Source organism: Nostoc sp., from assembly GCF_036917515.1.
Taxonomy (GTDB): domain Bacteria; phylum Cyanobacteriota; class Cyanobacteriia; order Cyanobacteriales; family Nostocaceae; genus Nostoc.
This window is the reverse complement of sequence record NZ_JBALDE010000079.1, coordinates 1-57,671: the sequence shown is the minus strand read 5'-3', so window position 1 is coordinate 57,671 and position 57,671 is coordinate 1. Positions and strand designations below refer to the sequence as shown.

Sequence of the window (57,671 nt, the reverse complement as noted above, 5' to 3'; positions counted from 1 at the left end):
TTCCGAAACGTTGGTTAAAAGTGCAGGTTGTCAACGAGCAAGGGAAGCCACCGGGATTGGGGGCAGTTGTGATCAGAGAAGGCGTTGGGCGTTGGATTGTACCTATTTCCATCGCCTATCTGCTGTGGCGCTACAGCTTTGCTTTTCCGAATTTAGGATTATTCACATTTTTGTCATTATTAATGATTGTGGGTGAAGGAATAGGCTTACCGTCGCGTCGGGGGCGTCGCGCACTCCACGATCAACTTGCAGGTACTTATACAATCGATGCAGTTTTAGCTAGCAACAGACAAACTCAGTCTGCTGGCGATCGCGATCAAGCAGAAGAATGGCAACAGGGTGAAGAATTAGCGGCAGATAAAACCAGCCAGTCGCCTAATTTGTGGCGGCGGATACAGCAAAATCCCAATCTGACTTTGTTTGGGGTAGGGCTGACGAGTATGACTGCTGTGTTGGCAACTTTAATTGGCACTCAAGTTTATATCCAAATTCAACAATCCCAGCGAGCAACCAAGCAAATCAACAGCCAACAATTCCTCGAACTCGTCAAACAATTGACTCCCAATTCTGGGGCGACTAATGAGCAACGTCAAAGTGCAATTCTGGCTATGGGTGGTCTTAACGACCCACAATCCATTAAATTTCTTGCGGATTTATTAGTTAGCGAAACGAACCCCAGCCTCTTGGATACAATTCAACAAGCTTTGACAACTGTCGGGCCCCAAGCCATCCCGGAACTCAAAAATAAAAATCAGTTTTTGGTCAGCGAACTGGAATCTGTGGGTAGCACTGCAACCAAAGAGCGCGAATTACGGCAAGGGCGGCTACAAAGAAACCAGCGGACAATCAACAAGATTCTCTCTGTTTACAGCGGCAAAAAAATCGAGGGTGTTGACCTTAGTAGTAGCCAATTAGGTCAAAGCGGTACTTCAGGAAGTTCCTACTTCAACTTGGTACTGGACAATCTTGATTTATCAGGAGTTAAGTTTAAATCTGCAAATCTTAACCAAGCCAGCTTTAAGGGTACCCGCTTCCGAAGTGTAGGTGAAGATGGACGCTGGGATACTTACGACGATGTAATGGCTGATTTAAGCCAAGCTCAGTTGCAGCAAGCCAATCTTACTGATGCTAACCTCAGTCGCGTCTTGATGAACCGGATCGATTTGAGTCGCGCCACTCTTAACAGAGCCAACTTATCCAACGCGCGTCTATATGATGCTAAACTCAACAGCACCCAATTAGTAGGAGCCGATCTGCGAAACGCAGTTTTGGAAAAAGCCAGCTTGACTGGGGCAGATTTAGGCGATGCCAAATTGAACGAAGCCAATCTATATGCAGCGCGTTTAGGTCGCACCACTGCGATCGGAACGCAATTATCTTTTGCCAACTTAACTAACACTGATTGGCAAGGGGCAGATTTATCAGGAGCTTATTTGGATCGTGCTAATCTCAGCAATGCTAACCTGAGTGCTACTCGTTTAACTGGTGCTGTTTTACGTTCTGCCCAAATGGAAAACGTTAACTTGCAAAATGCCGACCTAAGCCTTGCAGATTTACGAGGGGCAAATGTCGCTGGAGCAGATTTTAAAGGAGCAATTCTCGCTCCTAGTAAACAAGATCCAGCAGATCAATTTGTCCAAACCCCAGATTTAGGTTCAGTATCTGCCGTAGTCCAAGGCGTTGATTTTTCTCAAGCCAAAAATTTAGATGCCAAGCAATTAGCGTACATTTGTACTCAAGGAGGTATTCATCCCCGTTGCCCGTAGAATAGAGTGAGCAAGAGAGCAGAGGGCTAAAGGGGCGAGAATAGACAAGGCAAATAACCAATGCCCCATGCCCAATGCCCAATGTCCAAGGACAAAATTCAAAATGGTGTGAGAAGTTAGTTATGAAATATATTCCATCTTTGGTTTCAGTTTTGGGGGCTGGTTTGATCTTGAGTCTGGCGAGTACGAAACCAGCACAAGCTCAAGTAGCTTATGGTAGTTATGTTGGTATCGGCCCCACTGTTGGTTTTACCGATGGTATCCAATTTGGAGGAGTCATAGCAGGGCGCTACAAGCTTTTGGAAGCACCAATTTCACTGCGTGCCCAAGTGTTAATTGGTAGTAATACAGCTGTTGTACCAACGGTTTCTTACGATTTACCCCTCAACTGGCAAGCTGATGCCTACCTGGGCGCGGGATTAGTTTTGGCTGGTGGTGGTGATTCTTCTCCTGTGGGCGACAAAATTAGTTTTGCCTTACAACCGGGTATTGATTATATGATCCCAAATAGCAATACTGTTCTTTTTGGCAATGCCATTATTGCTTTTGATGCCTACCGAGATAGTAGTGGTACAGCTATCTCAGTACAAGGTGGTGTTGGTTTGAGATTTTAAGGGGCACGCTATCCCTAAGAAGCGTTAAACTTCATTGCAAATAAAGAAGTTAGTCCAAACAATGTGATAATTTTTGGTCATGAAGAGAGACAGCACAGGATTAACACAGGAGAACACAGTGGCAATGAAATCAAATTTATTAACGGATGCCGGCGCAGATGAAATGAATCAAGATTTCAGTGAATATGTCGCCAACCTGCAACTTCACATGACTCTACAAGCTCGCAATCTTGTTCCAACACTGAAGCAAACACTGGTAGATAGTCGCCACCAATTACTCCATCAAACCCAAGCTCACTTTGAAAAGCTTGTTTCTCGGCAAGGGTTATAAAATATATACAAATTTTAATCAAAATTCAAATAAAATAAGGGCAGATGTTGTTGGGTCAATGCCAATGGTGTTATCACAAGGTCTGCTTTTTCTGCTTTTTAAGTATTAAGTTACTAAAATCACCCTTTTGGCACAATAGTAGAGAGCAGAAACTAGTTAAGATTATTGCAGCAGTTCCTTCCTTTGAAGAGCAGTTAGTTAAGGCTAAATGGCGGCTCGAATAAAAATGACTTCATTACTTCCCAGAAACCTCAGCGTTGTTATCCGACCAGTCCAATACCGGGATCTGGATGGAATTGAGCGCATAACTCAAGAGTCATTCGCAGCCCTCACTCCTAAGGGAGCAGGTTTTGCCATCAGCCAGATGCAAAGGCTGCGTCGTTGGTATGGATTACTCAAATTTTTAAGTTGGTTTCCTAACCCGCTACAGTATCGCCTCTGTGCTTATGTCGCGGAGCAAGGGCGGATACTTTTGGGGATGGTTCAAGTGTCGCCTTTTAACCGCACACGCAGTACTTGGCGGATCGATCAAGTGCTACTAGAACGTGGTGTCGATAAACAAGGAATTGGTTCGCAACTTTTGCGTCATTGTTTTGAGTCGATTTTGGAAGCTCGCACTTGGCTACTGGAAGTTAATATCAATGACATAGAGGCGCTGGCACTATATCGGCAAAATGGATTCCAGCGTCTAGCAGAAATGACATACTGGGAAATTGGGCCAGAATTACTGGCTGAATTGGCGCAAGCAGAGCCAGACTTGCCCAACCTCTTGCCTGTGAGTAATGCTGATGCCCAGTTGCTATATCAATTAGATACGGCATCGATGCCACCTCTAGTACGTCAGGTTTTTGACCGCAATACCCGCGACTTTAAAACCAGCTTATTCGGCGCTTTAACTGATGCAGTAAAGCAATGGCTAACCAAAACAGAAGTAGTTAGTGGTTACGTATTTGAACCGCAACGCAAAGCTGCGATCGGCTATTTTCAGGTGCAACTTGATCGCAAAGGTGAAGTTCCCCATGCTGCAACGCTGACAGTTCATCCTGCTTACACCTGGCTTTATCCAGAATTACTATCTCAACTAGCTCGCATTGCCCAAGATTTTCCCCAGCAAGGGTTACAACTAGCATCCTCAGACTATCAGGCAGAGCGAGAAGAATATTTAGAGCGAATTGGGGCAAAACGCATAGAACATACATTAGTGATGTCTCGCTCTGTGTGGCACAAGCTACGAGAGTCAAAATTCGTCTCCTTAGAAGGAATGCAGTGGACTGATATGCTGCAAGGTTTACAACCTACTCGTAAACCTATACCAGGTGGGATGTCATGGATACAACCAGGAAAGTTACCATCCTCAGACAAACCTCTGCCAAGCAAGCCAGAACCGATTAACTTTTCGGTAAAAAATCCTAGCATAGAAACATCGCCGATTGCTGAATCAGCAGATGGACAGCAGGAGAAGTAATGTGATATCCCAAGAGCAACCAAAACCATTTATTTCCGCGTTGGGACTAGATTTTGGCCGCAAGCGGATTGGTGTGGCTGGGTGCGATCGCACGGGTTTAATTGCCACGGGAATCACCACAATTGAGCGCACATCTTTTGAGCACGATGTTGAGCAAATCCGACAAATCGTTAATGAACGTGAGGTGCAAGTTTTAGTTATGGGCTTACCTTATTCAATGGATGGCTCACTAGGATTTCAGGCTCGTCAAGTTCAGAAATTTACTACAAGACTTGCTAAAGCACTAAACTTGCCTGTGGAATATATGGATGAGCGATTAACTTCATTTCAAGCAGAGCAACTGCTGATAGCTGAAAACCGCTCCCCATCACGTAATAAAGGTTTAATTGACCGCAAGGCAGCGGCTTTGATTTTGCAACAATGGCTGGATGTTAAACGTGCCAACTCCCGCAGCTCAATCGCGGCTATTGAATATTGATACCTTTTAACATGATATTCTGAAAACGATTAGCCAGCAGTTGTATCTACGTATAAAGCTATTTGTTTGACATGATATGTCATTAAATAGTTAAGCGATTGACAAACTTGCTGGTATTTATTAAATTTCTACATTTCGGCTATGTTTTCCTCTCCATTTCCTGAAGAAAATGATAACGCTCATGCGGGTTCCATCACTTTAACCGATGACAAAGGGCGATCGCTCGACTGTTATGTAGAGCATTCCCTAGAGGTAGATGGACAAGAATACGTTTTGCTTCTTCCTGTAGACTCACCTGTAGAAATTTTTTCTTGGGAAGGTGACGGTGAGGAAGAAGAAGCAGTTTTGGTAGAAGATGACACCATCATTGAGCAAATTTTTGCTAATGCCCAAGCTGTACTATCTGAGCAAAACTTGATACTCAAGAACACAGCCTATGCTCTGACAGTCGCAGGTGATTTACCGCCAGTAGAAGAATCAGAACTTTTCACCTTAGAAATTGAAGATGAAGAGGCAGATTTAGAGCCTGAGCAATTACAGCTACTCGCTAGCTTCTATGATGAAGATCAGGAGTATGCAATTTATACACCCCTAGATCCCCTGTTATTTTTTGCACGGATAACAAAAACAGGTGAACCTGAATTGCTTTCTCCAGAAGAGTTCCGCAAAGTGCAGCCTCTGTTAGAAGAACATCTTTTTAATGAAGTTGAATAAGATTAAAAATTCAAAATGTAATATTTCCATTTTGAATTTTTTAATTGGTAGTTTTTCATTGAAATCACAATTTACTTAAATCTTTTACTATATCCCATTAAATGTTGGAAGCAATGAAACATTAACATTATATTGGGGCAACTAGTATTGTTTAAAATCCTGGAAAAAACATTTTGGTAGGAATTTTTAATTCCACGAGCTAAAATACCAAATTAGTATAAGGTGCTGAAAATGGCTTATAGCAATTTTACATTAAGTAAATTTAAAAAGTCATTCAGCATCCGCATTGATGAAGAAACTGATTTATGTGCTGACATAGAACCTTTACAGGCAAGTGAGAAACTCAAAAATTCTTTAGAAGAAACTACAGAACTGGCTTTAGCGATTAATACTGAAAAAGCTCGTTCAGAAATGATTATCACTCCGACATTGTTGGAGGTAAGACGCAGGGCTAATTATCTAATTAGCTTATTTTCGGGAACAGATTTTAATGTAGATGCAGAAAAAGGTCTGAATGGATACTGTGACTTTATTATTAGTCGTTCTAAAGAACAGCTAACGATTAATGTACCAGTGGTAGTTATTATTGAAGCCAAAAATGAAAATATTAAAGGTGAATTAGGTCAATGTGCAGCCGCAATATTGGCAGCACATCTGTTTAATCAACAAGAAGGAAATGAAATTAGAAAAATTTACGGTGCGGTAACAACAAGGGAAATTTGGAAGTTTTTGAAGTTAGAGGAAAACGATATATTTATTGATTTGAATAATTATTACATTAAAGAGATAGATAAGATTTTAGGGATTTTATCTCAAAATGTTCAGGGAGACATTCTAGGATGGAGTTCGACTAACTAAACTATATTGGGTTATGCTCATTTTTCTTAGCTATCTACTGACTGTTGATTATGGTCTGGAACAATCTTTTACAGCCTGATTTGATTTTAGAGGGTTCAGTGTTGAACCTAACACCAGATATTATCCAAAAATACGGGCTTAAAGGGCTGGTATTGGATGTAGATGAAACTTTAGTACCCTTTACAGTGGGGATAGCTTCCCCAGAACTACGAGAGTGGGTAGAGCAAATCCGCACCTGTACTGCACTGTGCTTGGTGAGTAACAATCTCAGTGAAGCGCGAATTGGTGGAATTGCGCGATCGCTCAACTTACCTTACTACTTAGGTGCAGCCAAGCCTTCCCGACGCAAAATTAGAGCAGCACTTAGGGGAATGGATCTACCAGTGCATCAAGTAGGAATGGTAGGCGATCGCTTGTTCACCGATGTTTTAGCAGGTAATCGCCTGGGAATGTTTACCATTTTAGTCGAACCGATTGTTCATGCCGACGCAGCTCTCCGCTCTCATCCCGTCCGCAACTTTGAAGTTTGGATATCTGAAATTTTGGGAGCCTCTATTACTCCCAAGAAAAAGAAGATTCACAAAAGTTGAGAAATCGTCAGGAAAGTAAATCTAAAGAAATAATTAAGGAATCTTACTGGAACCAAAAAATCGGGGATCATAAGTATTAATAACATGGGGTCAGCCAAAAAAGACCCTAACTCATAATAAGTAAATATACTTACGTAAAGCGTCAACCTTCACTATAGATGGATTGGCGCTTTACAAATTGAGTTAGGAGTTAGAAGTTATGAGTTATGAATTTAATTCAACTCCTAACTCCTCACTCCTAACTCCTCACTTTTTAGATGCCACTAACTATTGTTGTCAAAATCGGCACTTCTAGCCTAACTCAACCAGAAACGGGACAATTAGCACTTTCTACCATCGCTACTTTGGCGGAAACACTCTGCCATTTAAGACGCCAAGGACATCGAGTGATTTTGGTGTCTTCTGGCGCTGTAGGCGTTGGTTGTGCGCGGTTGGGTTTAACTGAACGTCCCAAAGCGATCGCACTCAAACAGGCTGTAGCAGCAGTTGGACAAGGTAGGTTAATTCGGATATACGATGATTTATTTACTACTTTGCAACAGGTGATCGCCCAAGTATTACTGACTCGCAGTGACTTGGTACAGCGCAGCCGCTATCTCAATGCCTACAACACTTTTCAGGAATTATTGGGGCTGGGAGTGATCCCCATAGTAAATGAAAATGATACCGTAGTGATAGACGAACTAAAATTTGGTGATAATGACACTCTTTCAGCATTGGTTGCCAGCCTAGTAGAAGCAGATTGGCTATTTTTGCTCACCGATGTCGATAGGCTATACTCAGCCGATCCGCGTTCCGTGCCAGATGCACGGCCGATCGCTTTAGTGAGTAGCATTAAAGAATTAACTCAATTACAAATACAAACAGGTTCTCAAGGTTCTCGATGGGGTACTGGTGGGATGGTGACAAAAATTTCGGCTGCGAGGATTGCGATCGCAGCTGGAGTGCGTACCGTAATTACCCAAGGGCGATTTCCCCGGAATATTGAAAAAATTATTCAAGGCGAACTGATTGGTACACATTTTGAACCGCAACCGGAACCAACTTCGGCGCGTAAACGTTGGATAGCTTACGGACTTGTACCTGCGGGGAAATTATATTTAGATGAAGGCGCGATCGCAGCAATTTCTCTAGCAGGAAGATCCTTATTAGCGGCTGGAATTAAGGCGGTAGAAGGAGAGTTTAACACACAAAATGCAGTGCAATTATGTGACACTAACGGTAATGAAATTGCCAGAGGACTTGTAAATTACAACAGCAATGAACTGCAAAAGATTTCTGGGCGTCATTCACGAGAAATTTCCACAATTTTAGGTTATGCCGGTGCAGAAACCGTGATTCATCGAGATAATTTGGTTTTGACTTAAAATGGAAATAAGAAAATATTATTTTTACCATAAAACTCATAATTCAAGAAAACAACAATCAAATCTCCCCAAAGATGACTAATCAAAAACTGACCTTAGAAATTCCAGAAGCTCTGTTTGAGCAATTGGATCATCTTGCTGAATTAACTGGTCAATCTATAGAATCGTTAGCATTGCAAAGCATTACGAGCAGCATACCTTACTTAACTGAAAAAGTACATGACCTCGATGAACTACTGTCACGAGTAACACCTGATAATTTACATGGCGAAATTGACAGTGGAAAGCCTGTAGGTCATGAAATATTCTGATTCTGAATTATACATACCGAAGTAGGGTGATATTATTTGGATAAACTTCACACCTCAAATTGGACGTGAGCAAGCAGGTAGACGTCCTGCTCTTGTCATCTCACCATTTCAATATAATCGTCGAGTCCGACTAGCCTTAGTATGTCCAATTACTACGAAAGTCAAGGGATATCCATTTGAAGTAACTGTTTCAGAAGGTTTAGCAGTATCAGGAGTAGTGCTGGCAGACCAGGTGAAGTCTTTCGACTGGCAAGAAAGAAAAGTCGAGTTTGCTTGCAAAGCACCAGATGAAATCACTGTCGAGGTAATTACTCTACTGAGAACTTTAATGCCTCTACCATAATAGAAGCGATCGCCACACCGCCCCATAAAGGCGCATCATCCCCTAGAACCGCCGACACAATTTCAAAATCAACTTCCGGTAAAGCCGTCTCCCGCGCCACTTGACGCACCACCTGCCAAAAATCCTCCCCCGCTTTTGTCACCCCGCCTCCCAACACAAAGCGCTGCGGATTCATCAAATTCGCCACATTGCCAATACCCACACCCAGCGCCCAAGCAGCCTTGTGCAAAACTTGCTTTGCCAAATCATCCCCAGCAGCAGCCGCCTCACTTACCAACTGTCCCGTCAGCAACGTTAAATTATCCCCTACCAAACCCCTCAAAATCTCTTTATCTTTAAGTCCTTTGCGCCTCTGCGGTTCCTTTTCCAAAATTTCCCTAACATTTTGCGCCATATAAGGTCCCGAAGCCAAACGTTCCACACATCCTCGCTTCCCACACAAACAAACTGGCCCAGCAGGATCGACAACGATATGTCCAATTTCACCAGCCATCCCACCAGCACCCCGCCAAGGCTGACCGTTGAGTATCCAACCACCACCCACGCCAGTGCTGACAGTTATATAAAACAGGCTATCGTATCCTTGTCCCGCACCAAAACGCTGTTCACCCAAAGCCGCAACATTGGCATCATTATCTACACCAACAGAAACGCCAAACTCATCCTCCAACAAGGCTTTGAGCGGAATATTTTCCCATCCAGGTACATGATGAGAAAGTCGCACCGTCCCTGTGGAAGCATCTACAGGACCGCCAAAGCTGACACCGATCGCAGCAGGTTTTGTGCCTTGCAACAGAGAGTAAATTAGCGATCGCATAATTTCCAAGTCAGTTTTAGCATCTGCATCTACTGGCGAGAGACGACGTTCATAATGCAACCACTTTCTGGAACCGATATTTACTGTTGCTGCTGCCAGCTTAGTTCCGCCAAAATCGAGAGCTAAAATTAATGTCATAGTTTTTTATACCTATAAGTGGTTTCTTTCTCAAGAAAAGATGTTTGCAAGCAAAATAAATTCAACACTAAAGAAAATGCCATACTAATTTAGTAAATTATGACTCCCAATCAACCCAAGCCACTCATTGATTTCTCTCATGCCAAAGAACCTCCTATTTCCCTTGATGTTGATAAAGCTCAAGAGGCAGATACCATTGAACCAGAAGAAGTTAGTGGACAAAGTAAGCAAAATCCCACTCCTGATGATTTTAATCGCCAAGATGAAGATCCAAGAATCGGTGGTAGTCAAATAATTAGTGGCAATATTTCAGCTGGTTAAATAATTGGCATGACTCAGCTACTCATCTTTTTGTGAGTTAAGTACTCCATCAATAAACTGTTGTAATCGTTCATAATGTGATCCTTTCCAATAAATGCGATCACAATTTTGGCAACGCTGGAATTCATCAATCTGCGATCGCACATTTTCTGGTAGTTGTTCAATAATAGATTGTTTATCTATAGGTTCTAATAATCCATTGCAGCGCAAACACCTTTGAAACGGCGAGACTAATTTAAATAAGTCGAAACGTTGCAGTACTTCTACAATTTGTTGTTCAGGGTTAGTGTTTCTAACATAATACCCATACGTTACCAAACTACGCATCAATAGACCTTTATCACGAGTCAAGAGAATCCGCCCTTGAGTATAGGATATTTGGGCTAATTCTTCATCTTCGTAGTCATTGCGGTATAAAGTATCAAAACCTAAAAGTCGTAAAGATGTCATCAGCTTCCCCAAATGAATATCTAAAACAAAACGGATAATACTGAGCGGTTTTGACAGAACAGAAACGCTTGGTATAATGACCTTCCTAGCTGAAATTGGATAAACATTGATAGTGTCTCCATCGGAAACTATGTAAGAAAAATTTACATATTCACCATTAACATTTATAAAATCCACCTCTGGATGAGGGACACCCAACGACTCAATCATGTCCTTAATTGAGGCTTTTTCCTCAAAAAAATGAGAGATTCTCACCTGTTTGTGATGCCGTGGTAAAAAATGATTCAATTCTGCATGAAAGTAAAAATATGCGATCGCCATAGCTACAGATATTTAGATTAGTAAGTGTGCCTTTACTAGTAAGAATTCATCACAATTGCAAAACTTTCTCTATTAAATCGAAGCTATCAATGCTTGTTATAGTAAGATATCTCTACAATTAAATGCCTTTTTACCTTGATTTAAGCAATGTCCTAAAGGCAACAAACTGTAAAGAATTCATAAAGATTCTTAAATACTTGCATTTCTTATTGACTTCAGTTACAGTCAAAGCAGATGCTTATCATCGAACCCTAACACTATCTTTGAGAAGTTAAATTAGGTAAAACGCTAAATACCAAATTTGTTAATGTTAATGTCAATGACACTGCTAATAATTAGTCACTACTTTTAATTATTAACTTATCGCAGATGAAGAGTACAGGGAAGTAAAGCATTTACCCCTAATTTGACTTTTTTATTTTTCTCAAGCTATTGATAAAAATTTGCAATATGGATAGATTGATAGATATATTGAAAGCAGAGAGCGTGGAAGAAGTCTTAAAACAGTATCGGCTTACTAAAGTGCTCACTGCTTATTAAATACTTCCGCATCTACCTTTAGGAATATATTTATCACAAGAACAGCACAGAATTGTATCTTTATGTGTAAAAACAGGATATGTAACTAGCTATGTAGATAATTTGAGCAAAACTTTAAACAACTAGGTTGCTGCGAGGAATATTTTTGATTGTAGTATCAGCTACATCGATATTGTAAGCAAGTTAATCGTCGGTAACTCTCCAAGTCCCTTTGCGTCTATGTACCGGGTTTAATATATTTGATTTTGCCAAAGAAACCAAGTTTACAAAAACTGAGTTTCTGCAAATTAAAATTTATTAAATACCAAATAACAATAACAATAAAACTAAATACAAAATTAACACCATTCATAGGGAAAAATATCTCTTGACATTATTTATCTTTATTGTGGAGAATTTATTAAACGGAAAGACCTCAATCAATAATGATGTTATAAAGTGGCTACTTAGTTTGAACTGAAGAATGAATATTGTTCTTTTTTATCTTCTTTAGTCAAGAATATTGTAGCTAAGAACACAACTGTATTTGAGAATACCTTTTGTCCATAAAATATGCTAATGAGTACAGCGAGATGAATACTTTTTTTTGTTCTGACGATTCACTGCAAATAGGAGAAGATATTATTGGTAGTGCTACTAATTATCAAACTTATATTTTAGTTGAGTGTCCTTTACCTTGGACATCAGAAGCTTTTAACTCCAAATGGGTGCCTCAGAATTTGAGGATTTTGATAGAAGAAGTGAAGCGTGCTAAACTACCGATTAGATTCCTCTTAATTGCTAATGATGTATCACACAAGGTAAATCACACTACGCTTTTGATTTATCAAAAACAAGAGGGGCTAAGTAATGGATACCAGAAACAAGAGTTTAAGCTAGCAAATATTGAGCAAGTAGCAGGAGTTGTCCAAAAATGGATATGGGGCATCAATTCTAATTTTGAGGTAGAAACTAATGCAACTAGAGATATTTTAGTTTGTACCCACGGTAGCCATGACAAGTGTTGTGCAAGATATGGCACTCCTTTTTACTTCCATATTACAGCAAGTAATGTTGATTTGTGCTTAGATAATGTGAGAATTTGGAAATCATCACATTTTGGTGGACATCGGTTTGCACCAACAGTCATAGACTTGCCAGAAGGAAGATATTACGGTCGTCTCGATCGAGATTCATTTAGATCGATTTTGACTCGTACTGGCGATATTCAATGCTTACATAAAGTCTATCGAGGCTGGGGAATTCTGCCTGCTGCACTTCAGGTTTTGGAAAGAGAGTTAATCCTCGATAAAGGATGGGATTGGTTCAACTACAAAGTTGCAGGCAAAATATTAGAGCAAAGTTTAGACAATAATACTATCTTAGCTGAACTAAGTTTTGAACAACCTTCTGGTTCTCTCTACACTTACCAGGCTAAACTTGTGAAAGATGAAACCAAGACTCAACAACTGAAGAGTTCATGCAATGCTACAAGAGAGTTGGTAGTTACTAAATATGCTGTCGGTAGTCTCTGGATTACCTCTGATAAAGTAATAAGTTATAGTACATAGAAGTAAGCAGATAATTGTTAAATTACAAATTAAGATGAAGCCATATTTAAGACTTTTCGTAATAGTACTTGGTCTTCTAATTTGGCTTTTAAACGACCATTTTCGATATCGCGAATCCAGCTTTGGCTTTTACCTGTGAGTTTTGCTAATTCTCTTTGGGAAAGATTCAAATTTTTTCGCGCTTGCAAAATCTGTTCGCCTAGTAAATCGTTTGTCGCTTTGGGCTTTCTTTTGGCTTTGGCAGTTCTTGTTTTCTTTTTTTCCGATTCTGAGATTTGCTGTTCCCATTCTGGCGGCAGTTCAAAAGCCAAAATCCGCGCATTCATTAGCAAATTCCATTTACCACGGGGGCCTGTGTCTGTGAGGCGGGTTTCAGCACCACCGTCATTAGTCCAAAATTCTAATGCTTCATCTGGATCTTCGGGAAGATCAATTAATTTCGCCCACAAAGGTTGAATTTCTGGTGGGTAAGTAACTGGATCGAAAAGCGGTTTCATTCCATAGTGATTGAGAATTTCTAAATCGCTTTCAAAGGTTCGTAACAGACGTTTGCGTTCTTCCCGTTGTCTGGATGCAAGGGCGACTTTTTCCTCACCGTAAGCAATACGCAGCAAGGTAGGAATGGTAATGCGTTGTTCTTTGCCCATTTTGGTTTTAAACAGCAACCACAGCATTAATCGAACTGCACCTTCATGTTGCTGCCAAATGCTCATAACTGTGGTTAGCAGTGTTTTGGGAAGACTGCCGTATTGATAGAATGCGGTTCGTTCTTTACATGCTTGTTTGTTTAAGAAATATTGTGCCCAGATACCTGCTTTTACTTTAAAAGTTAGCCCAATTAGATATTTGCATCCGAGATTGTCTTCTTGAAAGTGGTGTTGAATATCTACCAAGTGCCATAAGCGGCTGCCGACAACAGAAAATCCGTTAATTCGACCTTGTTGGGGCCAGTCAATGGAGATAATCAGAGAGCAAGCTTGCTGAACGATATTTTTCATTAAAGCTAGCTTGGCAGCTTTGCTCAAATCTTTACGTTTCTCCATCCCCAAATATTTCTCAATTTGTCGCTCATCGATCGCAAATTCTTGCTCCCAAGGTTGCTCTAAAGCTGTAGCATAAGCTGCAAAAATTAGATGTATGCAAGCGGCTCTGATGTCAAGTCCCTCAATTGCTGCTATATCTATGGCCTTGTCGTTCACTTTCAAGGGATCTTGGATATGAAAAGCGATCGCACCTCGCCCTTGATTGACTTGTCGGCTATAACTGATGTAGCCTTCTTCATCAGTTTCCCAATGTAGGGATGTGCGCTGCGCTAGTACATTACAAGCTTCCCAAATTGCGATCGCTGAGGCAAATGGATTATTCTTGCCATTAGAAAACAAGTCTAAGCTGGTAGCATCTCTTGGTTCAACTTTGCATCTTCCCTTTTTCGCCTGCCAAGGAATGGGAGAATTAGTTGGACAAGCTATTACACATTGCGGTTCTGAATAATAGCCCTCACAATTATTACAAAGACCAGGATCAACCCAGTATTCATTGTCCTCTATTCTGATTGCACCCGTAGGACATTGGGGGCGGCAGTTGTCACATCCAACGCAACTGTTGTTAGGAATTGTATAAGGCATTTGGCTCTTTTCCCACTCTAATCGTTGAGATGTCTGGCTCAGGTCTCCCCTGGATGAGTCCTGTTTATTCATGACTCGCTACCACATTATTTTTCTAGTGAGAATAGTCTTTTCTCACCACATTCAATCACCACATCTACTTGTTAACTTTGCATCCACTTAGAAGCTATTTAAAGCTTTCAAATTGAGCTTAAGAAAACTTCTTATTAACTATACATTTCATGAATAAAATGATTAATTTGTTCGGACTGAGCTTGAAAAAACTTTTAACATTTATTTAATTAAGTAATTAATGAACATTTTAGCTTTCACTATAAAACCTTATACAAAGCATTTAGAGAAAATTTATCAGTCTCTTCTAGTTAGACCTCATTTGATTTGTTAGTAATTTTAATATTTAAGACCTAATAATATTCTGCCATAAAGTTTACAGTTCCTTCATAAATTAATTCTGTTTCTTCATAGAAAACAATAATATTCATTTTGTCACCATTTATCTAAATATTTAAATCAAACTAAATTTAAAGTTGTTGCTTTTTAAAATACATATTGCATATATCAAAATGTAACTGGCGAACCTTTACTTTGGTATATATGTATACTGTTTATATAGATTTGTTTGCCTAAGTCGAAAAATATTTGAAAAAGAATGTCATTACTCTTATAGATATAATTGTATTTGCTGGAAATAATAGTTAAATCGGCAGTTATAAATCACATATACATCAGGTTTTACTCATCTGTATAGGTTTTAAATCTTCAACTTTTTATTTATACTCTGTATGGATAGCCGATTATGGGCTGCTGTTTCCAGTCAGATATTGAGTCAGAAACTCGGTAAATGCATTTACATGTAGAACAGGGAACGAAGAATACTAAATATTCATAAGAATTATTTGCAATAATTTTTATCTATAAGTTTAAATAAAAAATAATTCTCTATTGTGTTCAAAGTCATCGAAAGCTGATGTGATAAAAGTAATTTTTGAGTATAAAACAATAAAAGATTAGGATAAGATCATGGTTAATGCACAAACAGATTGACAGGCAAAATTGCTGAGGATTTATTCATGGCACAACTAACAGGTTTGACATTTGGCGGTAAAGCTTGGACACCAAAATTCGCTCAAGAAATCGACAAAGAAAAATGTATCGGTTGTGGCAGATGTATTAAAGTCTGCGGGTACAATGTGCTTGGTTTGAAAGCACTGAATGAAGAAGGTGAATTTGTAGAAGATGAAGATGATGAAGAAATTGAACGGAAAGTAATGGCAGTTACTTCTCCAGAAAACTGTATTGGTTGTGAAGCTTGTTCGCGGATTTGTCCGAAGAACTGCTACACCCACGTTGAATTAAATAATTAAGGTTTTTGGAGTTAGTTAAAATAGTTGTTCGTTGTAGTAGGCACTGTTTGAATCAAGCGCAAATGCGCTAGGCAGGGTAACTAGAGGGGAATCTTAAATATTTACTGGAACCAATAAAAAGTTCACAGAAAACAAAACCGTGAATCGCAAAATGTTAGCTATTAACAAATTTAAACTTGCTGCTAATATAGCCTAATCAATATTAGGTCTAACAGTGCCCTTTTGAAACAACTAGCTTTGATTGAAGCAGGGGGCTAACTTTGTGGTATGAGTTGAAATATAATTTGTCATTTTTTGGGGGAAAGATATGGAAAAAATCTGGAAGTTTCCCCCATTTTTAATGGCTGCACGTTAGAAAGTTAATAAGTGAAAAGGAAATGGGAAATAGGGAATGGGGAAAGAACAAGGGAATAGGGTATAGGTTACAGGGAATAGATGAATTCCTATTACCTGTAATCTGTAACCTTTCCCCCTAAAACCTAAAACCAGAAAATCACACCTTTAAATACTGTTTACACAGGTAGCATGTATGCAACAAGTTCCTGTTTCACTATGGACTCTGGTTGCTGGGATAGTAGTTACAGCAATCAGCATTTGGATTGGTCAAAACCACACTCTCATGCCCGTACAGGCATCGTTACAAGCGCCTTTGGTAGACAGTTTTTTCAACGTCATGTTTACCATTGCGATCGCACTCTTCTTGGTGGTAGAAGGAACAATTGTAATGTTTTTGATTCAGTTTCGTCGCCGTCGGGGTGACGATAGCGATGGCGTGTGGGTGGAAGGCAACGTTCCTTTAGAAATCTTTTGGACAGCAATTCCCACAGTGATCGTCCTCGGTTTGGGCATCTACAGTGTAGATGTTTTTAATCGAATGGGCGGCTTTGAGCCTGCGGGTCATCCTCATTCAGCAGCTCATGTTGCTCAGATGCCGGGAAGTGCTATTGCAGCTACATTAAGCGATACTTCCCAAGCAACAACTGCCCCAGCAATAGCCCCAACTATTGGTATCGGCGCGTCTCCTCAAACGCTAAACAAACCAGCCGATTTAGTTGTTGATGTCAAAGGGATGCAGTACGCTTGGTTATTTAACTACCCTGATAGTGGCATTAGCTCTGGGGAATTGCACATACCCGTTGGTGCTGATGTGCAACTTAACCTTTCAGCACAAGATGTAATTCACTCATTCTGGGTACCAAACTTCCGCTTGAAACAAGATGCACTTCCTGGTCTCCCTACTGAACTACGATTTGTCGCCACCAAACCAGGTACATATCCTGTAGTTTGTGCTGAGTTGTGCGGTGGTTATCACGGTTCAATGCGGACACAAGTAGTTGTCCACACACCAGAAGAATATGATAGCTGGCGCAAAGAAAACCAAATTGCTCAACAGCAAAACTTAAATCAAGTTGTTGCAATTAATCCAGCCGACTTATCAACATCAGAGTTTCTCGCGCCCCACACCCATGATATGGGAATTAGTGCAGCAACTTTAGAGTCAGTAGTCAAAAGTCATTAGTCATTGGTCATTGGTCATTAGTCATTGGTCATTAGTTATTAGTAACTGACAAATGACAACGGACAAAAGACAACGGACAAACAACAAATGACAAAGGACAAATGACAAAGGATAAAAATATGACGCAGGTAGAATTTCCCCGGAATACCCCACCAGAAGAAAATAAACCGAAAATGGTGGCTGGCCATACCTCCCATCCGAAGGCGTGGAAATGGCAAGATTATTTTACATTTAATGTTGACCACAAGGTTATTGGTATCCAATACCTCGTGACAGCGTTTGTGTTCTATCTCATCGGCGGACTGATGGCTGTTGCTCTGCGTGTCGAATTAGCAACACCAGATGCAGACGTACTCGACCCCAATCTGTATAACGCTTTCATGACCAATCACGGGACGATCATGATCTTCCTGTGGATTGTCCCTAGCGCCATTGGGGGATTTGGTAACTATTTGGTGCCGTTGATGGTCGGTGCTAGGGATATGGCTTTCCCGAAGCTGAACGCGATCGCCTTTTGGTTAAATCCCCCAGCAGGTGCGCTGATATTAGGTAGTTTCATTTTTGGCGGTTCGCAATCTGGTTGGACAGCTTACCCACCTTTGAGCTTGGTGACAGCACCAATTGCTCAAAGTATGTGGATACTTGCGATCGTCTTAGTAGGAACTTCTTCAATTTTGGGTTCGTTGAACTTTGTGATCACCATTTTGATGATGAAGGTTCCTAGCATGAAATGGGTGCAAGTGCCTTTATTTTGTTGGGCAATCTTGGCTACTTCCCTGCTAGCGCTTCTCTCCACACCTGTATTAGCAGCCGGTTTAGTTCTGCTGTTGTTTGACCTCAACTTTGGCACTTCCTTCTTTAAACCAGATGCAGGCGGTAACGTTGTAATTTATCAACACTTGTTCTGGTTTTATTCTCACCCGGCAGTATATTTAATGATTCTGCCCATCTTCGGCATCATGTCGGAGGTAATTCCAGTTCACTCCCGCAAGCCAATCTTTGGTTATAAAGCGATCGCTTATTCTAGTGTAGCCATCTGCGTCGTCGGTTTGTTCGTCTGGGTACACCACATGTTCACCAGTGGCACACCCGGTTGGATGCGGATGTTCTTTACTATCTCCACTCTTATAGTTGCAGTTCCCACTGGCGTAAAGATTTTTGCCTGGGTTGCTACCCTTTGGGGTGGTAAAATCCGCTTCACAGGTGCAATGCTTTTCGCCATTGGCTTGTTGTCCATGTTTGTCATGGGCGGCTTAAGCGGTGTGACGATGGGAACAGCTCCCTTTGATGTTCACGTCCACGACACATATTATGTTGTAGGACATTTCCATTACGTTCTGTTTGGCGGTTCCGTGTTTGGCATCTACGCCGGCATTTATCACTGGTTCCCCAAAATGACCGGACGAATGCTGAATGAAAGCTTGGCACGTATTCACTTTGCCTTGACTTTCATCGGTACTAATCTCACCTTTTTACCGATGCACGAGTTGGGTTTGCAAGGAATGCCGCGACGAGTGGCAATGTATGACCCCCAATTTATCGACCTCAATCAAATTTGTACCTTTGGTTCATTTGTTTTGGCGATATCGGTAATTCCTTTCACCATCAACATGATCTACAGTTGGCTAAAAGGGCCTTTGGCTGGTGATAATCCTTGGCAAGCTTTGACTTTAGAATGGACAACTAGCTCGCCACCTGCAATTGAAAACTGGGAAGTATTGCCGGTTGTGACTCATGGGCCTTATGACTATGGTCATGAGAACAAACTTGAAATAGAGCCATCTGCAACACCGGAAGCTAGTGCTTAGGTAGTAGAGTGAGTAATGCGATCGCTCTTAAGTTGACTGCAATTTCTAGTAATTTGATTTGAGAATTTGAAACTTCAGCTTCAGAACTCGAAAGGCCGAGTTCGGAACTTGGAACTTCAGCCTCTGAACTCGAAAGGCCAAGTTCGGAACTCGGAACTTCAGCCTCTGAACTCGAAAGACCGAGTTCGGAACTCAGAACTTCAGCCTCTGAACTCGAAAGACCGAGTTCGGAACTCGGAACTTCAGCCTCTGAACTCGAAAGACCGAGTTCAGAACTCGGAACTTCAGCCTCTGAACTCGAAAGACCGAGTTCAGAACTCGGAACTTCAGCCTTAAAACTCGAAAAGCCGAGTTTAGAACTTGGAACTTGGAATTTTGAGAATTCTTGAACAAGTGAAGAGTTGAATTAAACAAGGATTTTGGATGAAGAATGAAAATTTTGCCGCTTCAGACTTCATTCTTCATTCAAGCTTCCACAACAGACGCAGCAGATAATATTGTCAAAAAATCTATGACTATAGCTACAAACACAAGCGAAGATCACAGTGCAGGACACGAAGAACATCCAGATTTAAGAGTTTGGGGACTGTTGACGTTCCTCGCTTCTGAATCCCTAATGTTTGGGGGATTTTTTGCCACCTTTTTGTTTTTTCGGAGCAGTACAGCCGTTTGGCCTCCAGAAGGAAGTGAAGTAGAATTACTCGTGCCGACAATTAACACGATTATTCTAGTGTCTAGTAGTTTCGTGATTCACTTCGGTGATACAGCGATTAAAAAGAATAATGTCAAGGGAATGCAACTGTGGTACGCAATTACCGCAATCATGGGGGCAATTTTCTTAGGTGGTCAAGTTTATGAGTACTCGACTTTAGGATACGGTCTGACTACCAACGTCTTCGCTAACTGCTTTTATATCATGACAGGGTTCCACGGTTTGCACGTTTTTGTGGGACTGTTATTGATATTACGTGTAGTGTGGCGATCGCGTCTTTCCGGTGAATATTCTGCAACCAATCATACTTTCATCGAAATGACAGAAATTTACTGGCACTTCGTAGACATTATTTGGATTGTTTTATTCACCTTAGTGTACATTCTTACTTTGTTTTAAATTGGGCATGGGGGAGGCAGTGCGGTCTTCGGGTTTCCCCAATTGGAGCAACTGCCGTCATGGGACATGGGGGAGGCAGTGCGGTCTTCTCCCAAAGAGAGAGGCTAGCGCCAAGGGGTTTCCCCAAGTGGAGCAACTGCCGTCATTGGGCATTAATTATTCTGCCTCACTCCCTCATCTTCCCCAGTCCCTAGTCCCCAATCCCTAGTTACCAATATGCAAGCTGATACAAATAAATTCTCATGGTTCCAGGTTCCAGAAGACATCAAAAATTTATTAATTTTAGCTGCACAAACCTGGGAGAATACATCAGAATCAGAAAAATATATTCAACAGGCTTTAGCTAAAACTGGTGAAAATACAGATGTATTAGTAGCAGCATATAGATACTTCTATTACAAAAATAATTATTCTCTTGCACTACAAACAACTATCAAATTATTAGATAAAATTAAAGAACGAGAGAAATTTCCTGATGACTGGGAGCAACTTAAGCCTATATTAGTCAATCGCAAAGAAGACCCACAAATTCGATTGTACTTAAATGCTTATGCTGCTTCTGGATTAGTACTAGCAAATTTAGGAGAAATTGAGCAAGCAAAAGAAATCAGTACCAAAGTCAAAGAAATAGACGAAAAAAATGATTTCGGAGCCGGAATTCTTCTAGATATTTTGACACGTCCAGCAGAAGAAGATGATTAATTAGTCAAGAATCAAGGTGAACAATCATGAACAATTGGTTATCTACTACATCGTATTCCTCTTACTCCCTTTTGGGAGCAGGTACTAATAGCAACTCTATCCTTCCTCCTATTAATGTACCTACTAGACTTGACGTAGGCAGTCTTCCTAATGTCTCTCCAATCGTTGTCCTCCAATCTTATCGGCTATCAATTTAAAAGTTATGAAAGGTAAGGATTGGCTGCTAACGGGGGACGGTCAGCATCAAGCCTGTAAATCTGTAAGAGCATGGGATTTATTGAGAGAAAATTACCGCCTTTATCGGTTTTTAACTGAGGTGGAAGATGTTCTCAATAGCGTTGACGACCAAGCCAGTCGTCTACCAGAACTTCAGATGCTCGTAAGGCGCTTGATAGTAAATTCTTACTGGGTACAAAGTCAGTATTTAGAGCCTTCGCCTAAAACGGGAACCTCTGTTTCACTCCTATACGATGAATTGGGTTTTCCGTTGACAGTGCAAACAGTAACATTTGCGCCGGGAACCCGATCGAACATTCATAATCATGGGACATGGGGAATAGTGGCGGTGTTAAAAGGTCAAGAAAAAAATACTTTTTGGCAACGCACTAATAGCCCAGAATTTCAGGACAAAATTGAATCAACGGGAGAGCTAACTCTATTACCAGGAGATATTATTAGCTTTACTCCCGATGCAATTCACTGTGTAGAAGCAGTGGGTGATGAACCAACTGTGACTTTTAATGTCTACGGCGAAACTGATCCGAAAGAGAGATTTGAGTTTGACTTAGTTACCGATAAGGCTAGGAATTTTTAATTAGGAATCGTCAGCATTAATTTCATCGGTTCGTAATTGGGGCTTTAATGCTAAAGCCCCAACTACAAACAATTGAGTAATTAGGAGGTAGTTAAATGGCAAGAGTGATTTTCTATAGCAAACCAGGCTGTAAAGGTGGTACTAAGCAAAAAGTTTTGCTAACAGCTGCTGGTCATGAGGTGATACCATACAACCTGCTAACAGAACCTTGGACAGTTGAGCGGTTGCTTTCATTTTTTGGCGATCGCCCCGTAGCCGAATGGTTTAATCCTTCTTCGCCAAAGATAAAATCTGGTGAGGTGGTTCCTGAAAAAGTAGATGAACAAACAGCTTTGTTGTTAATGCTCAAAGAGCCGTTGTTAATTCGCCGTCCTTTGTTAGAAGTAGGCGATCGCCGCGAGGTAGGATTCGATGTACAAAAAATTGATGCTTGGATTGGCTTACAGCCTGTGGATGAGTCTTTGCAGCAAATCAGCGAAAGCCTGATGAAGGAAGATTTGCAAGGCTGCTCCCACGGTAAAGATCATGGTCATCATCACCATAGTCAGCAGGGTGGCTGTAACCATCATAGCGACCAACATCAAAAGCAAGGCAGCTGTAGTCATTAGATTTCTTGCATGAATCAATGAGCTTTCATCCTAAATCCCTCTCCCAAAATTGGGAGAAGGGGTTGGAAGATGTAGCTCGCTTCCCGCAGGGTGAGCAAATTTTGCATTTTTGCAAGAGGTCTATTAGATTTCTTGCAAAAGTCCATAACATCCTAGCCCTGTCAAAGTTACTTTTATTACCTTAACAGGGCTAGTACAGCACGGCGTAAATAAGCCACCTATTTAAAATGTCTAAAACTCTCACACAATCGTAATTACTAATTACGCAAAGTGTTAGTAGTCTGAGCCTTTAGCTAACTTATTGTTGGATGTGTAGTAAACCTTACTACCAGTATCAGGTACAAAATGGCAGTTGACACATGAATGCCACAATGACTTCCAAATAGGTTCTTCTGATTTGTGAAAATACTCACCCATGACTGGTTTTATTGCCTCAGTTGCTTTCAGCAAATTGTAGTGAGGGATATTAAGGAATATATGGTGAGCAACATGAGTACCGATATCGTGATGGATATGATTAACCAAACCATAATCACGGTCAATACTAGAAATTGCGCCTTTGAGGAAAGTCCAATCTTCTCCCCGATACCAGGGAAGCTCTGGCTCAGTGTGGTGCAAAAATGTCACCAAATCTAGCCAAATTACGAACACAAGGTAGGGCACAGCGTAATATTTTAGCAACCATATCCAACCCCATTGATAGGTGAGGAAACCCAGCAAACCTACCATACCAATCAAAAGTACAGTACTAGTGATAACATCCCATTTTTCCGATGGTTTAAAAAGCGAACTGCTGGGCAAAAAGTGGGAGCCTTCCTTATTAGGAGAACGCTTAAACAGATACACAGGATAAGCCAAGAGAAAAATATAATATCGGACTATCTTTTGGGCTAAAGGCATCTCCTTGTATTCTGATTCCGTCACAGGATACCAGCTTTCATCGTTATCGAGATTACCAGTATTTTTATGATGAGTTCTGTGGCTGATGCGCCAACCATGATAAGGAACAAGTATTGGTGTGTGAGAAAGATGTCCAATCAAATCATTGAGCCATTTCTGTTTAGAAAAAGATTGGTGTCCGCAGTCATGTCCTATTACAAACAAAGCCCAAAACATCGTTCCTTGCATTAGCCAGAAAATCGGAAAGAAAAGCCAAGAATCCAGGTAATAAGCAACTGCATAAAGCAGACTGATAATCAGGATGTCACGAAAAAAGTAAAAAAGTGATTTTGTCACATTGGGCTGAAAGCATTCAGCAGGGATTGCAGCTTTTAAATCTTGAAGAGTGAAAGGTAATTTAGTCGTATCCTCAGATGTTTTGCAGCTAGTAGGATTATTGAACGTGACGATATTTGATTGCACTGGATTCTTTTGTTGGATATAAATCGGAACTTGATTTGAGACAAAATTATCTCACCTCTAGAATGCCCACGAAACTAGCGATCGCTAACATAACAGAGGATAATTTCTGGTAATTTACTTAACAATTTTAGTCATTAAAAAATTGCCAAATTCTATTTAAACACAGCATAATAAACGCTCTTGTTGGTTCAAGAGCGTGAGTCTGGTCACAACGCTATTTATCGCTCTGTATAATATTCGTTGAAAGTCTTATAGCCAACATCAGTTGTATACAGATGACATTGGTCTGTAATCTGCTTCATTAAAGGCCAAGAAAACTGACACTCATCATGAAGATAAGGCTGCCAATTTTCTTTGATGCTGCTGTAAGCTAGCCGCAAATTATAAGAAGGAATCGCAGTGGAAATATGATGAGGGACATGAACATTGATATCGTGGCACAAGATTTCTACCCAACGCGGATAATCGCAATGAATAGTTCCAGATAGCTGTGCTAGAGCTTCGTTCCACTTATTTGCTGTCGCAAAAGGAACATCTGCGGCAGTATGGTGAACAATAGTAAAAGTACTCATCCAAAAATGGTAAATCATCCAGGGCACTAGCCAAAACTTGACAAATCCCCAGATACCAGTTGTGGCAATCAGAATCGGGAAAGCGATCGCTGCAAACACAACTACTACAGCCACAGACAGCTTGATACTGGATTGGTCTTTCGTTTTAAAGTTCCGCCAATCAAAATGCACTACAGCCCAATGTCCAATGGAACCTACCCACCAGAAGCGTTTACGCATGAACAGCTCAAAAGCAGACTGTCGGGTTTTATCCCAATTTTCAAACACTTCTGGTCTAATTGGATGCCAAGCGTTGTCCTCATCCAACTTGTTGGTATGAGTATGGTGATAATTATGCTTAATGCGCCAACTATGAAAAGGGTAAATTAACGGCATCATGAAAAAGTGCCCCACTAAATCATTTACCCAACGACGTTTGGCAAAAGACCTGTGACCACAATCATGGCCGATTACAAAAAAACCTGTTAAAGCAGTGCCCGTAAAAATCCAAGCTAGGGGCAAAAGAAACCAAGGAGTGATAATCAGGCTGTAATAGCCCAAGGCGACTGCCAAGACACTCAGCAGAACTTGCGTCCAAGCTTTGCGAGGGTTCTGCTGAAAACATTCCCGTGGCAGGGTTTTGACAATATCTTTGAGCCGGAAGTCGGAATTACCAGGCTCGTCACTTAGTTTCTGGCTGTCAATTATTAATGTAGTCATGGACACCTGAAAAACAACAAAACTCCTCAACCAAGTCACCAAAAAGCAACTTGCCGTAAAAACTCTTCATATTAGCGCTTCGGATTATAGCAACCTAACCGACACAAGCGCACCCGTAAATAGCTTTTTGAAAAGTAGAAGTTAGAAGTGTTCAATTAAAAACGTTACACATCCTAACTCTTAACTAACTTTTGTTGGGCTAACTTCACATTAGTTGCCAGACCAACTGCTTGCAGCAATTGAACTGTCATCCAGGTTAAATCGATTTCCCACCATTCCAGCCCATGACGAGCTGAGTATTGAAAAGCATGATGGTTATTGTGCCAGCCTTCACCAAAAACTAGTACGGCTACCCACCAGCAATTAGTCGATTGATCGCCAGAATCATAACTGCGATAGCCAAATTTGTGAGTAGCACTGTTCACCAACCAAGTGCAGTGGTAAACCCAGACAATGCGAACAAAAATTCCCCAAATAACAAATGGCCAGCCACCTAGAAGCAAAAGCAATACACCTAGAGCAACCTGAATCAAAATGAAATATTTTTCTAAAAACTGATAAACTGGGTCTTCGGCAATATCTTTGGTGAAACGAGGAACATCAGCGTGAGCGGGACAGTGGTGAATTAGCCAATCCATGTGGCTCCACCAAAAGCCTTTATTAGAATCATGGGGATCGGCATCAGTATCAGAGTTTAAATGATGAATGCGATGTGTCCCGACCCACTCAATTGGACCTCCTTGACACGAGAGTGTCCCAAAGAAAACCAGGAGATACTCTAGCCACTTAGGAGTTTGAAAACTGCGGTGGGTGACAAGGCGATGAAATCCTAGAGTCACGCCTAAACCACCTGTTACCCAGTACAGCAAGAAACCCACACCAACTGCCGTCCAGCTAAAATTACCAGGAAGTAAGGCAAATAAAGCGCCGATGTGCAGTCCAATGAAAAACAGGGTATTAACCCAGTTGATTTGAGGTTTTGTTGAGGTAGCAATTGTCATGCAGTAACCTGTATTTGATTTTTCCAGCCTAGTCTGCGCGATCTTAAAATCCGCATATCTATAATTTTTTTTGAACGAGGAACTGATGAACAGCTTAGAACAGCTGCGGCAAGCAGAACAGGCACTATTAGAAATTTTTTCTGGAATTGACGCTCAGGTCAAGCATAATTTAAAACGAGTGCTGGATGCCTTTCGTAATCACCGTGTAGGCGCACACCACTTCGCTGGTGTAAGTGGTTATGGTCACGATGATTTAGGACGAGAAACTTTAGATAAAGTTTTTGCCGAAGTTATGGGTGCCGAGGCAGCAGCAGTGCGAGTGCAGTTCGTTTCGGGAACTCATGCGATCGCCTGTGCTTTGTTTGGTGTTCTCCGTCCGGGCGATGAAATGTTAGCAGTGGTCGGTTCTCCCTACGATACGCTTGAAGAAGTCATTGGTTTACGGGGTCAAGGTCAAGGTTCCCTTATTGAGTTTGGCATACATTACCGCCAATTAGAGCTAACCAGCGAAGGAACTATAGATTGGCAAGCTTTAAGTACTAGTGTGGCCAAAAACACTCGTTTAGTGTTAATTCAGCGTTCTTGTGGTTATTCTTGGCGTCCTAGTTTATCAATTGCCGATATTGAAAAAATCGTCCATTTAGTCAAACAGCAAAACCCGAACACCGTTTGCTTTGTAGATAACTGCTACGGCGAATTTATTGAGACTAGGGAACCTACAGCTGTAGGTGCTGATTTAATCGCTGGGTCATTAATTAAAAATCCTGGTGGCACTATTGTTAGCACTGGCGGTTATGTCGCCGGTCACGCCGACTTGGTGGAAGCAGCCGCCTGTCGCCTCACTGCTCCTGGTATCGGTAGTTATGGCGGTGCTACTTTTGACCAAAATCGCCTACTGTTCCAAGGTTTATTTCTAGCGCCGCAGATGGTAGGAGAGGCGATGAAAGGGACTTATCTTACTGGTTATGTATTTGATAAACTCGGTTATCCAGTAAATCCCGCTCCTCTGGTTCCTCGTGGAGATGTAATTCAAGCAATTAAACTTGGTTCTCCCGAAAAGCTAATTGCTTTCTGTAAAGCCATACAACAGCATTCTCCGATCGGTTCCTACTTAGACCCTGTTCCAGATGAAATGCCAGGGTATGAGAGCCAGGTGGTGATGGCTGGGGGGACATTTATTGAAGGGAGTACTTTGGAATTATCAGCAGATGGGCCAATGCGATCGCCCTATGTGGTTTATTGCCAGGGGGGGACTCATTGGACTCATGTGGCGATCGCCTTGGAAGCGGCGATTGATGCAGTTGGCAGTAATGTATAGCACATATTCTTTTAGGATATAGTGGCCACGGATTGAAGTAATCCTCACAAAGACAGCACAAAGGGCTGAAGTGAATATGGTAGCTATAGAAGCGGATAGATGCGCGATTGCCCAACTACTACGCTCAACCGTAAATTACTTGTTGCAGGTACGTAACTTTAAAGCGATTGTCACTGAACTTGAGAGAAATCAGATCGGAAATTAAAAACTTGAGAACTGAAAGTCAACACATTTTAGATTATTTGTTCGGTAGACAGGAGAACGGTAAGTAATGAGTGATCGCCACACCACAACTGCTGCACGTCTCAATGTTTACATCCAAGGTCAAGGATTTCCAATTTTGGGTTTACATGGTCATCCTGGTACTGGTCGTAGTCTTTCTGTCTTTACCAATCATTTATCAAAACGCTACAAAACTTTTGCCCCCGACTTACGCGGATACGGCAAAAGTCGCTACAACGGCAATTTTGATATGAATGACCATTTGACTGATTTAGAAGCGCTGCTAGACCGTTTGCAGATTGAAAAGTGCTTACTATTGGGCTGGTCACTTGGGGGCATTCTGGCAATGGAGATGGCATTACGTTTGCCAGAGCGCATTACTGGACTGATTTTGGTGGCGACAGCCGCAAAACCCCGTGGCAGTCATCCTCCTATCACTTGGCAAGATAATTTATATACTGGCATTGCTGCTCTATTGAACTACATAAAACCGAGTTGGCAATGGAATATTGAAACTTTTGGGAAGCGATCGCTTTTTCGCTATCTAATCCAACAACATACATCTATTACTTACAGTTACATCGCCAAAGAAGCAGTACCAGCTTATTTGCAAACTTCTCCTGCTGCTACTCGCGCTCTCTATAGTGCAATTCAATCAGGATATAATCGACTTCTAGACTTACAACAAATACAATGTCCTAGTTTAGTACTTGCTGGCGAACAAGACCGCCACATCACATCTGATTCCAGCTTAGAAACTGCTCAACATCTTCCAAATTCTCAGTGGCAGTGCTATCCCAACACCGCCCATCTTTTCCCGTGGGAAGTTTCCCAGCAGGTGCTGAATGATATTGACCATTGGTTGGAAGAACATCCACAAGTAATTGGTAGTCAATAGTCAAAATTTTTTAAATATTTGGACTATTGACGAAGAAATAGAGATGGAAGATGTGGTGACGCGATCGCCCAAAAAGACGCAATAACCTAGTAAAAGAATTTTTTGTGTCTCCGTATCTTTGCGTCCCCCATCAGAGCATCTTTTTCATTCTTTGGCCTAACTTAAATTTGACCGCCAAAGGCAGGCTGTACTTTGCGGTCAAATTTTTCCCCCAAGTCGTCAGCAATTGTTAGAGTATTAGGTTTGCAGCGCTTGACATTCACAATAATTCCCTGTGCTCCTTCGAGTTCTAAATCCTCTATGTATCCTTTGCTTGCTGATGTTGCATCAGAAGAATTTAGAAATGGCCCGAAGTAATACGTGCAACGAGGATTCTGCGTCACAATCTCTACCCACCAAGCCAAGCCGATGTAGTCGAATGTGTTAATTAACACTTCCTTGAGGTTATGCCAAATGGTTTTCATGGTTTTCGCTGATTTATAAACGTCTACAGGGTATTAAACGATATGCTGCCTGATTATCTGTTACATTTCTTTATACTCTGTTACTGATATTTTTTCAAAGAGATTTTTTGTAATTTATCTAAGTGCAGCGTATTTAGCGATCGCTGGCGATAAATCTCATAAAGCGCCATACCCGCTGCTACAGAAGCATTCAGGCTGGGCGTCTTACCCTGTAGAGGAATCGATACTAAAAAATCACAGGAGCGTTGAGTTAACATACCCAGACCTTCACCTTCTGAGCCGATTACCAAAACGATTGGGCCTGTGAAATTGACTGTATGCAAAGGTTCGCTGCCACTTGCAGCTGTACCGTAAATCCAAAAGCCAGCTTCCTTTAATTCTTCTAAGGAACGGCTGAGGTTGACAACTCTAGCTACAGCAAAATTTTCTAAAGCGCCTGCTGCCACTTTCATCACAGTGGAAGTGATCCCAGATGCCCTTCTTTGAGGAATTACCAATCCTTGAGCGCCTATTGCTTCGGCAGTACGGATAATTGCTCCCAAGTTGTGGGGATCGGTAATTCCATCAGCCACAACAATTACAGCATCGGTTACAGATTTGCACTGCTCAATTAGATCGGGCAATTCGATGTAAGCGTAGGGAGCAATTTGTGCTGCCACACCTTGGTGATTAGCCCCATTAGTCAGATGGTCTAAGCGCTTGGGTTCAACCTCATCAATAACTGTGCCATTTTCCTTTGCTTGCAAGAGAAAATGGTGAAAGCTAGGATCGTACCGCAGACGGGTAGTAATCCAGAGACGGTTGAGATTGCGCTGATTTTTCAATGCACTCAATACTGGATGACGACCGTAGATGAGATCGCTATCTTCTTCTATCGCTTGTGTAGATACAGACGGCTGGGAGAAGTTGCTATTTCGTTGTTGGGAGTTCTCAGAAATGGGGTTGCTATCTATTTTCCTGGGATTGCGATTCGGATTAACAACAGAGATAGTGTTGCCATCTACTTTTCTGGGATTGCGATTCGGATTAACAACAGAGATAGTGTTGCCATCTACTTTTCTGGGATTGCGATTCGGATTAGCAACAGAGATGGGGTTGCTATCTATTTTTCTTGGTTTACGAGTTGGATTAGTAACAGAGACGGGATTACTATCTATTTTTCTCGGTTTACGAGTCGGATTAGTAACAACACGCTTACCTTTAATTTTTACGGGTTGTCCCCGATTTGCTTCGCTAGAAGTCTTGACTTTTTTGGGTTTATCCTGCATTTGAGTTATGGATATAGCGTATAGTTGATCGTTCCGATTACCTCAATTTTTTGAATTTAATCTAGTGTTGTGGCTACTGCGAAATTGAGTTTTCACTCTTTTTCTAGATGAAGTATTTGCAACAGTTCGGTTAGACGTTGGTAATCGGTGATATATAAGTAGCCTATTAAAGTTTCTAGACTAGTTGCCTGTTGATAAATTTCGGGATTAAGTCGCTTAGGGCGTCCTGTTGCGGCGTTTCTACCCCGTCGGACAATTTCTAATTCGGTATCCCTGAGATGAGGAATTAGCGATCGCAAATGTAGTGCTTGTGTTTCTGCTCTTACCTGCTCCACTACCAGACGATGGTAAATTCCTGACCGCTGCAATGGCAGCAGATAGAACATTCTAACATACAACTCATAAATTGCGTCCCCCAAATATGCTAATGCACTAGGAGAAATTTGTTGCACTTGTGAGAGGGAAATCTGTTGGAATGGCCCTGTGGTTGCCAAGAGTGCTTGAGTCCAAGATAAACTCTGTTTGGGAGTTTCATCTTGTCCATCTAATAGCTCTTCCTCTTGTGACTTCACAAATAAATCATTCCTTGACGGGCTACATTTGGCAAGCATTCTTCGCAAAGACTGATTTTTCTGAAGTATGCCATGATAGTATACTTAAGCATAATCAATACTATCAAAATTACTTCCTAATTTCATCTTTTTGATTGAGAGTTGGCATTTGAAATCATCCTGATGTCAACATCTATAAACCAAATTTCGCCTACTTATTGTGGTTTGTGCCTAAGTCGGGTATAATTGTAGCATTAATTCCACCGCTTTTACTTGGTAGCATTGCCATGCTTACTGAGTAAACGACAACTTTTAACTATACAGCATCAAGTCAAGTCTATTTATAAACAAATCTGCTGGCTTTGTATTTCTTACAAATATCTCAGACTTGATTATTTATCAAATATTCTAGCTAACGATTATATACCCAAAAATTGGGTGTCTATATCTTTTATTATTACTCAACTTTAAATATAATAACTTAACTGGAAACATAATAGCCTAACTGGCTTTATGCCTCTCCCACAAGGAGAGGAGTTTTCTGCCAGAAATTTTAAAAATTAAGCTATCCGATATTGAATCTGGATAGCTTAATTTAACTCTCAGATCGAGCAATCAAGACTACTTGACGTTTTCTAGAGCGTCTTCAACTGATTTTTGCAGGGAGAGAAACTTCTCTAGGCGAACAAGCTTGACTGTTTGAGTTACGCGGGCATTCGTGACAATTTGCAAAGTGCCATCGGCAGTTTGAGCCTGCTTGGCTAGCTGCACCAGAGCACCCAAGCCAGAGCTATCAACAAAGTCAATTTGTGAGAGATCCAAAATAATGTGCTTAGGACCCTCGTCTATTTTGCTGCCAAGTGTCTTGCGAAATGTCGGCTCAGAAAAAGCATCTAACAAACCTGTGAGGCGGAATAGCTGACAGTTATCCCGGACTTCACGAGTGCCCCTCAGGCTAACGGTTAGATTCAGTGGCTCAGCAATAATTCCCTCCTCATGAGTTAAAGTGAACGCTCAAGTATAGATGGTTTTTGAGCAAATTGTCTACAATCTGTTGGAATAGGGGATTGGGTACTGGGTACTGGGTACTGGGGATTGGGGATTGGAAGAAAATAGTATTTTTAATCTTATTTCCTATTTCCCAGTCCCCAGTTTCTAGTCCCTATTCCCTATTCCCCATTCTCTATTTTTACCTCACTTCGGCTGCCACGGTTTGACGTGCTGTTTGCATGGCTTGAACAAACTGTTCAAACAAGTAGTCAGCATCGTGGGGGCCAGGACTGGCTTCTGGGTGATACTGTACGGAGAACACAGGTAGAGATTTGTGACGTACCCCGGCAACGGTGCGATCGTTTAGGTTTAAGTGGCTGATTTCCACAACTGCCGTAGGTAAAGAATCTGGGTCAATAGCAAAACTATGGTTTTGGCTGGTAATTTCTACCCGTTGTTGTAAACCCGCAGGCTGATTCAAACCACGATGACCAAATTTGAGTTTATAGGTTTCTGCCCCTAGTGCATGACCTAAAATTTGGTGTCCCATACAAATACCAAAAATGGGTTTTTGACTTAACAGAAGTGCTTTGGCAGTTGCAATCCCTTCAGTGACAGTAGCAGGGTCGCCAGGCCCATTAGAAAGAAACACACCATCTGGATTGTATTTAAGAATTTCCTCTGGTGGTGTATTAGCGGGTACAACAATTACCCGGCAACCATAACTTACTAAGCGACGTAAGATATTACGTTTTACACCAAAGTCAAGGGCAACAACGGTAAAGGCTGCCCCAAGATTTCCCGCAGTTTCAGAGTTGAATTCCCAAGCTGGAATTGTGGGATCAGACCATTCATAAGCCGTTGAGGTGGTGACTTCACGAACCAGATTCAATCCTGCCATGTTGGGGGCTGCCTGTACCTGTTCTAACAATTCCGCTTCATCGAGAATGGTTGTAGAAATGCCACCGTTCATCGCTCCGAACATCCGAATTTTGCGGGTGAGGGCGCGGGTATCAATGCCGTAAATTCCTGGTATTTGGTTTTGTTTGAGGTAGTCAGGTAAAGATTGTGTCGATCGCCAGTTACTTGGACGGTGACAAATATTCCGGGCGATCGCACCCCGTATATGGGGCCCATCTGATTCTTCATCTTCTAGATTGACGCCAGTATTTCCCAATTCAGGATAAGTAAAAATCACTATCTGACCGCGATAACTAGGGTCAGTCAAGACTTCTTGATAGCCTGTCATGCCAGTGTTGAACACCACTTCTCCGATCGCGGTTCCCGTCGCACCGAAAGACCAACCGCGATAAGTGGTTCCATCTGCTAGGACAAGTAAAGCTGGTATTGAGTCAGTCAGGGGCATAGTAGATTGGGCAGTGGGCATTGGGTATTGGGCAGTGGGCATTGGGCATACTCTTTCTTATTCCCTATCCCCTATTCTCCAATACTGCGATTGTTAATTATCTCATGAGTTGAGCAATTGGGAGTTTTAAAGATAGTTAATTAAAATTAAAAGGGAATTAAAGTAGCGGCAGTGGATTTGGCAAAGCTTGGGCAGTTAAAATTAATTATGCTTCAGTCTTTTTTATCCCGTGCAAACCTAATTTTTATATCAACTACTCTAGCGGTTTTGTGCGTTGCCTGTAGTGAAGACAAACTGAACACTGCTACTGGTGGCGATGAGCAACCTACGCCAATTGGGGATCTAGCACCAGTAAAGCCTAGTGTTGAACCTGTAAGACCAGCAGCCACCCCAGAAGCACAGCCGCAAGTAGATCCATTTGAAAGTGAACCAAGTCTTTTTGAAATCGGACGAGACAAAGCTGTTGGCGCTTGGAGTATCAGCCAATCGGCTCAATCTCCAGATGATTGGAAATTGGTAGCGAGTCAGTACCAAGAGGCGATCGCGCTGATGCAAAAAGTGCGGCGACAAAACCCAGAATTTGCGATCGCTCAAACCAAAATCACGGAATATCGCCGCCAAGTTAAATATGCTCAACAGCAAGCTAATCCTCGTCCTGTTGCAGTTAGAGTACCTCAGAAAGTAGTAGTTGTTGTTCCCCACAGAGAAACTATACCAAAGTTCACCTTAGCTCCACGAGAAACAAAACCGTTATCACCACCAAGTTTGCCGTCATCAGCAGTGGTGATTCCCGATGAAACAGTATTTGCAGCCCCGATAAAAAGGCGAATTGGTGGTACGCCGATTGTGGAAGTCACCTTCAATGGTCAGCAACAATTTGAGATGATTGTCGATACGGGAGCGAGTGGTACTGTGATCACCCAAGAGATGGCTGATGCTTTGGGAATCGTCACAGTAGGAAAAGCTAAGGCAAACACCGCAAGTTCCAGAGCTGTCGAATTTCCTGTGGGCTATGTTAATTCGATGGCAGTTGGTGGGGTAATAGTGAAAAAAATACCAGTAGCGATCGCAGGTGTGGAATTAGAAACTGGACTGCTAGGACATGATTTTTTTGGCAACTACGATGTCACCATTAAACGTAATGTCATAGAATTTCGCCCGCAATTGCGATCACAAATCAATTCCCCAGAAACTCAACTAACTGCTCCAACTTCGTCCAAGCTGCCCCGCTTTGTAGGATATCCTTAGCGATTTTAATCCCTTCGGCGTGATCGAGGAAAGTGATCGCACCTCCGACTTGCAGTGCCAACGACGCATTCAAAGCTACGGCATCTTGTTGTGCTTGAGTTCCCTTACCTTGGAGTACCGCCTTGAGAATCACGGCATTTTCTTGGACATCTCCACCCCGAAGCATACCTATGGAAGCAGGCGTTAAATCCAAATCTAGGGGATTAATCGTAGTTAACTGCACTTCTCCATCTGATAACACCGCCAAGTCAGTTTCATCTCCCAGTCCAGCCTCATCAAGTTTTTCTCGCCCGTGCAGCACAATTGCCTTTTCCTTACCCAAATTCTGTAAAGCTTCAGCAACAGTTGCCAAAAGTTTGGGAGTAAATAAGCCCACTACCTGCCCAGTTGGACGCAAGGGATTTACTAACGGCCCGAGCAAATTAAACACCGTTCGCACCCTCAGAGTTCGGCGTAATGACGCAACCGCCTTGAGTGCTGGATGCCAACCAGCGGCAAACAAGAAGGTGATCCCGACTTCTTGTAGTGCAGCTTGTACCTTTTCACTAGAAGCACTTAAGTTTACACCCAAGGCTTCCAATACATCTGCACTTCCTGTAAGACTTGAAGCGGAACGATTGCCGTGTTTAGCAACTGGTATACCATAGGCAGCAGCAACAAAAGCAACTGCTGTAGAGATATTAAAGGTTGACGAACCATCTCCACCAGTGCCACAGGTATCTATTACAGTGCTGAGGGGTGAGTGCTGAGTGCTGAGTGGGGAACATTGAGATTGTAATACCTCAGCCATGCCGGTTAACTCGTCGGCAGAAATGCCTCTAAAGTTCAGCGCTGTTAAAATAGCCCCTGATAACTCTGGGGGAACCGCTTCACTGAGCCAACCTTGCATCAATTCAGCAGCTTGAGTACGCGACAATGATTGGCCATCTATTAATTGTTGCAACAGAATATACCAGCTAACAGAGGATTCTTGAGCAGGGATTGGAGAAGTTGCCATAGCTAAGGTTTTTATAGGTATGGGAGCCATCCTACCGAAAAATGAGAAAGTAGCAGCCAAGCTTGGGAAACTAAAAGCCTAATTTTTTGCTGTTCTTATGAGTTGACATTTAAGCAATTACTTATGTATTCTATAAATAGTTAAGCATTTGCTTAAATATATGGTTAATAGGAATGAGTAGACCTGCTGCCAGTGCGGATGTTTTTGTGGCGATCGCAGATCCCACACGCAGGGCGCTACTGGATCTGTTACGTAGTGGTGAGCAACCAGTCAAAGAACTAGCCCAGCCATTTGCCATGAGTTTGCCAGCGATTTCTCAGCACTTACAGATTCTTTGCGAAGCAGGCTTAGTACAAATGCGGAAAGCAGGGCGACAGCGTTTTTATCGGCTAAACCCGGAGCCATTGAAACAGATATCTGAATGGATTGCTGATTACGAGCAGTTTTGGCAAGAAAAACTCGATGCCCTTGGCAATTATTTGGAGGAAAATTCATGCTCCGATTGAATATGGAAGTGTTTTATCCCTATCCTCCCCAACGGGTTTGGCAGGTACTTACTAACCGCGAGGCATTGGCAGTATGGCTAATGGAAAACGACTTTGAGCCGCGTTTGGGACACAAATTTCGATTTGTGCATTCTACACTGCCAGGGTTAGAGGGAGAAATAGACTGTCAGGTAATTGAACTCGATGAGCCAAGACGACTGGCATTCACTTGGCAAGATAGTATGATGTGCCAACCTTCAGTTGTTACCTGGACAATCCAACCCGTAGTTGGGGGTACGAAACTTCTACTCGAACATAAAGGTTTGATTCAAAAAGCCATCAAGCTCAATGAACCAATGGAACTTTCTCAACCGTGGCAAGGCAAATTTATCCATGAGTCTAAGGCAGGGATGCAGACAGTAATACCAAATCGTAGCACTGTATTTTCATCAATACCTGTTGGTAGATATGAGGCATTAGATAGTATCGTTTTTAGTTATTTTATCAATGGTGGATGGAACTACAGTTTACATGAAAAACTACCGCAAATCTTAGCTACACTCTGCACAAATTAAAATGGTAATTCACATATTGCACGTCATATCTACATTTAAATTCAAAGCAGACGAATATTACCCAAGCTAAATTAAATTGAGCTTTTGGAAAATTCAATATGAATAAGCAGACTTTTGTTGATACAGAAGCTGAAACATGGTTTGAGTTTCAGTCTGTTCCAGGTACAAAATTATTGCCATTAGCTGAACCAGTGCCAAAAGGTTCAATTCATAGACTAAAAATGATTGCTGGCACAGTGATTCCAGTTCACTATCATCCATGTGATGAATATGTTTATGTTTTGAATGGAACTATTGAAACTGCTGGACGTGAATGCAAAGCAGGAACATTTTGGTTTACGCCTGCTCATACCCAGAATGGACCTCACAAAGCAATTACGTCCGTTGAAATTATGACAATTCGTCTTGGTGAGATGGGAAGATTTGAGGAGTTATAAAAATCCTAATTATTCAAAAAATAGCATAAGCATTTTATGAAAAACTATGTTTTGAATAAAAATTTTATCTTACTTGGAGATATCAAATATGAATTCTCAAATTCAAATCAGCATCCCAATGATTATTCAACAATCAGAAAGAGGGGAGCTAGCATTAGACATTTATTCACGCTTACTTGCAGAGCGAATTATCTTTTTGCGAAATGAAGTTACAGATGAGACAGCTAACCTCATCGTTGCCCAAATGCTATTTCTTGATGCTGAAGATCCAGACAAGGATATCACATTGTATATTAACAGTCCTGGAGGCTCGGTGACAGCAGGAATGGCTATTTACGATGCCATGAATCAAATTCGTTCAGAAGTATGTACTGTATGCATCGGTACTGCTGCTTCAATGGGATCATTCTTGCTTGCTGCTGGAACTAAGGGTAAAAGATATGCTCTACCAAATGCTCGAATTATGATTCATCAACCATTAGGAGGCGCTCAGGGAAAAGCATCTGATATTGAAATTGCAGCCAAAGAAATTTTGTATTTCCGCCAATTAATTAACACAATACTCGCTGCCAATACTGGTAAATCATTAGAGCAGATTCAACTAGATTCTGAACGTGATTTTTTCATGAGTGCTGAAGAAGCAAAAGCTTACGGTTTAATTGACAGTATCATTTTGAAAACATCTGCATCTATTTAATCTGCAAACAACTCTAATATCGACAAATAGTAATGGTATGGAAACCAAAATGAAAATACTCATTATTGGTGGCACAAATTTTATTGGCCCTTCTGTAGTCCGTCAACTGATTGCAATGGGTCATCAAGTGAGCGTATTTCATCGGGGAAAAACTACAATTAACTTACCACCAGGTGTGCATGAAATTTTGGGCGATCGCTCCCATCTTTTAGAGATGAAAAGCAAGTTTAAGCAGCTTGCGCCTCAAGTTGTGGTAGATATGATTGCCTATAACGAACAAGATGCACTAACTTTAACAAACACATTTGAGGATATTGCCCAGCGTGTTGTTGTAATTAGTAGTATGGATGTGTATCGTGCATACGACGTGCTTTGGAGTAAGGAATCTGATATTGTGCCTGTACCACTTACCGAAGATTCGCTCCTACGCCAACAACTTTATCCATACCGGGAAATGCCCTCTAGACCTATTAATGTGCCAATTGATTATGAAAAGATTCTGGTGGAGCGGGTAGTGATGGCATCCAACTTACCTGGAACGATTATACGCTTGCCAATGGTATATGGTTCCAGAGATATCCGACATCGCCTGTATTCCTATCTTCAGCGGATGGATGATAAGCGTCCTGCAATTGTTTTAGAAGACAGTACCGCTCGATGGCGTGGCTCTTATGGCTATGTTGAGAATGTAGCGTATGCGATCGCACTAGCAGCAACAAACGAACGCGCGACTAATCGTATTTATCATGTCGCTGATGTCGAAGCACTTACTGAAGCTCAACGCATCACCAAAATCGGGAAAATAGCAGGATGGCAGGGTAAAGTTGTTATCGTACCCAAAAGCCAGTTACCAACAGAGTGGAAGTTGCTTCTCAATACAGAGCAAGATTGGTTTGTAGACTCGACTCGTATCCGTCAAGAGTTGGGATATAAAGAAATTGTGCCGTTAGATGAAGCATTACGGCGAACTATTGATTGGCAGCGAACTTATTCACCTCAAGAACCGCAGCAGTTTGCAGTACCGTGGTTGCTGGACTATGCAATAGAAGATGCGATTTTGTCTAAATTCCGTTGAACTTCATAGTTAGTAATAAATAGCTCTTTTCCTTTAGCTGCACCACTTTGTTTATAATTATTCATGCCATACTGTAATTCCCACTCTGAAATATTAGCCCATTGAAAGTTTTCTATAATTTGCGTTGAATTGTCGTAGGTAATTAGCCAGCGATGATGACATTGTTGTAAAAGTTCAGCAAATCTCTGATGTTCAAAAGAAGTGTGTAAGTAACCATCTTTACCATATAGCTTTGATTTTGTAGCAATAAAATATGGTGGATCTAAAAATAAAAATACATCTTTACCCTCTGATTTCAATAGATAGCTATAATCTAAATTAGTAATTTGGACGTTTTTTGATAAGATATTTTCTAACTTTTCGAGTCGTTCTATTGAAGAATCAGTAAATCTTTTATGGAAAGCTTCTTGGGAAAAACCACCTGATTCTACAGTTCCAGAAAAAGTAATTCTATTAAGGACGAAAAAACGAATAGCTCTTTCTAAATCAGATAGTGTACTGACATCTACACTGGTCAATTCTAAAAACAATAATTTGCCATCTGTATACTTTACTTTTATATGGCGAATTTCTTTAACTAATTGAACTATATCAGATTGAGCAAATTTCCAGAATAAGAAGAGTTCGCGGTTTAAATCGTTAATCCAAATTTTGAGATCGGGAAACTTTTGTCTGAAATAAATGAATACAGAACCACCACCCACAAAAGGTTCTCGAAATTCTGAAAAGCTTTCTGGTAAATATTCAACTATTTGATTTATTGCTTTCGACTTACCACCAGGATATCGTAGAGGGCTTTTAATCATATTTTTGTATAAATTGTAACACAAAATATAATATAAATAGTCTTTAACTAAATTGTGTCCTGAGTTTATGTTGCAATTTTGTAAAAATCTGTTACATTACTTTACATGCAGTCATAACTGTTACAACATAAAAGCTCGGAGTGTTATTTATGGCAAACGTTAAGAAGACTACACCTTCGGTTTCAGAAGATCCTAATGCTTTGCGCTGGGGCTTCACTCCTCAGAGCGAAAACTGGAACGGTCGTTTTGCAATGATCGGTTTTTTATCTGCTGTTATACTTGAAGTGTTTTCTGGTCAAGGAATTTTACACTTCTGGGGCATCCTTTAGATTTAAACGTTTTTACCTTCATTAGATTATGAGGTAAGGCGAGGATTAGTAAAATTGTCTGCCTTGCCTCGTAATCTCAAGAATTAAAAAACTCACCAGCAACTACCTTGATGAGCGAAATATTACACGACCTGGAGATTCTTCTTGATTAATTCGCGCATATACTCGAAGACAAGTTAAGACTTCGCCAGGAATACCACCACAGTCTAGTTGTAAGTCATCCTTGGATACAGCACAGATATCTGCATAAAGTCCCGATAATTGGCGAATTCGCACTTCACTACCTGCATTAATTGCTTCATCAGCGACTTTCTTTAAAATGCGCCGTGATTCATGTTGTAGCTTTCCCCACCAAGAATAGCGTTCAGCCGGTGGTACGAACACTAAAGAATGTATTGCTTCGTCCATGTCAATCCAGGCACGGAGAATTGATAGGGGATCGGTATTTTTTTCAGCTTTTTGGGTGCGTTGGAAGCGATCGCTTAAAGCATCAATATATTGATCGCGCTGTTCTGGTTTGGAGTGTAAGGATATGACATCGAAGCTAAAAACGCTCTTTAAAGCATGATGTAAATCTGGGTCTATTTCGATAAAATTCATATATAAAAATAGGAATGCCGCTGGTAAATCAGATGCATTACCTTGAGTAACTAGAGGATTTGAAAGTGGTTGTTGATACAAACTCAGTCCTTGAGCTTGAACAGTACCATTAAGACCGGGGTAGATAATTTCATCACGGATAAAAGGAAGTTGATAAAGGTTAGAATTATCTGCGATCGCACCAACTTCTTGAGCTAAATTTAGAGTGCGCGATCGCCAAGTTGCAGCTAAATCTTCTGGGACTCGCAGCAGTTTGCGTTGAATCTCATTCCATAAATCTGAATCTGTTTGGCTTTGCAGTTGGGAATTACCCAGATAATAACTGAGTTCTGTGTCAGAATTAAAAGCTTCTCGCAGGTGACTTAGTTTTAACTCATCTGGCGCATCTTCCCAATCAGTATTTTGCTGTGGGGGTGCAGGTTGCAACAGGCTATGAAGTTCTTGCAGCACATAATCACATATTTTAGATCCTGGATCTAGTGGCAATTCTGTACGAGCCTGATTCAAAGTAGCCTCTAGTCCATACAAACTAAACCGCAGTAATTGGGCTAACTCTGAGTTTTCTATCTCTAATAATTGACGCAAGTGCTGCATGAATATCACCTCCAAATATTACCTATATATGATTCGTAGCGAATTAAGCTTGGCAAACTTCTGCGCCCCTTTTTGTTTAAAAATATTAGTTTTTTCAACGCAGAGGTTTAATGCAATTAATGTATGCCGCAAAAGGGATCGCGTTCTTTATCAACTTCATTAGGTTGTAACTCTAATTCAGCACGATAAACGCATCCTTCCTCCTGTAAGCATTCTTGATTTTGTGATGTCCAGTAAGGCACTTCGCCAGCGTGCATCCTTAGAATACCTCGATCGTCGAGAGTTACACGATATTGGCAAGGGTAATCTGTGGTTACATCTGGTTTGCTGAGTGCACCAATTCTGATCCATTTTTTGCTGTTGGTTTCAGCATCTGTTTGATAAACATAGAAAGTGTGCTGTCCAGTTTGGGGGAATGGAGGTAAGGGATTACTAATTAACCCAATTCCTGGTTGCGTCACCCCATCGCGCAAATAGTGAAATTTATGAAACGTTCTGCTACCATCATTTCCAACTTCAAATACAAGATGATAAGCATCTGGTTGATCGACAGTTGCTGACTCAATAACATTGACGGCAATATCACCATCATTTAAGTCTTTATTGAAGCGTTCTACAGCAATATTCCAATTTAATTTACCATCAGCAAATAGTGCAGAATTTTCTGAAACTACCGATTCTAAATCAATGCCAGAAATATCAATTAAGTAATGAGGATTTCCTTGACAAAGCAATACGTTAAATTCGAGGGTTTGGTCAATTTCAAACTGGACTTTGATTTTTCTCAGAAATTCTACTTCTGACATTTCCAGTTGATTCATCAGATTTTTGCCGTCAAAGCTTCCCCAAAGTCGTAAATCTCCTTCTTCGTAGTCCTGACGGTAGATAATATTAGTTAATTGTATACCTTGCCAATGAGTACGAACTTTAGCAACAGTTTCCCAAGGTGCAAGTTGATAAAGTTCTTGTCCAGCTTTGAATATAGTTAGTAAATCGTTGCTTTGGGTTTTGCGTTTGAAGTTGCAGGGTAAATAATAAAACAGGTTTTTGACATCAATTTCTAGCTGGTTGGCTCCCTTACGCAGCAAGCTTTTAGACTCTTCTGGATCAAATCTCAATCTTCGCAATTTCTCAGCATAGCAAGCACCGGCGGAGGTAGCTAGCTTAGTAAATTCCAACACAAAGGTAATTCGTTCTGGATTCCAGACAAAATATGGAGACTTACTAAATTCTTGATAAATTTGGCGCTGCACTATGTCTAAATTACAAGTTTTTCCAGATAAAATTAACCAATCAACTTTTTGGGGATTCCAAGAATCTTTGGTGATATCATCGGGACACAAACGACTTTCCATTAATCCTTGGGCAATTCCGATCGCTTCTTTAATTCCTGAAGCGGCGGCTCGTTCAAATTGCTGGTTGTCTAGAGTGATGCAGATATTATTTGGATCTTTGACTTGCAATTTAACGGTACTTTGGATGAGCAATTCAGAAATTTGCTGCTCAGAAAGTGTGAATGTTAATAGAGAATTCTCTGCTGGTGGCTTTTGCCCAAGTTTTAGTTTAGCTGCTTCTGCATATTCCCAGAGGAGATAAAAGGATTGCAGACGTTGAGGTGCTTGTTGCCAACGAGTGGGCAATACTTTCTCAGCAGTGTCAAGAGCATCTTTGTAAGCAATATCGCCTTCTGGATTCTCTTTATCCAGACATTTTAAAAGACTGCCAGTTTTGAATTTACCTTGTTCTAAGAAACGCTCGTTTAATTCAGAGTTAATTAAATCTTCTAGCTTTTCGCTTTCTAAATCGCCGATCGTTACTGCTATCAACAGAAAGTCTGCGATCGCAACTTTTAATAATCTAAAAATTCGCAGTGTAATTAACTCACCACCTAACTGTAAATGACCAGATGAACCTAATAGTTTGGGGGTAAGTTTATAATAACGTCCTCCTAAACCTCGGTCTTCATAATCAGTAAAAGCTGGGGTTTTATCTTCTAAAGTCAGTTCAATTAAAGCTAAGTCTGTAGTTCCCCCGCCAATATCCAAGACGAGGACATTTTGTGACCATTTGTTTCCTACTTGGCGACAACGAGTTTTGAATGACTCAATCCCAATATTGAGATTACCGCCAAATTCTCGCCATAAAAAGAATATTGCCACAGAAATGGCTTCGTCATAAGCAGTTTGTACATCATCAATTCCTAACTGCTCAACTAATTCCCTAACTTCCTTGCGAACAACTGGTGGGGCGACAGTAGGGTAGGTGACAACTGCTGTTAAAAAATCTCCTTCAGAAAATCTGCGTCGTGCGTGTTGGCGGTAGTCTTCAGTTAACTCGATTAAATGCGCCCAAGCAGATTGGATTAGTTGGTTAGCGGTAATTGTTTCTTCTTCACCATCTAAAACAACTGAAAACGATCGCTGCTGACCAAAATAGCGTTTAGGTGAATGGTGAAACCTGCTGATAATTTCTTTTAAAGAACCGCTTGTACCTTGAGCGATCGCTTTTTTTCGGTTATCTCTAGCTTCTCTACCCATCCGCAGTTTTAAGTTCCCTAAGTACGAAATTTCCGACTCGCTGGGAATTTCTGTATCGCGGCGATCAATATCTAACACAACTGGGATCAGATTTTGCGACTCTAGAGTAGGGACGCGGAACACCTGATGATAGATTTGGTAAAGTTTTTTGCTGACAGCCCGGCGGAATCTCTCGCTGTTTCCTAAAGAAAGTTCAATTTGGCGAATTGCTTCTAAAAATCGCTCTTTATTATCACTTTCAAATACTTCACTCAATTGGCTGGGTTCTATCTCCAGGTTTCTACTAATTTCTGTGATAAATTTTGCCCAATCATCAGCACTGACATCTGGTAAAGCGACTGAGGCGGGAGAACTTAACCATTGTGATAAGCGATCGCGCAACCGCATTTCTTGTTCTTTGGGTAAAATTTCTGCGATCGGTACTTCAATTGGATCGAAAAGTGTCACTGTCGAATTCGACGTACCAAAATCTAAAGCAAACCATCCCGGAAATCTTTTTTGTAGTTTCTCACTTGGTTCTTGCTCGCTATATTTGTTGAGTTGAAAAGGGTTCATTATAGTATCACTTTCTGTTTTTTGTTTTATACCTGGCTAAAAACTGTAATGTTGTATCATAAAATTACAAATTTAGAGAATCTTTGGTCTTGTACCACTGATTCTCTTTAGCACTGGCTTTTTTTTGGTGCAATATCTACGTAGGGCTACGCTTTTATATAGAAAGGACGTAGGCATAGCCCAAATTAGGCATCGCTATGAAAATTGCAGCAGTTATTAAGTTGATGTTGAAGATTCTTGCTCAGTTGCTAGCTTTACTTGTTCGACTTGTTCGATAATTAAATTAAGTAACTGGGCAACTTCTTCTATAGAAATACCATAAGCTAAGAACCAAGGTATAAGTTCAAGTTTTACTTGTTCTCGTTCCTTCTTCTAGTGCTTGTTTTAGTCCTTCTTGTCGTCCTCCTTCTTTAGCTTCTCGATAAACCCTAGTTTCTTGTAACTTAATTTCAAACATCACCTCTACTTCTTCACTATTTAAGTTTGCAAATTTATAATCAGTAATTGTTGTGATTACTGAGCTGCAAGCCTTACTTGTTCGATGGTTAAATTAAGTAATTGGGCAACATCTGCCATCGACATACCACTAGCTAATAACTGAGGTACAAGTTCAAGTTTTGCTAGTTCTCGTCCTTGTTGTAGTCCTTGTTCTAGTCCTTGTTCTAGTCCTTGCTGTAGCCCTTGTTGTAGTCCTAGTTTTAATCCTTGTTCTAGTCCCTCTTGTTTTGCTTCTTGATAAACCCTAGTTTCTTCTAACTTAATTCCTAACATTGTCTCTACCTCTTCACGACTTAAGTTGGTAAATTTATAAACTGCGATTGTTGTAATTACATCTATTATCTCCTCCTTAGCTAAAATAGTTATCTGTTCTTGTTGCACCCGCTCAATTAAACGTTTCGCTTCTTGCACTATTTGAATCTCTGAGGCAATAGTTAATTGCATCAAACTAATACCTATTCTTTGCTCATTAGGACTACCTAACTCATCTAAATAAATCCGTTGTACTTGAGAACTGTTCAGTAGCGATCTGTGAATAGTAGTGTTTTGTGGTTCCAAGCTGCGAGATTGTAAAATAATTACTCCGTACCAGTCATCGTAAAGCGACGGGTTGCGATACATATACAGCAGGGATTCTGAGAAAAAGCGATAGTATAGTAACTCATCCTTTTGGAATTGTACCTCAGCAAAAAAGATTATCTGAGATGTTGCATTCGGTGGAGGTAAAAATACCCCATCAATCCGAAATGTTGGTTCTTTAACTTCAACTGATTCAAAGCGATAGCTAGCAGCTTCAGCTGGTGGCTGTTCTACTAACTCGAAAAGCAACCCTGGAACACGCTTGAAAATAGTATAAAAAATCGCATCACGTCTCACAAACACATCCTCATATTCCTACCCGATCGCAATCAGTCCTTTTGTGAGTTGGCTGATTTCAAATCAACCTGAGTAAGAAACAGCAGCAATTTCGGAAATAATCTGTAACCAAGTAGGAATTTGGATCTCAGATGGCAATTCCCCAGCTGCCAAATATCTCAACAAAGCTTCTTTTTTTGATAGGTTTTGTAGACTAGGAATAATTTGATCCAAAATACCTTCTAGTTCAGAATTAATTTGCCGATTAACTTCGCTAACATACTGCACAAGATGCAGGCTGGCACTAGTAGTAATTTCATCTCGCAGCCGCAGTACTAAAAGTTGATGATTGCTCGATCTAGGTAAGCCTTGGCTTTTCTCTGGTGCCCAATCAAAGATTTGACCAACGTTGTGTTTATCATCTTGACGTGCTAAAGGAAAGATAATTTCGGGTACAACGGTTTTATCTTTACTACTGATTTCAGCGATAATTGCTTCTTTCCATTCATTAGGGTTGCATCCTAGTAATAATTTGTAAAACAGATCCGCGTCTTCAAAACCAAATTTTTCTTCAATTTCTTGTTCCATTTCTGGGTGGAAAAATGCCTGCAATTGTTCGCGTTCTGGGGCAATATAATTTGATAATTGGTTCAATAAATCTACCACTGCTTGATGAATGCGATCGCGGGCAAAATATTCTACTTCTTTAACGGTTTTTTCAAATACTGGATAAAAATCATCACTTTTAGTCGGAAGGGAAGTATTTACACGGTTCCCTCGATCGAATAATTTCCCAGCTGCACCTTTAGATTCTGCCAGAGCGATCGCTCCATTATTGGCTTTGTTGAAGAGTAAAGTCCACTGGTTCCAATTGAGGATTTTAAAAGTAAGTTCGTCTTTTACTACATCGCTGACAACAACACCGCGTCGGTCTTTGAGTGGTTCTTTGCCAATATCTTTTTGGAAATTTCTGTAGATTTTATCTAAGCTTTCGACCAAAAAACGCAATTTAATAAAAGCGGGACTATCGCCTGTGGGGATGCCTTGCTCGTGAATTTCATCTATGATGTCTTTCAAGTAATCTTGTTGCTGACTCACCACATCAGCAGCTCTTTTAGTATCTTCATACAGTTGCTTCAAACCATGAGTAGCTACGTGAGTTTGAATCAATTCCCGCAGCTTACTAAGTCCCCCATCTTGAACAAAGTAACCCAACTGTCTGCCCAAATAGCTACGGGTGTTAGATTCTAACAGATGTTTACTTAATAGCTCCCATTTATCTTGTAGCCGTATAGACCGATCTAGATAATCAGGATAGTCCAAGTTAGTCAAAAACTCTGGCGATCCAGCTTTCACGCTACTAGAACGTTTTGCCAATTCAGCCAATCCCAATAGTGGCGACAGTAAAACGATGCGGTCTTTTTGAGTTGTAAATGCTTGTGCGCCATCAATGGTAGTTTGCAGAACTTTGAGTTTTTGAAGAACCGTTTCTTCCTGCAAATATGAGCTATCTTCAATCAATTGATCGAGTTCCCTTTCGCCACCCTCGCTATCTAGAGGTAGTTGATCGAAGCGACCCACACCGACGAGAATTAAATCTTTCAGGTCTTGTCCCGGTCGCTGCTGCTGCATCATCGTGAAGATTTTATTGGCGCGATCGCTCCCAGGAGATTTACCATTTAGCAATACCAAAATTGTCTGTACTTCTGCCAATTCCCGCAATGACAAAAAGGTATCCCTAGCCCCCGAATTAGCAGCCCCCAATCCCGGAAAGTCGATGAGAATAAATTTAGCTGCATCTGCAAAATCCCAAATTTCTCGTGAGATTTTCACATCGATATCTACGCGACGGATCAGTGGGAAGCTGTTTTGCAATAACTTTGTTGGTAGCCTCTGGGGTGGACTCGGTAATCGGATATGCGCTGGAGGTAGATCCTCAAATTTCAAAGTTTGGATTGCCATTGGCTGTTCAACGAGCTGTAGCCCCTGACGAGCGGTGATAGCATCAATTTGGTAATGCCCACCACACATAACCTCCCCATAAGCTTGATAAGCCCGTAGGAATAGTACCAACTCTCTCAGTAAATAACGTAGCTCTAAATTGTTACTGCTATTCCATGCTTCTTCACACCAGCTAATAATATCGTTGCCAGAGTTGAGTTTTGATACTGGTATCGGAGGAAGCCCTGCTGCTGTCGTTCGTTTATTGGCTTCCCCTAGCATGAAGCGTAAACACTCATGTACTCCTTCATGAGAAAGATACTCTACTGTAAAGTTACTTAATTGAGTGGTTGCAAAATCGTTTTGCGGAATAATATGTATGGCGGTAACATTACCTGTAGTAGGGTTTTCACTGACTGGCAAAGCATCTGCATATCCAATTAGACTGCCTAAAAGTAAGGTTTTTCCACTACTAAATTCCCCCATTACACCAATTTTGACAGGCGAAGTTGCCAGGTCTACAGTTTTCTGGGCAGCCGATCGCAAACGAAGAAGACAGTCATCAAGACTAGCTGGAACCCAATCTTCTTGTTTAGAAGGGTACTGGGGCACAGAATCTATCTTTCGGAGGATGAATTCGCCGTACTCCTTAAAACGGCCCAGTTGATCTGGTTCCATAAAATAGTTTCCGCCTAACATTAATTTCTGTGAGCTTTATAACATATAAAATGCAATTACCAGCCATTGTTGCAACCAGTTGATATCACATTTAGCATTTCTCTCATTTAATTTGCGATTTTGCTATAGCAATCCTAAATCATTCGTGAGATTTGTGAATTGTGTTTTTGTTCTCTTTTTCTTGGCATACTTCTCTACGAGATGCTGCGCGTACACTTAGTATCTTGTAGAGAAGACAGTTCCTCATCATCCATTTTCATAACTCAGATAGGATTATTGCTATATAAGGCATTTTGACTAGTCAAGACAATTTTAAAAAATTGGGTTTTGTTGTGAACAGTAAAAAATAATACATCGATCATCATCCAGGATTAAAAATAAACAAAGTTGGTTTTTATACCAATTATTGGTTGAAAACTGCTTAATACAGATGTAGCAATCAAACTCTTTTATACCCCTGATTTTAAGCAAGTTAGAGCCATCAGCCAGATTTTAATTCATACTGAATTCTTCTTGATAAAAAATCAATATTTATTTGGGATAAAAATCTTGATTATTGTGAATTTATGATAAAGATGTAAACGCCTGTCCAGAGAATCATAGAGTTCCCGTAAAGATAAATTGGGTTGTTGAGGAATGCAATTATATAGCTAAGATAAATTGATCGGTGATTCTAAAAATCAACAAAGTCAAACAAGATGACTGATATCTAGATAGTTTAAATTTCACAAAAAAGGCTGGAGTTAATCTTAATGGTAACTTCAGCATCTTTTCAATTAATTTACAGGAAAAGAGGGATTGCTGCATATATAAAAATAAATAAAGTATTAAGATCGTTAGCAGGTTGGCATAAACAAGATTATATCCATGTATTAAGAATTATATTTTCAGACTATTACCTTAATAATTTAGGCAGAGCAGGCAGGCAAAAGTGTTTTCTAAAAAGGTGCAGAGCTACGTTAAACAAATCATAGTTGAAGAGGAAGAAATACAACAGGATGAAAAAGTATTTTGTCAGCAGGCGGATATTGCTCCTCTGATGATTTGGATGTCTGGATGCAATGCACTTTACTGTTACTTCAATTCTAATTGGCTGAAATTTACTGGAACACTTCTAACAACAGCCGCGTCTGCACCTGCACCAGAAGAGGAAATAGGCAATATTTGGACTGGCAGCGTCTATCCAGAAGATAGACAGCGGTGCGAAGATATATACTTGAGAGCATTTGCGACGCATGATTCCTTCCAGAGGCAATATCGCCTGCGTCGAGCTGATGGCGAATATCGCTGGATTTTAGATACAGCCGCGCCACGATTTGCAGCAGATGGTAGCTTTGTCGGTTACATCGGTTATTGTATCGATCTAACATATTGTATCGATCTAACAGAAGTGCCGATAGGGATAAGTCAACCTTCCCTAACAGAAAGCTACTTGCCATCGACAAATTCCTCTCGTCGCTTACGTAAAATTACAGGTAGAGAGCGGGCAACAGAATTAGCAAAAGCATTAGAGCAACTGCAAGCTGAAATTACAGAACGCCAAGCAGTTGAAGCACAGTTACGCCAAAAAACATCAGAATTTGCAGCAATTTTGCAACTGCTTCCTGATGTGTACTTTCGTCTTGATGCTGATGGAAGTATTCTGGATTACAAGCCAGCAAAGATAGAGAATTTGGATATTTTACCAGAAGATTGTCAGGGCAAGAGTTTACGAGAATGCTTACCGACTGCTGTAGGCGATCGCTTCTACCAAGCAATAAATCAAGTACTTGAAACTCAATATGAAGTCAGTTTTGAATATACCTTACCTTTACCACAAGAAAATAAAAATTTTGCAGCTAGGTTATTACCATTACCAGACCAGCAAATCATAGTTCTGATCCGCAACACCAGCGACAACATCCAAGCCAAAGAAAGCGCCCAACGAGAAGCACTCCTCAATCGTCTTTCTAATCAGATTCGAGCTTCTTTGGATCTCAATCACATTGTGGAAACCGCAGTGCAGGAGATTCACAATTTATTCCAAATTGATCGCTGCGTCTTCTTTTGGTATCGGCAAGACGCTGATGTACCCTACTGGGAAAGAGTATATGAGGCGAAAAATTCCTTTTTACCCTGTCTGCTTAACCACACAGAAGCAACTAATGCCGAAATCGAACTAATCGCAGCCAAAACCTTGAACGGAGAAATCATCCGTATTGATCGTGCTGAGACTGTAGACGATTCCATAGCACAGCAGTTTTTGCAGGATTTTGGTTTCACTGCCTTTATGTCGTTGCCCGTACACACCCAATCTGGCGAAATTGGTGCATTTAGCTGTGGTTATTATAGTGGCTTTCGCTCTTGGCAGAATAACGAAGTAGAATTACTACAAGCAGTTACAGTTCAATTAGCGATCGCTATTGATCAAGCTAAACTTTACACTCAAAGTCGCATCACTGCCCAAACTGCTCAAGACAAAGCCCAGCAACTAGAAGCAGCACTGCTAGAACTTCAACAAACTCAAACGCAACTGATTCAAACTGAAAAAATGTCCAGTTTAGGACAGTTGGTTGCAGGTATTGCCCACGAAATAAATAATCCTATCAATTTTATCTACGGCAATATTAATCACGCCCGTCAATATATCAAAGACTTGCTGCACTTGGTAGAACTTTATCAACAGAACTACTACCCACCAACACCAGAAATCGATCAACAAATCTACACCATTGATTTAGACTTTATCAGCCACGATTTGCCCAAAATTTTCGATTCTATGAACATGGGAGCCGAACGCATTCGGCAGATTGTCCTATCTTTACGCAATTTTTCTCGCCTTGACGAAGACGGTACCAAACCAGTGGATATTCATGAAGGTATGGATAGCACCTTGCTGCTGTTGCAAAATCGCCTGAAAGCCAAACCAGGACATCCCGAAATCCAAGTAATTCGAGACTACGGCAATCTACCACCAGTAGTCTGTCACGCCGAACAGATGAATCAGGTGTTTATGAATTTGTTGACAAATGCGCTCGATGTCTTGGAAGAGTCATTTATCAATAGTCATTTGTCATTAGTAAACAAAACTGAACAAAGGATAAATGACCAACACAGAAGTCTGAGCGGAGGCTTCCGGCGATCAGAACTTCTCCCAAAAAAGACGCTGCGCGAACAAAGACAAATGACTTTTCCACAAATTCGCATTCGCAGCCTCATTCAAGAAGACCATGTAATCATTAGAATTGCTGACAATGGCCCAGGCATAACTAAGGAAGTACGCAAACGCATATTTGATCCCTTCTTCACTACAAAACCTGTGGGTAAGGGCACGGGTATGGGACTATCAATTAGCTACCAAATTATAGTCCAAAAACACGGTGGAAAAATTCAGTGTATTTCAGCACCAGGAGAAGGTGCTGAGTTTGTTGTGATGATTCCACTAAAGCAAGAACCCTCAACCTAGATATCACACAATAGAGATATAAGTGAAAAAAATGTAGAAACGTAGCACTGCTACATCTCTACAGGGGTTCTGGATAACGCATATTTAATTTCTAGAGTTATCTAATCTTAATCTAAGCTTAATCAAAAATTAACCTAATAGTTGTTAACTTAGATCAACTCACTTTTTGCTGCAACATTTGAACCCCCTCAATAACCTAAAACTTACAGGAATTGGGGGGATTATTTCTTCTAGTATAGGGAATTAGGTTTATAAAACGTTGTAATGGTGGTATTAGCTTTGCGTAGGCGTAGCCCAACCCAGAGGATGTACACAACGAGCTACACCTACGCACCTTAAAAAATAAATACCTGAGTATAATATAAAATAGAAGGCTGGGATGATACAACCGCAAAGTCAAAATAGTATCACCTACACACGCGTTATCCATCTAAGTCATGTAATTGACGTAGATATTCCCCAATGGTCTGGAGATCCCACAGTAGAATTTGAAACTGTGGCTGAACTAAATAATGATGGCTATTACCTGCGGCGTTTCTCTTTGGGGGAACATAGTGCTACCCATATCAACGCCCCTAATAGTTTTCATAGTTCTGCGGTGGGAATTGACCAGTACCCAGCCCAGTCTTTAATTTTACCTGCGGTGGTCATAAATGTTTGTCAAGCTACAGCAGTTAATCCTGATTATGCACTGACTATTGCTGATATTTTGGCTTGGGAAGTAGAATACGGTGAAATTTCTGGTGGTTGCGTAGTTATACTGAATACTGGTTGGCAAAAAAAGTGGTTGGATAAAAGTGCATTTCTTAATCATGATGCTCAAGGGATTCCCCACTTTCCCGGATTTGGTAGCGAAGCGACTCAATTTTTACTGGATGAACGGCAAATCGCTGGGGTAGGAATTGATACTCATGGTGTAGACCCCGGACAGGATAACAGTTTTGCGATTAATCGTCTAGTTTTAGAACAACCGCGCATTGTGTTAGAGAATCTGACAAACTTGGATCAACTGCCACCTAAAGGTACTACTTTAGCGATCGCAGTTCTGAGGTTACGTGGTGGTTCTGGTTCTCCAGTGGGAGTGTTGGCGTTAGTGCCTTAATTTTTGGCGTTGCATAATTGAAGTATGAATTTGAGCGATCGCGATGAAAGGGCCAGTGGTGGCATTAATTGAGGTTAGCTCCTTTGAGGATGCGATGCCTACGGCGGGCTATGCCTACGCAATTCTCAACGATAGCAATTATGGTCTTTCTTCTTCACTCTAATAAGTTGTTGGATGATTAACAACCCCTACAGTAATGTAGGGGTTTGGCATTACTTAATGAATTTCTTCTAAATTGATCACGTACCCGCAATCAATCCAAAAAGCAATTCGTTCTTCAAAATCCTCTGGGTCTATAAATATTTGACCATTAGCACAGTTAGGGCACTCACCGTAATAAATCTAAGTTCCCTTGATTGTCATCCTCGTCATCGTCGTCAGGATCAAATATGGGTCCCGTGATTTGGCTTAATTTTTGGTCAGAAAGCCGAGCATAAACTGGATAATCTTCAGTCATGGTTTTGCGATCGCTCTAGATAATTCCCGAAACAACATATTTGCAACTTTGGACATCAACTTGTTTTGCAAGTGCTTACCGTTAAGCAGTTGTTTGCCAGAACCGTCAACATTCTTTTTGAGCTTTTCCTTATAAGCAGCAATCTCGTTAGCTATGCGATTATCAGGTAGCCGCCCATCAACCTCAATTTTGGTGATCACGTGCTGCCAGAAGTTCATTCGACAAAGGGCGCTACCGGCTCCTTTTTCAACTTACTTGTCGCCGGATTGCTCCAGGACGGTTCCCATACCTAACCTCAGCTTGAAAGCATCACGCGAACGGTTACGTTTAATCCGTTTGACATCACCGGGTAGGAACTTCACCACGGATTTACCATTTTCACGAGTGACTTGTTTTTTCTTCACCTCCCTCACCTCTCGCTCAATCAACTGTTTGCCATTGCTGAGAAACGCTTCAAACGGGTAAATCCGACTCAAGAGCCGGGCTTCTCAGACCAAAATTAAACCCGTCAAAAACCTGGTTGTAGGTTTTGAACTGCTCATCATTGACCAGTGCCTTGAGTTGAGACTCCAGGCGCTGCTCCTCGATATCGATGTCGCAAAGCCACCGTTTGCTCGCGCATCACTTGCTACATCAGTTGGTGAAGCTTTAGACTCAATGGCAATGACCTGAGCAAGACAATTGAATTGAAGGCTGCTCAGGCGTTCTAAGTCAATAATCCATAGTCCTATCTCTTCACCATTTGGCGCGGTGGCTCGCTCCAGGGGAAACGGATCGCGCAACGGTATCCCCGAGGGGAATAAATCTAAAATGTTCTGATCAGGAGGATAGGCGATCGCCTTTTCAATTACTTATTCCTCCTCTGCCTCCTCAAGCCTGTTTCTCTCGTCGTTATCTCCTTCGAGTTTAATCAGCACTTTGTTTTCAACAATGCCTATTGAGTCGATAGAAAATGTTTCCTTCAAATCGTCTTCTAGGACTACCTCCGCATCATCTGGAAATCCTTGCAGCTTCTCAATCAGTTCTCGAATAATCATTCCCCCTCCTCCTCTGGCTCGTCGTCTACGCTTTCGCCGACGATGATGCTCACGGACTTATCTTCAGATTTGAGTTCAATGATCAAAAATTCCTGATCATCGGCAGCGGTTGTTACAGTCACCACTGAGTCAGCTGGAAATTGTTGCAACTTCTCAATTAGTTGTTGAACTGTGGTTATCATTTTGTTTTTTAGTAAATGTGCAGACATCAAAATATCACCGCACAGACAACGCGTGTCAGTACTCCGCTCCTTGGTGATTGAGGGTGTTTCCGCGCTGGGGCACAAGGCAATGGCGCGGGTGCTTGCTCCTGAATATGCCCTCACAGGCTCAATGGCAAAGGTGAGGGGGGAGCTTAGAAAGTATTTTGCTAATGCAGAATACATAATATATATTAAGCATAAGCAGAATTTTTGTCAAGCATTTTGCTCATGCTTAATTATTCTGCTCATGTAAAATGGAGGGAAATACATGGACTCTGTAAATGGGAAGAACGAAAAAATCGGCGGAAGACGTAACGACAGTGGGACTCAAACTAAGTCAGAGTGCGTGGGAGGAGTTGCAAAAGAAAGCCAAGGCAATGGGACTATCGAGATCAGCGTTAATAGAGAAGATAGCTACAGGGGAAATCCAGATTGGAAGCTCGTCCCAATCAGGGACACAACTGCTGGGAAAATCATAGAGCGCCTGGAAGCTTTAGAGAAGCGGCATTTAGAATACGTTCATGCTCATCAAGCTCGGCTAAAGGCGCGGCTGGGAGAAAGTGAAGAAGCTGAAAATCAATTTAAGGAAGAGACAAGCCAGATAAAAAGCGACATTTATCATCTGGTAACTCAGGAAGATAACGAAAATAACGTAATAGAAGTTAAATAAACCGTTCTGCCCACTGTGGCTAGAGCGGTTTTGCATTGTGAGCAATCGCGGTTTGGAGTTTGGGGTGGTGGGTGCGATCGCCAAGTGACCAATGACAAATGACCAATGACAAATGACAAATGATTAACAAAAACCCTGACTCACAAGATATGTACCTGGTGACAAGTTTAATCATCAAGAAACTTTCTAAGCTTGTAGATTACATATCTTGCCTGGAACCGGACTTAGAGGCGAGTGAATTAGCAGCGATCGTGGCATTTCTCATCGATGGACTGCCACAGGTAATTAAGTCGTGCCAGCTGGAAGAAAATATCCACCGAATGGCGGTAAGCCTTAAAAATAGGCGGCAACAGTCGAGTGCTACCACTAACAACCAATGACCAATGAAGAGACAAACCATTTACATTGCTCTTGCCCTAAACCCTGACAATAGATCCCTTGTGCCTCTGTGCTGGCACACGGATAAAAGTAGAGCCGGTGATGTAGCACAGCCCTTACCCAACAAAATGGGCTTTCTTTTTTCGGCGTGGCGGGCTGTAATCATGCTGATTTTGAAGCAGATTCCGGCTTTCCCGATGATCACTGGTTGAACCAAAAGCGGTCTTAAAAAAACCAAAAAGCCACCAGAAGATTTAGCAGATCATGGTGGCTCTCTGAAATAAATAGCAATAGTATCATGACACAAAATTCATTTAAAAACAATCTTCTGTGGACAGAAGAACACGAGGCATACTGTTACAAACATCATATTCCACCCGCTGCAAAAATCCTTTGGCAGTGGCTAATAAGGCAAGGTAAAATAGCCAGCGAGATAGAGCCAGATTTATCAGAATTTAACCTCTGGGTAGCCAAGAATAGAGGTAAACCTTATGCTCACAATTACCTGAAAAAAATATTTGAAATACTGGTATCATGCCGTGTTTTACAAGTAATCAAACAATATTCTTGGAAGAGAACCAAGTTACTTGTTAGACCAATCACATGGTTAAATCCACCGAAAAAACCGCGAGCAAAAAAGTTACAAAACCATAACTCCAGTTATAATTCACAGCCCTCAAATGACATTTCTGCTGAAAACGGGCATAACAGCAGCAGCAATAGTATTACTCCAACTACAGCCGAATCTCTAGAGTTAGAAAGGCAACACGAAATACTGACAGTTTGTGCTGAGTATGAAATATACTTTGACCCTAATAAACGAACAACTAGACATTTATTTGAGTTTGATATTGAAGATGTTCGCAACGCTTTAAAGCACTTTGCTCTTCGTGGTGGCCATCAAGAAATTCGTGATTCTCAAGCATGGTTAATTAGCTGTTTACGTGAGTGTTATTGGGCAGACAACTTGCTTGATTCATCTGGATTTATCGAACTTTTAAAATCTTGGTTCTCTAGCAACCTACCAAGAGATTACTAGGAAATAACTGCATAAAAAAAAACTGCCCCCAAAGGAGCAGCGACCATAATAACCAGTCTGATTATGAACCAACCTACACTTTTTGATTTAGAAGCTTTTACTAAGACTTCACCGCCTACTCCCGTTTACGCTTACGATCCGTTCTGGGATGAACTCGAAACTGTCGCCCAAAATAGTCATAATGTTGGGGAGCAAATCTTAGAATCGGAATCTCCGTGTAAAAATGTTGGGGAGCAAGTTGTAACTGATACCTTAAAATCTGCCCCCCAACACGATACCCACTGGATTGAGGAATACTGGGTTGAGAGATGCTCTCATAAGTACTGGTATTATCGGTACTGCTGGATGCAGGGCCGCAAGATTCACCGCCGTTATCTTGGCAGTGTCAATAGTGTGATTGCAAAAAACAAAAAAGCGGATGTTGAGATTGCGATTAGTGACGGACACTCACCTCAGGAGATTGAAAAGTTAATCCGTCAGCAGCGTGACCATTCGCGATCGCAGTCCTGAATCGTCGTAGCTCATCCCAGCGCTGCGTAGTAGTTGAAGCAGTACAGCTGTATTGATTGGGGTGGAATTCTGCTTTACGCTTCTCAACAAAAGAGTCAATCGCCAGCAAAATGATTTGTTGATATTGATCGGAGCTCAATGGGACTAGTAGCCCACAATCAATTGCTTTGGCGTACTCCAGAATTGCAGTAGCCAAAGTGATCGGCACACGGATATTTTGAGTTTGCCCGTGATGCCAGTGATTTTTCCAAGTTGTACGTCAGTGGCCGCCTCTACGACTCATTGCATTGCCCAATTGCTTTTCACAACGTAGTCTATCAGCCTCTATTGCCTGTTCCAAGGCAAAACGAAAAATGCGATCGCACCGATCAGAGGAAAGTGCGATCGCAAACGCAATGATGTTAGTTTTTACTAATCGAGTCCAGCCTATCTTTAAGAGCAAGCTTTGTCACAAATTTGGGTACACCCGGTCAACTTCATCCCATGCCTGATTGGTCAGATTCTCCAATGCCATAGCCAAATATAAAGGATGGTCATACTCACCCTGCTGTAAGCGCTCGAAAAAAATTTCGATTTGGAGGAATAGCAGGTGATCCCTCTTTTGTTACCTTCGGGGAAGAAAAATAGGAGAAGATTAGCTAGCTATAGACAAATGAATCGGAGAAGCTGGAAAACCATTCATCAATT

Annotated in this window: 60 protein-coding genes (1 of these 60 running past the window's edge); 36 read left to right on the top strand and 24 right to left on the bottom strand. The window is 41.2% G+C overall.

All coding sequences use genetic code 11. The annotated features are described in order from the left end of the window. The 11 genes from V7K89_RS09730 to V7K89_RS35810 form a co-directional block, all read left to right on the top strand. Positions 1-1,766, top strand: the 3' portion of a protein-coding gene (locus V7K89_RS09730) for a pentapeptide repeat-containing protein (protein WP_335186595.1). The gene continues 376 nt to the left of window position 1, outside the view; only the last 1,766 of its 2,142 coding nucleotides appear in the window; its start codon lies off the left edge, out of view; its stop codon occupies positions 1,764-1,766. A 122-nt stretch (positions 1,767-1,888) separates the two neighbouring features. Next, positions 1,889-2,380, top strand: coding sequence for a hypothetical protein (locus tag V7K89_RS09725; RefSeq protein ID WP_335186679.1), 492 nt, complete (start codon positions 1,889-1,891; stop codon positions 2,378-2,380). 124 nt (positions 2,381-2,504) lie between these two features. Next, the gene (locus V7K89_RS09720; RefSeq protein WP_335186678.1) at positions 2,505-2,711 is read left to right on the top strand and encodes a hypothetical protein; all 207 of its coding nucleotides are present in this window, start codon (positions 2,505-2,507) and stop codon (positions 2,709-2,711) included. A 208-nt stretch (positions 2,712-2,919) separates the two neighbouring features. Beyond that, a complete protein-coding gene (locus V7K89_RS09715; RefSeq protein ID WP_334911972.1) occupies positions 2,920-4,176 on the top strand; it encodes a GNAT family N-acetyltransferase in 1,257 nt (418 codons plus the stop codon). Then, positions 4,157-4,654: a Holliday junction resolvase RuvX gene (gene ruvX, locus V7K89_RS09710; RefSeq protein ID WP_335186593.1), complete on the top strand. Its 498-nt coding sequence runs from the start codon at positions 4,157-4,159 to the stop codon at positions 4,652-4,654. The genes V7K89_RS09715 and ruvX overlap by 20 nt, the downstream gene beginning before the upstream one ends. Positions 4,655-4,795: 141 nt before the next feature. Next, a complete protein-coding gene (locus V7K89_RS09705; RefSeq protein WP_334815065.1) occupies positions 4,796-5,368 on the top strand; it encodes a DUF3727 domain-containing protein in 573 nt (190 codons plus the stop codon). Positions 5,369-5,599: 231 nt separating this feature from the next. Further along, positions 5,600-6,226 (top strand): hypothetical protein, encoded by a 627-nt coding sequence (locus V7K89_RS09700; protein ID WP_335186591.1) that lies wholly within the window; start codon positions 5,600-5,602, stop codon positions 6,224-6,226. A gap of 50 nt (positions 6,227-6,276) precedes the next feature. Next, positions 6,277-6,816 (top strand): YqeG family HAD IIIA-type phosphatase, encoded by a 540-nt coding sequence (locus tag V7K89_RS09695; protein ID WP_335186589.1) that lies wholly within the window; start codon positions 6,277-6,279, stop codon positions 6,814-6,816. Positions 6,817-7,073: 257 nt separating this feature from the next. After that, positions 7,074-8,183: a glutamate 5-kinase gene (gene proB, locus V7K89_RS09690; protein WP_335186587.1), complete on the top strand. Its 1,110-nt coding sequence runs from the start codon at positions 7,074-7,076 to the stop codon at positions 8,181-8,183. Positions 8,184-8,257: 74 nt separating this feature from the next. Continuing rightward, positions 8,258-8,494: an AbrB/MazE/SpoVT family DNA-binding domain-containing protein gene (locus tag V7K89_RS09685; protein ID WP_335186586.1), complete on the top strand. Its 237-nt coding sequence runs from the start codon at positions 8,258-8,260 to the stop codon at positions 8,492-8,494. Positions 8,495-8,525: 31 nt separating this feature from the next. Then, on the top strand, positions 8,526-8,837 hold the full coding sequence (locus tag V7K89_RS35810) for a type II toxin-antitoxin system PemK/MazF family toxin (protein WP_442941627.1): 312 nt from the start codon (positions 8,526-8,528) through the stop codon (positions 8,835-8,837). Here V7K89_RS35810 and V7K89_RS09675 read toward each other — a convergent pair. After that, on the bottom strand, positions 8,803-9,792 hold the full coding sequence (locus tag V7K89_RS09675) for an ROK family protein (protein WP_335186582.1): 990 nt from the start codon (positions 9,790-9,792) through the stop codon (positions 8,803-8,805). The genes V7K89_RS35810 and V7K89_RS09675 overlap by 35 nt on opposite strands. 99 nt (positions 9,793-9,891) lie before the next feature. Here V7K89_RS09675 and V7K89_RS09670 point away from each other — a divergent pair, with 99 nt between their 5' ends. Beyond that, positions 9,892-10,113, top strand: a complete 222-nt coding sequence (locus V7K89_RS09670; protein WP_335186580.1) for a hypothetical protein — start codon at positions 9,892-9,894, stop codon at positions 10,111-10,113. Between the two features lie 18 nt (positions 10,114-10,131). Here V7K89_RS09670 and V7K89_RS09665 read toward each other — a convergent pair whose 3' ends face one another. Further along, positions 10,132-10,884, bottom strand: coding sequence for a Mut7-C RNAse domain-containing protein (locus tag V7K89_RS09665; RefSeq protein WP_335186578.1), 753 nt, complete (start codon positions 10,882-10,884; stop codon positions 10,132-10,134). A 1,112-nt stretch (positions 10,885-11,996) separates the two neighbouring features. On the opposite strand from V7K89_RS09665, the gene V7K89_RS09660 reads away from it, so the two are divergent. Further along, the gene (locus V7K89_RS09660) at positions 11,997-12,974 is read left to right on the top strand and encodes a sucrase ferredoxin (protein WP_335186576.1); all 978 of its coding nucleotides are present in this window, start codon (positions 11,997-11,999) and stop codon (positions 12,972-12,974) included. A 29-nt stretch (positions 12,975-13,003) separates the two neighbouring features. Here the strand turns inward: V7K89_RS09660 and V7K89_RS09655 are convergent, their stop codons facing one another. Next, positions 13,004-14,599, bottom strand: coding sequence for a helix-turn-helix domain-containing protein (locus V7K89_RS09655; protein WP_335186676.1), 1,596 nt, complete (start codon positions 14,597-14,599; stop codon positions 13,004-13,006). 1,070 nt (positions 14,600-15,669) lie between these two features. Between V7K89_RS09655 and fdxB the strand changes: the two genes are divergently transcribed. The 7 genes from fdxB to V7K89_RS09620 all read left to right on the top strand — a co-directional run bounded on the left by fdxB (position 15,670) and on the right by V7K89_RS09620 (position 22,525). Further along, positions 15,670-15,963 carry a ferredoxin III, nif-specific gene (gene fdxB / locus V7K89_RS09650; protein ID WP_335186574.1) on the top strand — a complete coding sequence of 98 codons (294 nt, stop codon included), beginning with the start codon at positions 15,670-15,672 and terminating at the stop codon, positions 15,961-15,963. A gap of 529 nt (positions 15,964-16,492) precedes the next feature. Further along, a complete protein-coding gene (locus V7K89_RS09645) occupies positions 16,493-17,482 on the top strand; it encodes a cytochrome c oxidase subunit II (protein WP_335186572.1) in 990 nt (329 codons plus the stop codon). Positions 17,483-17,601: 119 nt separating this feature from the next. Beyond that, positions 17,602-19,290 (top strand): cytochrome c oxidase subunit I, encoded by a 1,689-nt coding sequence (ctaD, locus tag V7K89_RS09640; protein ID WP_335186674.1) that lies wholly within the window; start codon positions 17,602-17,604, stop codon positions 19,288-19,290. A gap of 511 nt (positions 19,291-19,801) precedes the next feature. Continuing rightward, a complete protein-coding gene (locus V7K89_RS09635) occupies positions 19,802-20,401 on the top strand; it encodes a cytochrome c oxidase subunit 3 (RefSeq protein WP_335186672.1) in 600 nt (199 codons plus the stop codon). Positions 20,402-20,617: 216 nt separating this feature from the next. Further along, positions 20,618-21,103 carry a hypothetical protein gene (locus V7K89_RS09630; RefSeq protein ID WP_335186570.1) on the top strand — a complete coding sequence of 162 codons (486 nt, stop codon included), beginning with the start codon at positions 20,618-20,620 and terminating at the stop codon, positions 21,101-21,103. A 202-nt stretch (positions 21,104-21,305) separates the two neighbouring features. Continuing rightward, positions 21,306-21,917, top strand: a complete 612-nt coding sequence (locus V7K89_RS09625) for a cupin (RefSeq protein WP_335186569.1) — start codon at positions 21,306-21,308, stop codon at positions 21,915-21,917. 95 nt (positions 21,918-22,012) lie between these two features. Beyond that, a complete protein-coding gene (locus V7K89_RS09620; RefSeq protein ID WP_335186568.1) occupies positions 22,013-22,525 on the top strand; it encodes an ArsC/Spx/MgsR family protein in 513 nt (170 codons plus the stop codon). A 273-nt stretch (positions 22,526-22,798) separates the two neighbouring features. Here the strand turns inward: V7K89_RS09620 and V7K89_RS09615 are convergent, their stop codons facing one another. From V7K89_RS09615 to V7K89_RS09605, 3 genes are all read right to left on the bottom strand, one after another. Then, complete coding sequence (locus V7K89_RS09615; RefSeq protein ID WP_335186566.1) at positions 22,799-23,887, bottom strand: fatty acid desaturase; 1,089 nt, start codon at positions 23,885-23,887, stop codon at positions 22,799-22,801. A 218-nt stretch (positions 23,888-24,105) separates the two neighbouring features. Beyond that, a complete protein-coding gene (locus tag V7K89_RS09610) occupies positions 24,106-25,158 on the bottom strand; it encodes a fatty acid desaturase (protein WP_335186564.1) in 1,053 nt (350 codons plus the stop codon). A gap of 173 nt (positions 25,159-25,331) precedes the next feature. After that, positions 25,332-26,159 (bottom strand): acyl-CoA desaturase, encoded by an 828-nt coding sequence (locus V7K89_RS09605; RefSeq protein WP_335186562.1) that lies wholly within the window; start codon positions 26,157-26,159, stop codon positions 25,332-25,334. An 85-nt stretch (positions 26,160-26,244) separates the two neighbouring features. Here V7K89_RS09605 and V7K89_RS09600 point away from each other — a divergent pair, with 85 nt between their 5' ends. Together V7K89_RS09600 and V7K89_RS09595 are read left to right on the top strand one after the other, a co-directional pair. Beyond that, positions 26,245-27,477: a methionine gamma-lyase family protein gene (locus V7K89_RS09600; protein WP_335186560.1), complete on the top strand. Its 1,233-nt coding sequence runs from the start codon at positions 26,245-26,247 to the stop codon at positions 27,475-27,477. 271 nt (positions 27,478-27,748) lie between these two features. Beyond that, positions 27,749-28,597 carry an alpha/beta fold hydrolase gene (locus tag V7K89_RS09595; protein WP_335186558.1) on the top strand — a complete coding sequence of 283 codons (849 nt, stop codon included), beginning with the start codon at positions 27,749-27,751 and terminating at the stop codon, positions 28,595-28,597. A gap of 161 nt (positions 28,598-28,758) precedes the next feature. Here the strand turns inward: V7K89_RS09595 and V7K89_RS09590 are convergent, their stop codons facing one another. From V7K89_RS09590 to carA, 5 genes are all read right to left on the bottom strand, one after another. Further along, the gene (locus V7K89_RS09590) at positions 28,759-29,061 is read right to left on the bottom strand and encodes a DUF1816 domain-containing protein (RefSeq protein ID WP_335186556.1); all 303 of its coding nucleotides are present in this window, start codon (positions 29,059-29,061) and stop codon (positions 28,759-28,761) included. 80 nt (positions 29,062-29,141) lie between these two features. After that, positions 29,142-30,329: a 23S rRNA (guanosine(2251)-2'-O)-methyltransferase RlmB gene (gene rlmB / locus V7K89_RS09585; protein WP_335186554.1), complete on the bottom strand. Its 1,188-nt coding sequence runs from the start codon at positions 30,327-30,329 to the stop codon at positions 29,142-29,144. Between the two features lie 92 nt (positions 30,330-30,421). Then, complete coding sequence (locus V7K89_RS09580; RefSeq protein ID WP_104907787.1) at positions 30,422-30,901, bottom strand: Mini-ribonuclease 3; 480 nt, start codon at positions 30,899-30,901, stop codon at positions 30,422-30,424. Positions 30,902-31,501: 600 nt separating this feature from the next. Further along, positions 31,502-31,867 (bottom strand): STAS domain-containing protein, encoded by a 366-nt coding sequence (locus V7K89_RS09575; protein WP_084227153.1) that lies wholly within the window; start codon positions 31,865-31,867, stop codon positions 31,502-31,504. A gap of 202 nt (positions 31,868-32,069) precedes the next feature. Beyond that, positions 32,070-33,236: a glutamine-hydrolyzing carbamoyl-phosphate synthase small subunit gene (gene carA, locus V7K89_RS09570; RefSeq protein ID WP_335186670.1), complete on the bottom strand. Its 1,167-nt coding sequence runs from the start codon at positions 33,234-33,236 to the stop codon at positions 32,070-32,072. Between the two features lie 207 nt (positions 33,237-33,443). On the opposite strand from carA, the gene V7K89_RS09565 reads away from it, so the two are divergent. Beyond that, positions 33,444-34,484: a retropepsin-like aspartic protease family protein gene (locus tag V7K89_RS09565; protein WP_335186552.1), complete on the top strand. Its 1,041-nt coding sequence runs from the start codon at positions 33,444-33,446 to the stop codon at positions 34,482-34,484. Here the strand turns inward: V7K89_RS09565 and trpD are convergent. Further along, positions 34,414-35,481: an anthranilate phosphoribosyltransferase gene (gene trpD, locus V7K89_RS09560; protein ID WP_335186550.1), complete on the bottom strand. Its 1,068-nt coding sequence runs from the start codon at positions 35,479-35,481 to the stop codon at positions 34,414-34,416. The genes V7K89_RS09565 and trpD overlap by 71 nt on opposite strands. 173 nt (positions 35,482-35,654) lie before the next feature. On the opposite strand from trpD, the gene V7K89_RS09555 reads away from it, so the two are divergent. The 5 genes from V7K89_RS09555 (at position 35,655) to V7K89_RS09535 (ending at position 38,750) form a co-directional block, all read left to right on the top strand. Next, entirely contained in the window at positions 35,655-35,987 is a 333-nt protein-coding gene (locus V7K89_RS09555; RefSeq protein ID WP_335186548.1) for an ArsR/SmtB family transcription factor, read from the top strand. Beyond that, positions 35,975-36,541 carry an SRPBCC family protein gene (locus tag V7K89_RS09550; RefSeq protein ID WP_335186546.1) on the top strand — a complete coding sequence of 189 codons (567 nt, stop codon included), beginning with the start codon at positions 35,975-35,977 and terminating at the stop codon, positions 36,539-36,541. Before V7K89_RS09555 ends, V7K89_RS09550 begins: the two co-directional genes overlap by 13 nt. A 98-nt stretch (positions 36,542-36,639) precedes the next feature. Beyond that, positions 36,640-36,978 carry a cupin domain-containing protein gene (locus V7K89_RS09545; RefSeq protein WP_335186544.1) on the top strand — a complete coding sequence of 113 codons (339 nt, stop codon included), beginning with the start codon at positions 36,640-36,642 and terminating at the stop codon, positions 36,976-36,978. Positions 36,979-37,066: 88 nt separating this feature from the next. Next, on the top strand, positions 37,067-37,675 hold the full coding sequence (clpP, locus tag V7K89_RS09540; protein ID WP_335186542.1) for an ATP-dependent Clp endopeptidase proteolytic subunit ClpP: 609 nt from the start codon (positions 37,067-37,069) through the stop codon (positions 37,673-37,675). A 49-nt stretch (positions 37,676-37,724) separates the two neighbouring features. After that, a complete protein-coding gene (locus V7K89_RS09535) occupies positions 37,725-38,750 on the top strand; it encodes an NAD-dependent epimerase/dehydratase family protein (RefSeq protein WP_335186540.1) in 1,026 nt (341 codons plus the stop codon). Here V7K89_RS09535 and V7K89_RS09530 read toward each other — a convergent pair. Further along, a complete protein-coding gene (locus V7K89_RS09530; RefSeq protein ID WP_335186538.1) occupies positions 38,711-39,556 on the bottom strand; it encodes a DNA adenine methylase in 846 nt (281 codons plus the stop codon). The genes V7K89_RS09535 and V7K89_RS09530 overlap by 40 nt on opposite strands. 149 nt (positions 39,557-39,705) lie before the next feature. On the opposite strand from V7K89_RS09530, the gene V7K89_RS09525 reads away from it, so the two are divergent. Further along, positions 39,706-39,885 carry a high light inducible protein gene (locus V7K89_RS09525; RefSeq protein ID WP_335186536.1) on the top strand — a complete coding sequence of 60 codons (180 nt, stop codon included), beginning with the start codon at positions 39,706-39,708 and terminating at the stop codon, positions 39,883-39,885. 102 nt (positions 39,886-39,987) lie between these two features. Here the strand turns inward: V7K89_RS09525 and V7K89_RS09520 are convergent, their stop codons facing one another. The 4 genes from V7K89_RS09520 to V7K89_RS09505 all read right to left on the bottom strand — a co-directional run bounded on the left by V7K89_RS09520 (position 39,988) and on the right by V7K89_RS09505 (position 48,143). Next, the gene (locus V7K89_RS09520; RefSeq protein ID WP_335186534.1) at positions 39,988-41,079 is read right to left on the bottom strand and encodes a hypothetical protein; all 1,092 of its coding nucleotides are present in this window, start codon (positions 41,077-41,079) and stop codon (positions 39,988-39,990) included. Between the two features lie 116 nt (positions 41,080-41,195). Continuing rightward, entirely contained in the window at positions 41,196-44,171 is a 2,976-nt protein-coding gene (locus V7K89_RS09515) for a molecular chaperone (protein ID WP_335186532.1), read from the bottom strand. A gap of 513 nt (positions 44,172-44,684) precedes the next feature. Next, positions 44,685-45,545 (bottom strand): Rpn family recombination-promoting nuclease/putative transposase, encoded by an 861-nt coding sequence (locus V7K89_RS09510; protein ID WP_335186530.1) that lies wholly within the window; start codon positions 45,543-45,545, stop codon positions 44,685-44,687. Between the two features lie 63 nt (positions 45,546-45,608). Further along, positions 45,609-48,143, bottom strand: a complete 2,535-nt coding sequence (locus V7K89_RS09505; RefSeq protein ID WP_335186528.1) for a proteasome protein — start codon at positions 48,141-48,143, stop codon at positions 45,609-45,611. A 931-nt stretch (positions 48,144-49,074) separates the two neighbouring features. On the opposite strand from V7K89_RS09505, the gene V7K89_RS09500 reads away from it, so the two are divergent. Further along, positions 49,075-51,588: an ATP-binding protein gene (locus V7K89_RS09500; RefSeq protein ID WP_335186526.1), complete on the top strand. Its 2,514-nt coding sequence runs from the start codon at positions 49,075-49,077 to the stop codon at positions 51,586-51,588. A gap of 379 nt (positions 51,589-51,967) precedes the next feature. Further along, positions 51,968-52,690, top strand: a complete 723-nt coding sequence (locus V7K89_RS09495; RefSeq protein WP_335186524.1) for a cyclase family protein — start codon at positions 51,968-51,970, stop codon at positions 52,688-52,690. A 328-nt stretch (positions 52,691-53,018) separates the two neighbouring features. Here the strand turns inward: V7K89_RS09495 and V7K89_RS09490 are convergent, their stop codons facing one another. From V7K89_RS09490 to V7K89_RS09465, 6 genes are all read right to left on the bottom strand, one after another. Next, positions 53,019-53,147 carry a hypothetical protein gene (locus V7K89_RS09490; RefSeq protein ID WP_335186522.1) on the bottom strand — a complete coding sequence of 43 codons (129 nt, stop codon included), beginning with the start codon at positions 53,145-53,147 and terminating at the stop codon, positions 53,019-53,021. Continuing rightward, complete coding sequence (locus tag V7K89_RS09485; protein ID WP_335186520.1) at positions 53,144-53,365, bottom strand: hypothetical protein; 222 nt, start codon at positions 53,363-53,365, stop codon at positions 53,144-53,146. Before V7K89_RS09485 ends, V7K89_RS09490 begins: the two co-directional genes overlap by 4 nt. A 33-nt stretch (positions 53,366-53,398) precedes the next feature. Further along, complete coding sequence (locus tag V7K89_RS09480; protein WP_335186518.1) at positions 53,399-53,623, bottom strand: hypothetical protein; 225 nt, start codon at positions 53,621-53,623, stop codon at positions 53,399-53,401. A gap of 12 nt (positions 53,624-53,635) precedes the next feature. After that, positions 53,636-53,929 carry a hypothetical protein gene (locus tag V7K89_RS09475; RefSeq protein WP_335186516.1) on the bottom strand — a complete coding sequence of 98 codons (294 nt, stop codon included), beginning with the start codon at positions 53,927-53,929 and terminating at the stop codon, positions 53,636-53,638. 69 nt (positions 53,930-53,998) lie between these two features. Next, positions 53,999-54,184, bottom strand: a complete 186-nt coding sequence (locus V7K89_RS09470) for a hypothetical protein (RefSeq protein ID WP_335186514.1) — start codon at positions 54,182-54,184, stop codon at positions 53,999-54,001. Further along, complete coding sequence (locus V7K89_RS09465) at positions 54,181-54,366, bottom strand: hypothetical protein (protein ID WP_335186512.1); 186 nt, start codon at positions 54,364-54,366, stop codon at positions 54,181-54,183. The genes V7K89_RS09470 and V7K89_RS09465 overlap by 4 nt, the downstream gene beginning before the upstream one ends. Positions 54,367-54,655: 289 nt before the next feature. Between V7K89_RS09465 and V7K89_RS09460 the strand changes: the two genes are divergently transcribed. The 5 genes from V7K89_RS09460 to V7K89_RS09440 all read left to right on the top strand — a co-directional run bounded on the left by V7K89_RS09460 (position 54,656) and on the right by V7K89_RS09440 (position 56,984). Then, entirely contained in the window at positions 54,656-55,057 is a 402-nt protein-coding gene (locus tag V7K89_RS09460) for a hypothetical protein (protein ID WP_335186510.1), read from the top strand. Between the two features lie 119 nt (positions 55,058-55,176). Then, the gene (locus V7K89_RS09455) at positions 55,177-55,437 is read left to right on the top strand and encodes a hypothetical protein (RefSeq protein WP_335186508.1); all 261 of its coding nucleotides are present in this window, start codon (positions 55,177-55,179) and stop codon (positions 55,435-55,437) included. 3 nt (positions 55,438-55,440) lie between these two features. Further along, positions 55,441-55,647 carry a hypothetical protein gene (locus V7K89_RS09450; protein ID WP_335186507.1) on the top strand — a complete coding sequence of 69 codons (207 nt, stop codon included), beginning with the start codon at positions 55,441-55,443 and terminating at the stop codon, positions 55,645-55,647. A gap of 86 nt (positions 55,648-55,733) precedes the next feature. Beyond that, the gene (locus V7K89_RS09445) at positions 55,734-56,474 is read left to right on the top strand and encodes a hypothetical protein (RefSeq protein ID WP_335186505.1); all 741 of its coding nucleotides are present in this window, start codon (positions 55,734-55,736) and stop codon (positions 56,472-56,474) included. A gap of 63 nt (positions 56,475-56,537) precedes the next feature. Continuing rightward, on the top strand, positions 56,538-56,984 hold the full coding sequence (locus V7K89_RS09440; protein WP_335186503.1) for a DUF4102 domain-containing protein: 447 nt from the start codon (positions 56,538-56,540) through the stop codon (positions 56,982-56,984). 259 nt (positions 56,985-57,243) lie between these two features. On the opposite strand, the gene V7K89_RS09435 is transcribed toward V7K89_RS09440, so the two are convergent. Next, positions 57,244-57,426, bottom strand: a complete 183-nt coding sequence (locus V7K89_RS09435; protein WP_335186501.1) for a hypothetical protein — start codon at positions 57,424-57,426, stop codon at positions 57,244-57,246. Between the last annotated feature and the right edge of the window lie 245 nt (positions 57,427-57,671).

Excerpts from the sequence above, each read along its gene's own strand:
- V7K89_RS09725 (WP_335186679.1), top strand. The coding sequence starts at position 1,889 with ATGAAATATATTCCATCTTTGGTTTCAGTTTTGGGGGCTGGTTTGATC.
- V7K89_RS09720 (WP_335186678.1), top strand. The coding sequence starts at position 2,505 with ATGAAATCAAATTTATTAACGGATGCCGGCGCAGATGAAATGAATCAA.
- V7K89_RS09715 (WP_334911972.1), top strand. The coding sequence starts at position 2,920 with ATGGCGGCTCGAATAAAAATGACTTCATTACTTCCCAGAAACCTCAGC.
- ruvX (WP_335186593.1), top strand. The coding sequence starts at position 4,157 with ATGGACAGCAGGAGAAGTAATGTGATATCCCAAGAGCAACCAAAACCA.
- V7K89_RS09705 (WP_334815065.1), top strand. The coding sequence starts at position 4,796 with ATGTTTTCCTCTCCATTTCCTGAAGAAAATGATAACGCTCATGCGGGT.
- V7K89_RS09700 (WP_335186591.1), top strand. The coding sequence starts at position 5,600 with ATGGCTTATAGCAATTTTACATTAAGTAAATTTAAAAAGTCATTCAGC.
- V7K89_RS09695 (WP_335186589.1), top strand. The coding sequence starts at position 6,277 with ATGGTCTGGAACAATCTTTTACAGCCTGATTTGATTTTAGAGGGTTCA.
- proB (WP_335186587.1), top strand. The coding sequence starts at position 7,074 with ATGCCACTAACTATTGTTGTCAAAATCGGCACTTCTAGCCTAACTCAA.
- V7K89_RS09685 (WP_335186586.1), top strand. The coding sequence starts at position 8,258 with ATGACTAATCAAAAACTGACCTTAGAAATTCCAGAAGCTCTGTTTGAG.
- V7K89_RS09675 (WP_335186582.1), bottom strand. The coding sequence starts at position 9,792 with ATGACATTAATTTTAGCTCTCGATTTTGGCGGAACTAAGCTGGCAGCA.
- V7K89_RS09670 (WP_335186580.1), top strand. The coding sequence starts at position 9,892 with ATGACTCCCAATCAACCCAAGCCACTCATTGATTTCTCTCATGCCAAA.
- V7K89_RS09665 (WP_335186578.1), bottom strand. The coding sequence starts at position 10,884 with ATGGCGATCGCATATTTTTACTTTCATGCAGAATTGAATCATTTTTTA.
- V7K89_RS09660 (WP_335186576.1), top strand. The coding sequence starts at position 11,997 with ATGAATACTTTTTTTTGTTCTGACGATTCACTGCAAATAGGAGAAGAT.
- V7K89_RS09655 (WP_335186676.1), bottom strand. The coding sequence starts at position 14,599 with ATGCCTTATACAATTCCTAACAACAGTTGCGTTGGATGTGACAACTGC.
- fdxB (WP_335186574.1), top strand. The coding sequence starts at position 15,670 with ATGGCACAACTAACAGGTTTGACATTTGGCGGTAAAGCTTGGACACCA.
- V7K89_RS09645 (WP_335186572.1), top strand. The coding sequence starts at position 16,493 with ATGCAACAAGTTCCTGTTTCACTATGGACTCTGGTTGCTGGGATAGTA.
- ctaD (WP_335186674.1), top strand. The coding sequence starts at position 17,602 with ATGACGCAGGTAGAATTTCCCCGGAATACCCCACCAGAAGAAAATAAA.
- V7K89_RS09635 (WP_335186672.1), top strand. The coding sequence starts at position 19,802 with ATGACTATAGCTACAAACACAAGCGAAGATCACAGTGCAGGACACGAA.
- V7K89_RS09630 (WP_335186570.1), top strand. The coding sequence starts at position 20,618 with ATGCAAGCTGATACAAATAAATTCTCATGGTTCCAGGTTCCAGAAGAC.
- V7K89_RS09625 (WP_335186569.1), top strand. The coding sequence starts at position 21,306 with ATGAAAGGTAAGGATTGGCTGCTAACGGGGGACGGTCAGCATCAAGCC.
- V7K89_RS09620 (WP_335186568.1), top strand. The coding sequence starts at position 22,013 with ATGGCAAGAGTGATTTTCTATAGCAAACCAGGCTGTAAAGGTGGTACT.
- V7K89_RS09610 (WP_335186564.1), bottom strand. The coding sequence starts at position 25,158 with ATGACTACATTAATAATTGACAGCCAGAAACTAAGTGACGAGCCTGGT.
- V7K89_RS09605 (WP_335186562.1), bottom strand. The coding sequence starts at position 26,159 with ATGACAATTGCTACCTCAACAAAACCTCAAATCAACTGGGTTAATACC.
- V7K89_RS09600 (WP_335186560.1), top strand. The coding sequence starts at position 26,245 with ATGAACAGCTTAGAACAGCTGCGGCAAGCAGAACAGGCACTATTAGAA.
- V7K89_RS09595 (WP_335186558.1), top strand. The coding sequence starts at position 27,749 with ATGAGTGATCGCCACACCACAACTGCTGCACGTCTCAATGTTTACATC.
- V7K89_RS09590 (WP_335186556.1), bottom strand. The coding sequence starts at position 29,061 with ATGAAAACCATTTGGCATAACCTCAAGGAAGTGTTAATTAACACATTC.
- rlmB (WP_335186554.1), bottom strand. The coding sequence starts at position 30,329 with ATGCAGGATAAACCCAAAAAAGTCAAGACTTCTAGCGAAGCAAATCGG.
- carA (WP_335186670.1), bottom strand. The coding sequence starts at position 33,236 with ATGCCCCTGACTGACTCAATACCAGCTTTACTTGTCCTAGCAGATGGA.
- V7K89_RS09565 (WP_335186552.1), top strand. The coding sequence starts at position 33,444 with ATGCTTCAGTCTTTTTTATCCCGTGCAAACCTAATTTTTATATCAACT.
- trpD (WP_335186550.1), bottom strand. The coding sequence starts at position 35,481 with ATGGCAACTTCTCCAATCCCTGCTCAAGAATCCTCTGTTAGCTGGTAT.
- V7K89_RS09555 (WP_335186548.1), top strand. The coding sequence starts at position 35,655 with ATGAGTAGACCTGCTGCCAGTGCGGATGTTTTTGTGGCGATCGCAGAT.
- V7K89_RS09550 (WP_335186546.1), top strand. The coding sequence starts at position 35,975 with ATGCTCCGATTGAATATGGAAGTGTTTTATCCCTATCCTCCCCAACGG.
- V7K89_RS09545 (WP_335186544.1), top strand. The coding sequence starts at position 36,640 with ATGAATAAGCAGACTTTTGTTGATACAGAAGCTGAAACATGGTTTGAG.
- clpP (WP_335186542.1), top strand. The coding sequence starts at position 37,067 with ATGAATTCTCAAATTCAAATCAGCATCCCAATGATTATTCAACAATCA.
- V7K89_RS09535 (WP_335186540.1), top strand. The coding sequence starts at position 37,725 with ATGAAAATACTCATTATTGGTGGCACAAATTTTATTGGCCCTTCTGTA.
- V7K89_RS09530 (WP_335186538.1), bottom strand. The coding sequence starts at position 39,556 with ATGATTAAAAGCCCTCTACGATATCCTGGTGGTAAGTCGAAAGCAATA.
- V7K89_RS09525 (WP_335186536.1), top strand. The coding sequence starts at position 39,706 with ATGGCAAACGTTAAGAAGACTACACCTTCGGTTTCAGAAGATCCTAAT.
- V7K89_RS09520 (WP_335186534.1), bottom strand. The coding sequence starts at position 41,079 with ATGCAGCACTTGCGTCAATTATTAGAGATAGAAAACTCAGAGTTAGCC.
- V7K89_RS09515 (WP_335186532.1), bottom strand. The coding sequence starts at position 44,171 with ATGAACCCTTTTCAACTCAACAAATATAGCGAGCAAGAACCAAGTGAG.
- V7K89_RS09505 (WP_335186528.1), bottom strand. The coding sequence starts at position 48,143 with ATGGAACCAGATCAACTGGGCCGTTTTAAGGAGTACGGCGAATTCATC.
- V7K89_RS09495 (WP_335186524.1), top strand. The coding sequence starts at position 51,968 with ATGATACAACCGCAAAGTCAAAATAGTATCACCTACACACGCGTTATC.
- V7K89_RS09490 (WP_335186522.1), bottom strand. The coding sequence starts at position 53,147 with ATGACTGAAGATTATCCAGTTTATGCTCGGCTTTCTGACCAAAAATTA.
- V7K89_RS09485 (WP_335186520.1), bottom strand. The coding sequence starts at position 53,365 with ATGAACTTCTGGCAGCACGTGATCACCAAAATTGAGGTTGATGGGCGG.
- V7K89_RS09470 (WP_335186514.1), bottom strand. The coding sequence starts at position 54,184 with ATGATTATTCGAGAACTGATTGAGAAGCTGCAAGGATTTCCAGATGAT.
- V7K89_RS09465 (WP_335186512.1), bottom strand. The coding sequence starts at position 54,366 with ATGATAACCACAGTTCAACAACTAATTGAGAAGTTGCAACAATTTCCA.
- V7K89_RS09460 (WP_335186510.1), top strand. The coding sequence starts at position 54,656 with ATGGACTCTGTAAATGGGAAGAACGAAAAAATCGGCGGAAGACGTAAC.
- V7K89_RS09455 (WP_335186508.1), top strand. The coding sequence starts at position 55,177 with ATGATTAACAAAAACCCTGACTCACAAGATATGTACCTGGTGACAAGT.
- V7K89_RS09450 (WP_335186507.1), top strand. The coding sequence starts at position 55,441 with ATGAAGAGACAAACCATTTACATTGCTCTTGCCCTAAACCCTGACAAT.
- V7K89_RS09445 (WP_335186505.1), top strand. The coding sequence starts at position 55,734 with ATGACACAAAATTCATTTAAAAACAATCTTCTGTGGACAGAAGAACAC.
- V7K89_RS09440 (WP_335186503.1), top strand. The coding sequence starts at position 56,538 with ATGAACCAACCTACACTTTTTGATTTAGAAGCTTTTACTAAGACTTCA.